The organism is Acanthopleuribacter pedis (genome assembly GCF_017377855.1).
Taxonomy (GTDB): Bacteria; Acidobacteriota; Holophagae; order Acanthopleuribacterales; family Acanthopleuribacteraceae; genus Acanthopleuribacter; species Acanthopleuribacter pedis.
In genome coordinates, this window is the sequence record NZ_JAFREP010000030.1 from 57672 (window position 1) to 115342 (window position 57671).

The 57671-nt window shown below is 63.2% G+C and carries 4 protein-coding genes and 1 pseudogene (2 of these 5 cut by a window edge); 1 reads left to right on the forward strand and 4 read right to left on the reverse strand.

What is annotated here, in order from left to right; all coding sequences use genetic code 11:
• Positions 1 to 178, forward strand: the 3' end of a protein-coding gene (locus J3U88_RS26410) for a response regulator (RefSeq protein WP_207862005.1). 1490 nt of this gene lie to the left of the window's left edge; only the last 178 of its 1668 coding nucleotides appear in the window; the start codon falls outside the window, past its left edge; the stop codon is at positions 176 to 178.
• 530 nt (positions 179 to 708) lie between these two features.
• Here J3U88_RS26410 and J3U88_RS26415 read toward each other — a convergent pair.
• The 4 genes and pseudogenes from J3U88_RS26415 to J3U88_RS26430 form a co-directional block, all read right to left on the reverse strand.
• Positions 709 to 24789 (reverse strand): annotated as a pseudogene (locus J3U88_RS26415) (amino acid adenylation domain-containing protein); the annotation flags it as partial.
• A 185-nt stretch (positions 24790 to 24974) separates the two neighbouring features.
• Positions 24975 to 30113 carry a beta-ketoacyl synthase N-terminal-like domain-containing protein gene (locus J3U88_RS26420; protein WP_207862007.1) on the reverse strand — a complete coding sequence of 1713 codons (5139 nt, stop codon included), beginning with the start codon at positions 30111 to 30113 and terminating at the stop codon, positions 24975 to 24977.
• Positions 30110 to 42559 (reverse strand): SDR family NAD(P)-dependent oxidoreductase, encoded by a 12450-nt coding sequence (locus J3U88_RS26425; RefSeq protein WP_207862008.1) that lies wholly within the window; start codon positions 42557 to 42559, stop codon positions 30110 to 30112. The genes J3U88_RS26420 and J3U88_RS26425 overlap by 4 nt, the downstream gene beginning before the upstream one ends.
• Before the next feature lie 24 nt (positions 42560 to 42583).
• Positions 42584 to 57671 carry the 3' portion of an SDR family NAD(P)-dependent oxidoreductase gene (locus J3U88_RS26430; protein ID WP_207862009.1) on the reverse strand. The gene runs 6584 nt beyond the window's last position, so only the last 15088 of its 21672 coding nucleotides appear in the window; its start codon lies beyond the right edge, outside the window; the stop codon is at positions 42584 to 42586.

Genomic DNA, 57671 nt, shown 5'->3' on the forward strand with positions numbered 1-57671 from the left:
CCTAAAGAAAATGTTCACCCACGGCTTCACCACCAAGGAGACCGGCCACGGTTTTGGCCTGGCCTACTGCAAACGGGCCATGGACGAAATGGGTGGACAACTCACGGTTCACAGCGACGGCCCAGGTCTGGGAACCAGCTTCGCAATGACCTTCTCCCGGGTGGAAAACGAAAGGTAACGGCCGCATTTCTCACGAGGGTTGTCGCGCGAAGCAGAATGCCTTGTGAGCAATGCGGGTTAACTGGATTGGTTGAGGTGGTTGGTTAGCTGTGCCAAAAGCTCGTCGAGCTGGGGTTTCTTTAGGAAGCTGTAGTGGTCGCCGGGTACCTTGACCAGGTCGGTGGGGATCTTAAAGAAGTCCCAGCCGTTGTTTGCGAATTTTGCCGCGCGGAATGGGTACGGCGGCGTCGCCGCCTTAAAGAGGATCGGCCTGCAATCGCTCGGTTCCGGCGTGTAGGCGTTGGCCGCGCGAAGATTGGCCATAAAGACCCGGAAGGGACCGGCCAACAGCGCGTCGTCGAAGTCCGGCGGGAGGCAGCCGCGTTTGCGCGCCAAGGAACGGATCCGCTTCAGTTGCTGTTCTTCATCCATGTCGCGGAGTTGGTAGGGGTAGATATCGAGCGGCTTCACCGCGAACCCGCCGAGCTGTTTGGCGAAAAGGGAGGCCCATTCACCGGGATCGGGCGGCATCGAACAAACGGCTGCCCAGGAATCGAGCAGGAACAGCGCGCGGGGTGCCCGATCCAGCGCCCGCAGGCGACGCATCATCTCATAGGCGAAGATCCCACCCAACGACCAGCCGCCCAGGTAAAAATCGCCCTCGGGCTGTTGTTTAAGGAGGAGATCCACGTAGGTGGCGGCGATTTCGTCCATGGTGGTCAGCGGTTCCCGGCGATTGTCCAGGCCTGGCGCCTCAAACGCGTAGACGGGATGGTCCGGCAACCCCTTGGCGAGATCGTTGTAACCCATCACCATCCCTTCGACCGGGTGGACGAGGAAAAGCGGGGGTTTCGATCCCGTGGTGCGGATCGCCACCAGTGGGGTGTCGCCGCGTTCCCGGCCGCCGTCGATCAGGGCGGCCAGGCTCTCAATGGTTGAATGCGCGAAAAGTTCCCCGAGCGGGGGCGTATGATCGAATTGTTGGCTGATCTTGCTGAAGGTTTGCACGGCGAGCAGGCTGTGTCCGCCCAATGCGAAGAAATCGTCGCGGATACCGACGCGTTTGAGCCCCAGTACCGCGCACCAAATTTCCGCGAGGCGGTGTTCCGTTTCGTTGCGAGGGGCAACATAGGCGTCGACCCGCGCGAATTGAACGGGCAGCTCCGCCAGCGCGCGCCGATCCACTTTTCCGGTTGGGTTGAGCGGGATCGCGTCGCGTGGGACCAGCGCGGCGGGGACCATGTAATCGGGGAAGCGGCATTCAAGTGTCTTGCGCATGGCTTCGGGGTCGCGCGGTTCGCTTTCGGGTTCCCCGGTCCAAAAGGCGACGAGCCGATCATCGCCGTTCGCGGTCGACTTGGTGATGACGGCACAATCGACGACGCCCGCCATGTCGCGGATCGCGGTTTCGATCTCACCGAGTTCGATGCGGTGGCCGCGGATTTTGACCTGAGCATCGCCGCGACCCAGATAGGCAAGGTTGCCGTCCGGGAGGTAACGGACCAGGTCGCCGGTCCGGTAGAGCCGTGAACCGGCTTCCGCTTCGCGGGCGAACGGGTTGGGCACGAAGGCGGCGGCGGTTAACTTGGGCCGGCCCAGGTAGCCGTGGGCAAGGCCCGGCCCGCCGATATAAAGTTCGCCGGTCGCACCGCGCGGAACCGGACGCATCCATGGGTCGAGCACATAATGGGGACAGTTGGGGAAGGGTTTCCCGATGGGGAGCACGTCCAGCAGGTGGTCCGGGGTATTGGCATCGGCCTGGAACAGGGTCGAGGTGACGGTGGTTTCAGTCGGCCCGTAGCCGTTGATCAGGACCGGTTCCGTTCCCACCCGCGCGCGCCAGGCTTTGAGCAGGGCGGGATTCGCCTTCTCGCCACCGATCACGACGGCACGAACGGATTCGGGGAAGGATTGCGCTTCCAGGTCGCGCACGAGGCCGTGCCAGTACGCGGTCGGTAACTGAAGCAGGGTGATCCCGAAGCGCTGCACGATGGCGAAAAGCTCGCTCGCGGTCATGCCGAAAGGGTGGCCGTGTAGGACCAGACCGGCGCCGACGGCGAGGGTGGGGAAAATCTCTTCAATGGCGACATCGAAGCTCAGGGAGGCGAATTGGAGGACCCGATCCGTCTCGGTCAGGTGGTAGAGATCGCAAATCCCGTGGACGAAATGGACGAGTGCGGCATGGGGGATCAATACACCCTTGGGCCGACCGGTCGAGCCGGAGGTGTAAATCACGTAGGCGGTTTGGCTGGGATCAACCGCGATCTCGTGATTCGCGTCCTGGAGCGCGGTGAGTTCGTCGCGTCGCTCGGTAAAGTCGAACCGTTCGAGACCGTCATCGGGTGCTTCTTCACCAAGCTCGCCACCGCCGATCAAGAGTTTCATGCCGGAATCACGAACCATGTACGCGATTCGTGCGGCGGGTACCTTCACATCGAGCGGGAGGTAACAGCCGCCGGCCTTGAGGATGCCGAGGAAGGCGACGAGAATGTTGCTGTCATCGCGGGCAAGCAGGACGCCGATGGGGGCCTGTAACAGCTCGGGTCGGCGACGGAGCCAGGCGGCCAGGCGATTCGCCTCGCGGTTCAGTTCCGCGTAGGACAGGACGGTTGATCCGCTGAGCACGGCGGGCCGATCCGCGAAGGCTGAAGCGGCGCGTTCGAAGATGCGGTGGTAGCCGGGTTCGGCGGGATAGGCGACGGACGGTGCCGTCCATCCGCGCAGCAGTTTTGCCGCGTGGTCCTGGGAAAGCGCGCGATGGTCACGGAGCGGTTTGTCGGGATCGGCGACGACCTCGGCGAGGAGCGCCGCGTAATCGGCCATGAAGGTTTTGACGGTGCTTTGCAGGAACAGGTCCGGGTTATAGGTGAACACCAGCTTGAAGTCTTCCTCGGTTTCGTAGATCTCCAGGCCGAGGTCGGAATCGCCCTCTTGCTGAACCTCGATCAAGAGCTCGCGCGAGGCGTTTCCGAGCGCCCACAAGGAGTCGCCGCGCAAAAAGTTCTGGTAGGAGAAGGCGACTTGAAAGAGCGGCGGCGCTTCGTCGCGACGGACGTTGAGGTCGCGGACGAGTCGCGCGAAAGGGTACTCGGCATGTTCGATACCCGTGAAAACGGTGCGGCGCAGGTCGCGCGCAAACGCGAGAAAACTCTGGTCTTCACACACTTGCGAGCGGACGACGATCATATTAATAAAGAGCCCAACCATGTCGCTGAACTGTTTTTCGTTACGACCCAGTGTGGGCATGCCCACGGTGAGGTCGCGCTGCCCAGTGAAACGGGCGAGTAGGATTTTGAACAGGCCCAGGAACAGCACGGACCCAAAGAGTTGATGCTTGCGGCCCAGCGCTCGCCATGCGCTTGTTAACGCCTCACCCAGCGAGGCGCGCACGGAAGCGCCGCGGGTCGGGTGCCCGGCAACACGCGGCCGATCCACGGGCAGGTTTAACGAGGGTGGATCGGCGAGCTGTTCGCGCCAATAGGCGAGGTCCCGTGCACCCGCCGCCGACGTCAGGCGGGCTTGCTCCCAGGAGACGTAGTCCGCATAATCCGCGACGGATGCGGTTGCCTCGGGAACCGACCCGGCGAGATAGGCATCGTAGGCGGACCAGAGATCGCACATGATGATCACGCCGGAATACCCATCCACCACAATATGATGGAAGTTGAGCAAGACGATCCAATCGCCCGAGGCGGTTCGGAAGACATGTAACCGCCCCAGGGGCCCGGTCTCCAGGTCGTATGGTTGCTCTCCCGTTTTTTTGAGGAACGCGATCAGCGCATCTTCAGAGAGGTCCTCGATCTCCTTGTATTCGATCAAAAGTTCAAGCCCGGGATCAACGTATTGGTAGGGAACGCCGTCTTTCCGGCCGAACAGGGTTTGCAGGATGGGATGACGCCGGGACAAGGAACGGAACGCCTTTTTGAGGGCCGTCAGGTCCAAGCCTTCATGGAACCGGAACGCAAGCGGCAAATTATAGGTCGCCGTTTCCGGGTTGAGATGATGCAACAACCACAGGCCCATCTGAGCTTCCGAGAGCGGGAAGGTGCCGGGTTGACCCGTCGCCGATTGGGTCTGCACGGGTTGCGGCGATTTGGCTTCGGCCGGGGCCTGGTCGGCAACGCTCGCCGACGGTTTGGCTTCGCTCGGGGCCTGGTCGGCAACGCTCGCCGACGGCGCGCTGCTTTGGGGCGTATCCGCGTCCGAAACGGGTCCGCACAGGCAGGCGTCGATCTCGGCTCGGAAGTCCTCGAGCAGGTAGCCGACGAATTGTTCGAGCGTGGTGTACTCAAAGAAAACGGACGGCGTGATCTCAACCCCGAGCTTCTCCTTGAGCCGGTTTCCGAGCTCGGTCAAGCTGATCGAATCGAAACCGTAGGTGCTCAATTCCTCGTCCAGGTCGATATCCCGCGTCTCGATTTGGAGGAGCTCGGCGATTAATGCCGTGAGGAATGAGACCAACCGATCAGCAAGCGCATCCTTGTGATCCTGTTCCTCGGTCGCCGCGGTTCGAGGCGCGGACACCGCTGAGGCGGCGGGGTCAACGGGTGTCGCGCGATTGGCGAAAACATGCGCTAGGGCGGTGCCGTGATGTTCCATTAAGTAACCGCAGAACGCCTCGAGCGTGGTGGTTTCAAAGAAGATCGACGGTGAGACCTCAACCCCGAGATCCTCTTTGACCCGGTTACCAAGCTCGGTCAAGCTAATTGAATCGAAGCCATACGCGCTCAAGTCCTCATCGGCCTCAATATCGCCGGCCTCGAGGTGGAGGACCTCGGCGATGACCTGTTTGAGCGCGCGCTGCAAGGCGTCTTTCACCGAGTGGGCTGGCGGCACCGCGGCGGCAACGACGGGCGCTTCAACCGCGGGCGCTTCAACGGAGGACGCTTCAGCGGCGGGCGCTTCAGCGGAACCCAATCGCGCCGACAAAGCCGTGCGGTGTTCGGCAACCAAAAAGGCGCAAAAGGTTTCCAAGGTGGTGTAATCGAAAAAGGTCGAGGGCGCAATCTCAATGCCGAGCGTTTCCTTCAAGCGGTTGCCGAGTTCGGTCAAGCTGATCGAATCGAAACCATAGGCGCTCATATCCTCGTCGGGTTCGATATCCGTTTCGTCGATGGAGAGGATTTCGGAGATAAGCCCCGTTAAGGTGCGTTTTAAACGGCCGGTGAGTTCCGGGCCGGGTTGCGCGGGTGCCGCCGGCTCGGTCTGATTCGGAACCGAAGCGGTCGCATACACGGCAACCGTCTCCTGAAGGAACCGCGTGCGCAAAAGATCGGGATCACCGACGAGGACCACGCGTTGGGGGTGTGGCTCGCGGAGCGCCGCCTCGAAAACACCAATGCCGAGCTGGGTCTCAAGCGGGACCATGCCGGTTTTCCGAGCGATCATCTTCACGGTTGGTTCATCCAAGGCCATGCCGCCGTTGCGCCAAAAAGGCCAGTTGATCGAGACGGTTTTGCCGTGTCGCTCCCGGGCGGCGACCCGGCGCGCGCGCATCGCGGCGAAGGCGTCCAGAAACGCGTTTGCTCCGGCGTAATCGGCCTGGCCCCGGTTGCCCAATGCGGCGAAGGAGGAAAAGAACACCATGAAATCCAGGTCCCGGCTGCCAAGCGCGGCGTCGAGGTTCAGGGCGGCGTTGACTTTGGGTTGGAATACGGCGCGAATCTGCGCGTGGTCCTTGCGCACGATCATCATGTCGCGCAGCACCCCGGCACAGTGGATCACACCGGTCAAACGTCCGTAATCGCGATCAATCCGCGCGACCACGCGGTCCACATCCGCGCGAGAAGCCATATCGGCGGGGAGGTAGGTGACGCGGGCGCCGGATGCGCGCAGCTCGGTGAGCAGGGCGGTGCGTTCGGCGTTCAAGTCGGAGCGTCCGCTGAGGACCAGGGTGACGCCGGCCATGCGGCTGAGGTGACGGGCGAAGACCAAGCCGAGGCCACCCAAACCGCCGGTGATCCAATAAACGCCGTCGGTGCGCATGACGGGTTCCTCGCGCCCCATCTGATCCTCAAATTCCTGGAGGACCTTGATCTCGCGACGGCCCGCGGCGTCGTAACGGACTTCAACCGCGTCATCGTTTGCGGTCCGTTCCTGTCGGACCAACGCCAAAATGGGGTTGGGTTGGAAGCCGGGTGGGATGGTAACCAATTTCCCCACGAGTTTCGGGTTCTCGAGTCGCGCCGTTCGCAACAGCGCCGCCAGGGGCGCGTAGAGATGGGCGTCTTGATCTTCTGGAACAAGGACCATGATTTCTTGGACCCTGGCCGGCTTGCCGAGCATGATGCGTTTCACCGCGTCGAAGAGCTGGGTGAAGAGGTCGAGACAACGGGCCGCGGGTTCGGCGGCCGAAGGCGTGATCAGGGTACCGTAATCGCGCAAGGCGTCGCGGGTAGCCGGCGCAAAGCCGGTGAAAAAGAGATGCAGCTCGGATTGGGACAGGGTCGCGGCATCGGGTTTCACCGGGGTGGGGCGCCAATCGGGGCGTGCGTTGACCACGCCGGTTGGTTTCTCCGGCGAAGGCGGTTGAAGCGCCCGTGTCGAGAAGCCGCGCAGCGCGACGCAAAGGCGACCCTGTTCGTCGATGATGTCGATATCGTATTGGGACACGCCGGCGCGGGGTTTCACATCGCTCGGCCTCAGGTAGGCGTACCCGTGCCGCGGGGTCGGCCGATGCACGTAAGTGGTCTCACAAGCGAACGGCAATTCAAGGGCACCGTTTGGCGAATCGACCGCAAAGCCGGCGACGGCTTGGAGTGCGCCGTCCATCATCGATGGGTGGAGCACGAACGACCCTTGTTCCGCCGCCGCGGGCAGCTGCAACTCGGCGAGTACGCATCGACGCGTCCGATCCATGAACAGGTTGCGGACACTTTGGAAAGCGGGGCCGTAATCGATGCCGTACTTGCGGAACCGATCATAAAAGACATCCGCTTCCGCGACGGGTGTGCAGGTTTCGCGGAGGGCCGACACATCGCGTGGCGACGCGGCGGCAAGGGGTTCGAACGACACCGTGCCTTGGCCGTGGGCGGTGGCGGGGCCGGCACCGTCGGAGGAAGCAATTTGGTAGCCGAACTGACCGGGCTCGGATGCAAGCGAGATGGTCGCGGTCCGAGGTGTCGCTTCTAGGATGAGGGGTCGTGTCCAAACCATATTGCGGATGTGGGTGGCGCTGCGACCTTCCGAGGCGGAAGCCGCGGCGCGTGCCATCTCCATATAGGCGACGCCCGGCAGGATCTTGCGGCCTTGGACGCGATGGTCGTTGAGGAAGAACTCGCTGCCGTCGAAGCGGGTGCGGAACCCGGAACCTTCGCGAACCGGTTCGCCGAGCAACAAGTGGGCCTGGTCAGCCGGCGGCGCGGTCGGCACGCCCGGCGCGGGCGTCTGGGATGGTTCCGCGGGAAGCGGCCAGTGGCGGATCTTGGCAAACGGGTAGCCCGGCAGGTTGAGGCGGCGCGGACAGGGACCGTTGTAACACAAGTCCCAAGCGACGTTTGCCCCGCTCGTCCAGGCCGTCGCCAAGGGGGAGGCATCCCGGTCCGTGAGCCAGAGGTTGAGGTGCCGCGCGGTTTCTTCCTCTGAAGCAATCTGTTTTGCGGCTTTCCCGCGCTTGACCCGACCCAAAAACAGGCCGTCAAGCGCATCGGCACCGCGGCTGAAGCGCGCCAAGGTATCGCGGAGACCGGCCAAGTCGTGGGCGACGATCAAAGCGCGCTGCGCCATGGCGTCGCGGCCAACCTGAAGCGTATAGGCGAGATCGGCGAGGTTCGGTAGCGATCCATCGCGTTCGCAGCGCGCCAAAAAGGCGGCATGGTTGGCGGCGTAAGCGCGGAGTTGCGCCTCATTACGGGCGGAGAGAGGGACCAGGTAGGGCGGGTTGTGGTGCTTCGTTTCGGGAACCAACCCTTCCTCGGGCAGGTACTCCTCCAGAACCACGTGCCCGTTGACGCCACCGAAACCAAAACTGCTCACGGCGGCCCGACGGGGCAGCAGGCGGCCCTGGTCGTCGCGGATGCGATCCCAGGTGCGGCGCTTACGAACCAAGGTAAAGGGACTTCCTTCCAAGTCGATGTAGGGATTGACGCGATCACAATGGAGCAGGCTCGGCAGCATGCCGTGTTTCATCTGCAGCAGGACCTTGAGCAGGCCCGCGATTCCCGCGCCGACCTCCAGGTGGCCGATGTTGGTTTTGACGCTGCCGACGCCACAGGTTTCCGGTTGGATGGTTTTGCCCTGCTCCTCGTAAAGCGCTTGATAGGCTTTTTTGAGGCCGTTGATCTCGGTGGGATCGCCGAGTGCGGTCCCGGTCCCGTGCGCCTCGACATAGGTGACGGTGCTGATATCCAGCCCGGAACGGCGCATCACGGTTTTGATCAGTTCGGCCTGGGCCGAGGCATTCGGCGCGGTGAGCGAGGTGGCGCGCCCGCCGTGATTGACGCCGGTCCCGCGGATCACACCGTAAATGGAATCGCCGTCGGCAATTGCGCGGTCGAGTGGCTTGAGGAAGGCGGTCCCGATCCCCTCGCCGCGCACGTAACCATTGGCCTGATCCGAGAAGGTTTTACAGCGACCGTCCCGCGACAGCATGCCGGTCCGCCCAAAGGCGATGTGACCCCGCGGGGTGAGGATGGTGTTGATGCCGCCCACGATTGCTTGGGAACAGGTCCCGCTTTCCATCGCCTGGCAGGCGCGATGGACGGCGACGAGCGCGGAGGAACAGGCCGTTTCCACGGGTTCACTGGGCCCGTGAATATTGAGCAGGAAGGACATGCGATTGGGGCCGACGGAGGGCACAGCCCCGGTTGCGGAATAACCGTCAATCGGCAAACCGGCCTTTTGGATGATCGGCGTGTAGGTCCCCATGCCGCTACCCATAAAAATGGCGGTATCGGTGCCGGCAAGCGACTTGGCGGAATGGCCGGCGTCTTCAATCGCCAGCCACATGTACTCCATCATGAGCCGTTGCTGCGGGTCCATCAGCTTGGCTTCCTTGGGTGAGATCCCGAAGAAAAGCGAGTCGAACTTGTCGATATCACTGATAAAGCCACCGTGTTTAATGGGGGTTTTGTTCACTTCCTTGGCGGGATCACCGAAGATGGCACGCCAGTCCCAGCGCTCCGGGGGAATTTCGGTGATGCAATCGCGGCCCTCGATCAGATTCGACCAGTAGGCGTCCAAATCTTCGGCTTGCGGGAAGCGGCCGGCGATGCCGACGATGGCGACGGGCATCGCGGTTCGATTCCGCGCCGACGTGCCGGCAGGCGAATTTGATGAAGCGCTCGGTGCGGCTTGAACCGTTTGGAAACGCGACGTTCCGAGGGTCGGCGGCGGGACGACCTGTTCGGAAGGCATGGTTTTCTCGGGCGGGGCGGGCGGAGGTGGCGCGCTCGGCGTCTCGGTTCCGGTTCCGAAGGTGCGCGCGAGCGCATCGCCGTGCTCGGCGAGGAGAAACGCGATAAAGGAATCGAGGGTTGCATGCTCAAAAAAGATCGCGGGTGTTAGATCCAAGTTGAAGAATTCATTGAGCTTGTTGCCGTAGTCGGTAAGGGTGATCGAATCGAAGCCGTAGCTGCTGAGTTCCTCGTCGAGGGCGATATGCTCCTCGTTCACCTTGAGCACCTCGCACACCATTTCGAGCAGGCGTTTGGTGGTTTTTGATCGCAACGAGGCTGACGCGTCGTTTTTGCCGCTACCGGCTTGGGTCGCCGCGAGGGCGGACCCCGCGAGGGCGGACCCCGCGAGGGCGGACCCCGCGAGGGCGGACCCCGCGAGGGCGGACCCCGCGAGGGCGGACCCCGCGAGGGCGGACCCCGCGAGGGCGGACCCCGCGAGGGCGGACCCCGCCCTTTCAGCCCGCGAGCTGCTTGTAGGCGGCGCCGCCTTCATGAAGGTGCGCCGGATTTTGGCGACATCGCCTTGTACCGCGAGCAGTTGGCCGTGGGGACCGGCCAGACCCGCTGCAAAAATCCGCAGAGCGGCGGCCGTTTCGAGCGGGGCGATGCCGGTTTCGCGGAAGATAAAGTCACGGGTTGCCGCGTCCATGGTCATGCCGCCCTCGGCCCAGAGCGGCCAATTGACCGAGAAGGTTTTCCCGGAACGTCGGCCGTTTGCGACCAGGCGATTGCGGTAATGGGCGAAGGCGTCCAAAAATGCGTTGGCCCCGGCATAATCAGCTTGGCCGCGGTTGCCCATGGCGCCGGAGACCGAGGAGAACAGGGCGAGGAAGTCCAAATCGAGGTGGGCGGTGACGGCATCGACGGCGTAAGCCGCCCGGACCTTGGGCGCAAAGACGGTTTCGATGGCCGCCTCGTCTTTATTGACGATCATGGCGTCGCGCACCACGCCGGCGCTATGGATGACGCCGTCCAGTTTGCGGTAGCGGTCCAGAATCTCGGCAAGCGCGCCGCGCATTGCGCTTTGGTTGGATGTATCTGCTTGGATATAAGTTGCTTCCGCCCCGTTTTGGCGGAGATCGTCGAGCAGTTGGCGGCCCGCGTCACCCAGAGCGGAGCGGCCGCTTAGGACCAGCTTGACCCGCGCCGTTTCCGCGAGGAAGCGGGCGAAGATCCGGCCCAAACCGCCGAGTCCGCCGGTGATCCAATAAACCCCGCCCTGCTTGAAGGGGGAGGGGCCCGTCTCGAGTCGGTCCTCTACCCATCCCAAAACCTCACGCTCGCCGCGCGCGTTGTAGCGAACTTCAACCGCCGAGTCAACCAACTCGGCCGTGAGGGTCTGTTCCAGACGATCCGCGCTCCAGTCAATCGGGAGGTGGAGGATCTTGATCGAGATGTTGGGGTTCTCGACGGCGGCGGTTCGCAGAAGACCGCCGAGGGGTGCATGGACGACGGCTTCGTCACCGAGGGGAACGGTCACAACGAAACGCCGCTTCTCGCGGGGATGCGCGGACAAAAACCGTTTCACCACACCGAAGGCGTAGGTGAAGAGTTCGCGTGGGACATCCGCCGTGTCGCCGGAACGCGGTTCGGGAAGCGCATACCGGGCCAGGTCGGTTCCCGCGAGCCGGGTGGGCATCCGGTCGGCGAACGCGTGGGCCGCGAAAAGGGTTGCCTGTTCCGGCGCGGGAAGATCGCTGAGACAGGGGGCGGCCGACCAACGGGGCGCCATCGTGAGCACATCCTGGGCGACCGCGGCCGGTTGGCGCAACCGCCGCGTCGCGAATTCATCCAGCTCAAGCCAAGCCCGGCCCTGGTCATCGGTGATCGTGATCGCGAATTTTGAGACCGAATCTTCGCTGGAACACAAGCGCATGTGGACATAACCCGCGGCGGGAAGCGAACCCAGGATTTCCAGCGATTTCAGGGCAAAGGGAACCGCCGTTTCGTTGCGGGTCGCGGCAAGCACCGCGGTCGCCTGTAGCGCCGCGTCGACCACGGATGGGTGGAGCGAAAACGCGGGATCCGTCTGATTTGGCAACACCCACGCGGCCAAGGCCTCGCCTTCGCCGCGCCAAAGCGTCTCGATCAATCGGAAGCTCGGCCCGTACTGGAAGCCGGCGCGCGCGAATTGGCTGTAGAAATCGGTTGCGGCAATTTCATCGGGACAGCGGTTGCGGATCGCGGCGATATCGAGCGTCCGCGGCGCCGCGGCCGCGGGTGCGACGAAAAGCGTGCTCGTCCCATGGATGCGGCGCTTCTCACCGTTGCCATCCTCCTGGGAAACGATCTCACAACGGATTTGCTCACCGTCCGGTACCAGCTCAATACTGACCCGAACAGGCGTTTCCGCGACCTGGATCGGCGCGGTCCAGGCGATGTCGGTCAAACGCGTGACGGCGGTGGCGGCGGATCGCTCGGCGGCAAAGCGGGCCATTTCGAGAAAGGCCGCACCCGGTAACATCGGCGCCCCACCGACGCGGTGCTCGGCCAAAAAGGGTTCGCGACCGTCAAAGATTGCGTTAAACCGCTGCACCCTGAAATCCGAGCTGTTCTCATGGACGAGCGGATGCAGGCGTTGCGCCGCGAGCCCCGTCGGCGCGGCCGTTTCTTCCCATTCTGGGACCCAGTACCGATCACGGGCGAAGGGATAGGTGGGAAGCGAGATTTTGCGCGGTTTCTCGCCCCGGTGCAGCAGATGCCAATCCACGTCCAGACCCTTGACCCACAGTTCGGCCAACTTCTCATACTTCCCTTTCTCCAGCCAGCGAACGACCGCGTCTTTGAGGTCGTCGTCATCGGCAAAGAGTTGCAGCGTCTCACGATCCTGTTTGACGTGACCCTCGAAACAGCGCTCGCTCTCCTTTTCCCCATCGCACCGAAGCGCCAGTTGCCGCTCAAGGTCGGCGAGGTCCTCGACCAGGAACATGATGCGGTGTTCCATGGGTTCACGGCCGACTTGCAGCGTATAAGCGAGGTCCTCCAGGTACCCCTCGGGTATGCCCGCGGACCGCACCCGCGCAAGAACCAAACGGAAATTTTCGAGCAATTCGGCCAGCCGGTCCCGGTTCCGCGCTGAGAACGGGACCGCCAACGGCCCGGTCACCCGATCCACCTTCGGTCGGGTCGTCGCGGCGAACTCTTCAATGATGAGGTGCGCATTGGAACCACCCGCCCCGAACGAGCTGATGCCCGCCAAGCGCGGCCCGGTGATGCGGACCCCGTCCTGCTCCCACTCGGGTTGTTCCCAGTCACGCAAGGATTGGGGCACGGTAAACGGCGATTGTGCAAAGTTGATTTTGGGATTGAGCTCGGTGGAATGGAGCGAGGGCACAATTTGGCGGTGTTTCAGTTGCAGCAACACCTTGGTCACGCCGGCGATGCCGGCCGCCGATTCACAGTGGCCGATATTCGATTTCACCGAACCGATGGCGCAGAAGCTGCGGTCGGCGGTACGGCGCTCAAACGCTTTGGCCAGTCCGCGGATCTCGATGGGATCACCGAGATCGGTGCCCGTCCCATGGGCTTCGATATAGCTGATCGCGCGCGGGTCGATGTGCGCCTGACGGATCGCTTCATCGATGACGGCGCCTTGGGCGTGCGGGTTGGGGACGGTGTAACCGTTGGTTTTTCCGCCGTGGTTGAGAGCGGTCCCGCGAATCACGCCGTAAACCTGATCGCCGTCGGCGAGCGCCTGGGCCAGCGGTTTCAACAAAACGGCGCCCACGCCTTCACCTGGAACATAACCGTCCCCACCCTTGCCGAACGTCTTACAGCGACCGTCACTGGCGACGAACTTGCCTTGGCTGAGCAAAATATACTTGTTGGGGTGCAGGCTGAGGTTGACCCCGCCGGCCACGGCCATGTCGCAATTGCCGAGTTGCAGGGCCTGGCAGGCGAGGTGGATCGAGGTCAGTGAAGAGGAGCACATGGTGTCGACGGCCATGCTCGGCCCGTTGAAGTTGAAGGTGTAGGAAACGCGGTTGGCGATGGTGGCCGGGCTCCCGCCCAGGGCAATCGATTTCCCGCTCGCCGCATCGCGACCACCGTAGAGCTGGTACTCCTCGTACATCACGCCCACATAGACGCCGACCCGAGCCTGTTCCCCGGCGCGGAGCAGGCCTGCTCGCGAATAACCGGCATCCTCCACGGTCTGCCAGACGCATTGCAGGAACAGCCGTTCCTGGGGATCCATGACCTCGGCCTCGCGGGGTGAAATATTGAAGAAAAGTGGGTCGAACTTATCGACGTCGTCGAGGAACCCGCCCCAACGGCTGTAGGTCTTGCCCATCGCTTTTTTGTCAGCGTCGAAGTAGAGGTCGTGGTTCCAGCGGTCACGGGGGATTTCCCCGACGCAATCGCGTCCTTCCTTGAGGTTGGTCCAAAAGGTGTCTAGGTCGCCGGCTTGCGGGTAGCGACCGTTCACGCCGATGATCGCGATTTCGAGGGGACCGGACCCACCGGGCGCCGGTGATTGTGGTTGCTCGCTACTGAACCGGGACGGGGCGAACCGGTTTGGCGCGGGCACGGCCGGCGCGGGTTCGGGTTTTGCGACTGGTGTCGCCACCGTCTCCGCGGTGCGGGCGACGGGTTCGGATTGCAAGCCCAAGAGCTTGCCCAAGCGCGGTCGATGGTTCTCGATCAGGTAATCGGTGAGTTCGGCCACGGACTGGTACTCGAAGAACAAGGTTTTGGGGAGTTCCCCGAAACGGCCCTCCAAAGTAGCGGTCAGGTCCATCACCAACACGGAATCGATGCCGTATTCCTCAAACGGCGTTTGGGCGACGATCCGTTTGCTGGGGAGTTTCAGGCTTTCCGAAAGCAGTTTTTTGAGGAAGGCGACGGTGCGGTCGCGCAAATCCGGTGCGACGGGGGCCGGTTGCGTCGCGGGGGGCGATGGTGTCGCGGGGGCCGGTTCTGGTTGCGCCGGCGCCGCGACCGAGGCCTTAATGCGTGCGATATCACCCTCCAATACAAGGAATTGCGGATAAGGTAAGCTGAGTGCTCGGGAGAAGGCCGCCAAACCGACCGTGGTTCGCATCGGGACCAGGCCGGTGGTGCGCGTCATCATTTGCTCGGTGCGCTCGTCGACGCCCATGCCGCCCTCTCGCCAGAGGGGCCAATCAAAGGCAATGGTTTTTCCCGCGCGTTCGCCCTTGCGTACCCATTGGTCGCGGTGTGCCGCGAAGGCGTCGAGGAACATATTGGCCCCGGCATAATCGGCTTGGCCGACGCTGCCCATCACCCCTGACACGGAGGAAAAGAGCACGAAGAAGGCGAGGTCCGAGCCTTTTGTGGCGGCGTCGATGTTGAGCGTGCCGTCGATTTTGGGTGCGAACACGGCATCGATTTGCGCGAAATCTTTTTTGAGAATGAAGGCGTCACGCAGCACGCCGGCACTATGGACGACGCCGTTAAGGCCGCCGTACGCGGTGTGGATCTCGCCGACCAGGCGCGTCACATCCTCGGCGCGGCTGACGTCGACCGGTTTGTAGACGGCGTTCACGCCCTGGGCGCGCAGCGCATCGAGGCTTGCCTGCTTGTCCGCATTCATCGCGGACCGGCCGCTGAGCACGATGGTGACATCCGGGGAGGTCGCCAAAAAGCGGGCGAAGATGAGGCCCAGACCGCCGAGCCCGCCCGTGATCCAATAAACGGCCTTTTTCGTGGCCAGGCTGAAAGGGGTCGCGGCTTCATCGCCGCCAATGGGTTGCAACGTGGCCACACCGCGGCGACCGTTCGCGCTGTAGCGAATCTCGGTATCGTCGCCCTCGTGATCTTCCGCGGCAATGGCGGTTTCGAGTTGGGCGGGATCCTCCAAAAGAATCCACTTGCCCTGACACTTGGGGTTCTCGCGCACGGTGGTTTTCACCAGGCCGGCGAGCGGCGCGTAAACCACCTCATTGAACGGTTCGGCCCCGTTCACCAGAACGAGCAGGCGCCGCGCGGTTTTGGGGCGTTCCTCAAAAAGCGCCTTTACGCGGGCGAACGCGGCTTTGAAGGCGGCGCGCGCCGTCGCGGCGGGGTCGGCGGCCTCGGGGAGGATCAGGGTTTCGAATCGGGCGGCGAGCGTTTCGCCCTGTTCGCGATTAAACCCGGCCAACACGATCAGCGGCGGGTCGGACGCTTTTCCGGTCCCACCAGGCGCCGGCTTCTCGCGCCATGCGCGGGTGATGTGAAGGTGATCCGCGGCGCTTTCTCCGCTGCCGGAAACGGAATGAACCGGGACGGGTTGCGGTTTGGCCGGTTCACGCACGGCCCGTGCTGAATATTCGCGGAACCCAACCTGAACCACACCCTGTTCGTCGGTGAGATCGATGTCAAATTTAACCACGCGGGCCTCCGGCGAAGCGCCGGGACTCAGCCGAACATGGGCAAACCCGCGCCAGGGCGTGGGTCCGGCGATCAAAACCTGCTTCACCGCGTAGGGTAGGTGGCGCGTGCCGGTGTCACCTTGGGTGAACAGGCCGGCCACGGCTTGCAGAGCGGCGTCCATCATGCTCGGGTTGAGCAGGTAATCCTCGTGTTCGGCCGCGTCGGGTAATTCGAGACGGGCCAAGGCCTCGCCGGGCCCGGACCACAGTTCCTCGATCCCCTGGAAGCCGGGCCCGTATTGGAAGCCGTGATCGCGAAAACCCCGGTACAAGTCGGAGGCATCGACCCGGTTATGTAAGCGCGCTTTAACCGCCGCGAGATCGACGCGGGACGGTTGCACGGACGGTTCGGTCAGGATGGTACCGCTTGCGTGAACCCGGCTCGCGCCTTGATCCGAGCCGGTGCGAACCTCGAAACCGAGTTTGGTCTGCTCCGGCCGGACGGCAATCGTTACATCGAGGGCGCCACGGTCGTGAACGATGGGAACCGCCCAGACCACGTTTTCGACAGCGGTGACGGTTTGTTTGGTTGAAAGCGCGCCGGCAACACGTGCCATTTCCAGGTAGGCGACGCCGGGCAAAATGGCGCGGTTCTCGACGCGGTGGTCGCGGAAGAAAAACGCGCCACCATGGAACACGGACGCGAAACACTGTTCTTTCAGATCGGAGATGTTGCGATGTACCAAGGGGTGCAAAACGGCGGCTTCGGTCACGGTGTTCTGGGACGATTTGGGGAGTTTTGGGACCCAACGGCGATCCCGCTCAAAGGGATAGGTCGGCAGGGCGACTTTGCGGGGTTGTGCCCCGCGCGCGAGAAGCGACCAATCTGGATTGGCACCGGCGACCCAAGCTTGCGCCAAACGGTCGTGTTGGTTTTCCGCGAGCATCGCCGCGAGCGCGGCCGCCGCCAGCCGCACCGGTTTTTTCCCTTCCAGAAAATTGAAGTACATCCCGGTGCGCGCGCGGTTGCCCGCCCCATAGGCCGCCAATTTCTCGCGCAGGTCGGCGAGGTCGTCGGCCAGGAGCGCGAGGCGACACGGCAGTGGTTCGCGACCAACCTGGAGCGTATAGGCGATGTCGGCCAGGGCGAGTTCGGGTTCGGCGGCGAGGTGGGCGTTCAAGCGCGTGACCACCGCGGCCAATCGATCCTCGTCGCGGGCGGACAGCAGCACCAGTTGCGGTTGGGTATCGGTCGCGGCCTCCGCTTGGGGCGCGGTGTGCTCTTCAATGATCACGTGCGCATTCGAACCACCCGCCCCGAACGAACTGATCCCGGCGATGCGCGGGAAGACGGTGGACACGCCGTCGATATCGAGGACGGGTCGTTCCCAATCCGCGAGTTGCTGCTGCACGGTGAAGGGTGTTTTGGTGAATTCGATGTTGGGGTTGAGCTCGCGCGAATGGAGGGATGGCGCGATTTTCTTGTGTTTGAGTTGAAGCAAAACCTTGGCGACACCGGCGATGCCCGCCGCCGACTCACAATGACCGATGTTCGATTTGGCGGAACCGATGGCGCAGAACTGGTTGTCCTTGGTAACGGTGCGAAACGTTTTGGTGAGCCCGGTGATCTCGATGGGATCGCCAAGGCTGGTCCCGGTCCCGTGTGCCTCCACGTAACTGATCGCGCGGGGGTTGACACCCGCCTGCTTCACCGCGCGGTGAATGACGTCGGCCTGGGCGTTGGGGTTGGGCACCGAGTAGCCGTTCGTCTTGCCGCCGTGGTTGACGGCGGTCCCTTTGATCACGCCGTAAATGCGGTCACCGTCGGCAACGGCCTGCTCGAGCGGTTTAAGCAGCACGGCGCCCACGCCCTCGCCGGGCACGTAGCCGTCGCCGCCTTTGCCGAAACTCTCACAACGACCCACCGATGAAGCAAAACGGCCCTGACTGAGCAGGATGTATTTGTTGGGGTGGACGTTGAGATTGACGCCTCCGGCGATGGCCGTTTGACAGTTCCCTTCAATTAAGTCCCGACAGGCCAGATGGATGGTCGTCAGGGAGGAAGAGCACATGGTGTCGACCGCCATGCTCGGACCGTGAAGGTTCAAATAATAAGAGACCCGGTTGGCGATGTTGGCGGGTGTTCCGGAAAGCGCGACCACGTTTCCTTTGAGCGCTTCCTCGGCGCCGTAGAGCTGGTACTCCATGTACATCACACCCACGTACACGCCCACATTCCCCTGGAGCAGCGCATCGGCGGGCCCTGGCAGCTTGCTCAGTGCTTTGCGGGTATAACCGGCGTCTTCAATCGTCGCCCAGGCACACTGCATAAAAAGCCGGGTTTGGGGATCCATGATCTCGGCTTCACGCGGTGAAATATTGAAGAACAGTGAATCGAACCGGTCGATGTCCTCCAAGAAGCCGCCCCACTTTGAGTAGGTTTTGCCGAGTTTGCCTTTTTCGGGATCGAAGAAGAGGGAATGGTCCCAGCGGTCCGACGGTACCTCGGTGATGCAATCGCGCCCGGTCTTGAGGTTGTGCCAAAACGTGTTTAGGTCGGGTGAACGGGGGAAGGAGCCACTCACGCCGATGACAGCAATATCCAGCGGGGCCGTGCTGTCGCGCCGCGCCGTGCGCGGGGATGGGTTCGCGACGGACGCGAAACGGCGACCTTGGGGTGGGTTCGCCGAGATCGGTGGCTCGGGCAACGGCGCCTCGGGTGATAAGGCCTCGGCGTGATCCGGCGTTTCGGCGCGGTTCGGTGCGGCCGCGGGCGGCGCCGCGAGTAACTCGCCCAAGGTTTCGGCGTGGTTTTCGAGGAAATAATCGCTTACCTCAGCCACCGTTTGGTATTCGAAGAACAAGGTTTTTGAAAGCGTGCCGAACACGGCTTCAAGGGATTCGGTGAGGTCGACCACCATCAGTGAATCGATGCCGTAATCCTCGAGCGGCGCCTCCTCGTCAATCGCGTCGGTGTCCAACTTCAAGGTCGCGGACATCTGCTCTTTCACAAACGCGACCACCTGATCACGGAAGGTGGCGGTATCCTGCTCGGCACCCCGCGCGACAGGATGCTCCGCGGGCGCCGGCGCTCGGTTTTCGGGGGGAGGCTGCGTCGACGCGACGGTTTTCGCTTTCTTGGGTGTCATCGAACGGATGGAATAGCCGCGGATTGAGACCGCGATTTGGCCGGCCTCGTCGGTCACATCGATATCGTATTTGGTGACGTTGCCGCGGCGGTCACCCGGCGCGGCGTAACGCACGTGGGCATAACCGGACGCCGGGGTGGGTCCAAAGAGTTCGAGTTTTTCCAAGGCAAAGGGGATCGCGACACCGCGATCCTCGCCGGTCATGACCAGGCCGGCCACGGCCTGCAGCGCCGCATCCAACATCGAGGGGTGCAGCAAGAACCCGGAACCGTTGGGGATCGCCTCAAGCGCGGTCGGTACATGCAGCGATGCGAGCACCTCGTCTTCCGCGTAGTGCAGTTCCCGAACCCCCTGGAAACAGGGCCCATAAGCGACCTCAATCGCCTCCAGGCGCGGGTAAAGCGCGCTTGCTTCGATGCGCGACCCGCAACGGCGCAGCACGGCCTCAAGATCAAGCTTTGGCGGTCTTTGTCTGGTTTCGGTCAACACCAGGCCCTGGCCGTGGCGAATCCGGCGTCCCTCGGGTCCTTCGGAGTAGACCTCGTAACCGATCCCCTCGTTTTGCGGGATCAGGGCGGTGAACACCTCGCGCGCTTCGGCTTCGGCTTCGGGTCGGATCGGCGCGGCCCATACGATCTCGCGCATGCCGGCAACCGTGACGCCGCTCATGACGGCCGCGGCGCGCGCCATTTCAATATAGGCGACGGCAGGCAAGATGGGTTCACCCTTGATGCGGTGGTCGGTAAAGACGAACTCGGAACCGGTGAAGGTGGCGCTGAAGCGTTGCTCCTTCAGATTGGAAACGTTGCGATGAACCAGCGGGTGCAGGAACGGCAAACCCAGGGCGGGGTCGGCGGCGGGGCGAGCACGGCCGGGCGCATCGACCCAAAACCGTGTCTTGGCGAAGGGGTAGCGGGGTAGCGAGATGCGGCGGGGTTTTGAGGTGCCATACAAGCGGTGCCATTCGATTTCGGCACCCGCAACCCAGCGACGTGCCAATTCGTTTGCGTCTTGACCGGGCACCGGTCGCAGCGGTGCCTCGGCCGAACCTGGCCGAACCCGGCCCTGGAAACAGTCGGCGATCTCACCACCGCCCGCGGCGTAGGCGCCGGCCTTGGCGATCAGTTCCGCGCTGTTGGACACGACAAAGGCAACCCGCGCCGGCAAGGCGTCACGGCCAACTTGGAGCGTATAGGCCAAATCGCGAAATGCCACCGGGTTTTTTTCAAGGAAGGCGACGCATTCGGCCACCAACACGCGCAGGCGCTCCTCGTTTTTGGCGGAAAAAAGGACGGGCGTCGGCGCGGCCTCGACCGGTGCGGCCGGTTCTTCCTGAGGCAGGTATTCCTCCAACACGATGTGCGCGTTGGAACCGCCGATCCCGAACGAACTCACCCCGGCCCGGCGCGGCGTTGCACCTGGGTTCTCCCAATCACGCAACGCGGTGTTCACGTAAAAAGGCGAGCGCGCGAAGTCGATGGCGGGATTGGGGGTTTGATAATGCAGGCTGGGCACGAGCTTGCGGTGTTTGAGGCAGAGCACGGCTTTGATGAAGCCGGCCACCCCGGCGGCGGAATCCAAATGACCGACGTTGCTTTTGACGGAGCCGATGGCGCAAGAACCCGGCCGGCCCTGTCCGAACACTTGGGTCAGGGCGGTGATCTCGATGGGATCGCCGAGTGGCGTGGCGGTCCCGTGCGCTTCAATATAAGAAGCGGTGTCGGGTGAAACCGCGGCGTGTTGCCAGGCGGCGCGAATGACATCGGCCTGGCCCGCCGGGCTGGGGGCGGTGTAGCCCGCCTTGAGCGAACCGTCGTTGTTGACGGCGCTACCCTTGATCACCGCGTAGATTTGGTCGCCGTCTTCAATCGCTTTTCCTAGGGGTTTGAGCAGGACGGCGCCGGAACCTTGGCCGATCACCGTGCCTTCCGCGCGCGCATCGAACGGGCGGCAGTGCCCGTCTGCCGAGGTGATCAGGAACTTTTTGTACCCGCTCCGCTCGAGACCGCCGCCCAGGGAAACGCCACCCGCGACAGCCATCTCGCAGGCCCCGTCCAGAATCGAGGCACAGGCCAGGTGGATTGCGACCAGTGAGGTCGAACAGGCCGTTTGAACCGTGACCGCCGGACCTTTGAGATCCAGTTTGTAGGCGACGCGCGTACACAGGTAATCGTGACCGTTGCCGATCATCGCCTGGTAGGGGTCGAGCGAAATATCGGGGTTGTGGGTGAGGTTGAAGGGCAAGTACACGTCGAGCCCGTTCCCCCCGAAAATCCCAATCTTGCCCGGGTAGTGGCGCGCCACGTAACCCGCATCCTCCAGGACGTGGTAACAGGTCTCCAGGAAGATGCGGTGCTGGGGATCCATGACCTCGGCTTCCTTGGGACTGAACTTAAAAAAGGCCGCGTCGAAACAGTCGATATCCTCCAGCAGGCCCTTGGCCTTGACGTAATCCGGCTGGTTGTATTCCTCGGGTGAAAGGCCCGCCTCTTCGAGTTCGGCATCGCTAAAGAAGTGGATCCCCTCCTTGCCCGCCTGAAGATGAGCCCAGAAGTCGTCGGCGTCGGCAGAGCCCGGCACCCGGCAGGCGAGGCCGATCACGGCGATGTCGGTCTCGGCAACCTGCTTGAGCGGTGCCGGTTCGGCCGGCGCGGGTTCTGGTTCTCGGCCGCTTTGAGCCGAGAGATGACGCGCCAGATTGCGAATGCGGGGGAAGGTGAACAAGTCGGTAACCGCGACCTCCAAACCCAATTCGTCGGTGATCAGGGCGGCGACCCGTACCAAGACCAGCGAATGGGCGCCGAGTTCGAAGAAATTATCGTCAATCCCCAATTTGTCGAGCCGCAGCTCCCGTTTGAAAAGCCTGACCAGATCCTGTTCAATTTCCGATTCGGGCGCGGCGAATTCCTGGCTACGCTCGAAGCGGAGCTCCCGCTCCATCAACGCCTTGCGATCAACCTTCTCGTTGAGGGTAAGCGGCATCGCGTCGAGGGCCACGAAGGTGCTCGGCAACATGTACTCGGGCAGGTGTGCCGCGAGCGCGGTTTTCAGCGCCTCGGCGCTCGGCGTGGGCGGCGGGGCCACATAATAGGCGACGAGGTGGGTCTCACCGGCGACCTCGACCGTGACCACGGCGGCCTCGCGCAGCGGGGTATGGTCGAGCAATACGCGTTCGATCTCGCCGCACTCGATGCGGAAGCCGCGCACTTTGACCTGGTGATCAAGGCGCCCCAGGAAGTCAACTTCGCCATTGGCAAGGTAGCGCGCAAGATCACCGGTTTTGTACATCTTGCGTCCCGGCTGGAATGGGTTGTCCACAAACCGTTCCGCGGTCAGTTCGGGCCGGCCGAAGTAACCGCGGGCAAGCCCGTCGCCACCGATAAACAACTCGCCGGGTACGCCGATCGGCGCGGGATTGCCGCGGGGGTCGAGGATGTACAGCGAGGTGTTGGCGATGGGCCGTCCGATGGTCACCGGATCGCGGCCTTCGATGCGTTTGGCGGTCGACCAGATGGTCGTCTCGGTAGGCCCAAAGAGGTTCCATACGGTGCAATCCAACGCGTTGAAGCGGTCGCGCAGAGGTTCGCCGAGCGCTTCGCCGCCGCACAGGATGGTGAGCCGTTCCGGGTTGCGCCATCCCGAGCCGAGTAACATGGTCCAGGTCGCCGGGGTCGCCTGCATAAAGGTCGGTGAAACGGCGGCGATTTCCCGGGCCAGCAGGCGGGGGTCGCGTGTCTTCTCGCGGCTGCAGATGTAAGTGGTGCCGCCGTTCAGGAGTGGTAGGTAAAATTCGAGACCGGAAATATCGAAACAATAGGTGGTCACGGCGAGCAAGCGCTCATGGGCGCCGAAGGCGAGGATATCGGTCATCGAGACGAGGAAATTGATGAGGGCGCGATGGGAGATCATCACCCCTTTCGGTTTTCCGGTCGAGCCGGAGGTGTAGAGGATATACGCCATATCGGCGGGGCCGGCATGTGCCGCGGGTAGGCCCGGCTGATCGGCAATGGTTTGCCAATCGGCATCGATGAGGAGCGTGCGACAGCTCTGGCGGCAATCCGCGGCGATGGCCGAAATCTTCTCGGCAAGCCCGGATTCGGTGAGCATCAGGCCCACGCCGCTGTGTTCCAACATGTAGTGGATGCGGGCATCGGGGAAATCCGGGTCCATCGGCACGTAGGCACCGCCCGCCCGCGAAATACCCAACAGCCCCACGATCATATCGAGGGAACGCGAGAGGCACACACCGACCGGTACATCGGGCCCGACCCCCTGCTTTTGCAGGTAAACCGCCAACTTTGCGGTTCGCGCGTCGAGCTCGCGATAGCTCAGGGCGCGGCCCTCGTAAACCAAGGCGACGGCTTCCGGCGTTTTGGCGACCTGGCGGGCAATCAAGGCGTAGAGGGTGTTGGCGCGGGGATAATCCCGATCCGTTGCGTTCCAATCCACCAGTTGGCGACGGCGCTCGGCCGGGGAGAGCAGGGGATGGGTGCCGATCGCCACATCGGGTTGTTCGATCAAGGGTTCCAGTAGGTTGATGAAATGGTCGGCCATGCGCTGGATGGTCTCGGGGTCGAAGAGGTCCGGGGCGTATTTCAAGTTGAGCCGAAACCCGTCCTCGTCCTCGAAGACTTCCAGTTCGAATTCGGTTTCACCGACCTGGCCGACCTCGCGCAGGACCTGCCAATGCCGCGGCAGCTCGGACACACCGCTGTCGGCTCCCACGGAGGGGATACTCTTTTGGAAGCCTTGGTAGGCAAAACCGACCTGGAACAGCGGTGCCGTGGACGGGTCTCGTTTGACTTGGAGGTCCCGAACCAACCGCGCGAATGGGTAGGCGCCGTGATCGAGTGCATCGGCCACGGTTAGGCGCAATTCATGAAGCAGGTCGCGAAACTTGAGCGTGCCGTCGACCCGCGAACGGATGGTCAACACATTCACGAAGTAACCGAAGACCGATTCGAAGCGACGTTGCGGCCGGCCAATCGAGGGCATGCCGACGAGGAGGTCCTCCTGCCCGCTGTAGCGGTGGAGCAGCACCTTGTAGGCGGCCAGAAAAACGACGGCGGCGTTTGCGCCCGTTTCCTTGGCGAAGGCGCGGAGGCGGCCGGCAAGGGCCGTGGGAAGTTTCGCCAGGTACGCGGCGCCGCGAAAGGTTTGAACCGCGCCCCGGGAGCGGTCCATCGGCAGCGTGAGAACGGGCAAATCGCCCGCGAGTTGGTTGTGCCAATAGGCGGCAAGCGCGCGCCCCTCCTCACCGGCCAGCATGGCCTGTTCCCAATCAATGAAAGCGTAAAAGTCGTTTACGGGTGAACCGTGGGGCGTTTTTCCCAAAAACGTCGCGGCAAGCGCGGCGAGGAGATGGATCGAAGAGAGACCGTCGAAAATGATGTGGTGGACATTGATCAACAGGACGGCGTCACCGCCCGCGATGGGGAAAAGGTGAAACCGAACCAGCGGGCCGTTTTCCAGATCAAAGGGTTCTTGCGCCTTGTCGTTTAGGAAGGGAATCAACGCGTATTCGGCGAGGTGGGACGCATCTTCGAAACGGAAGAGGCCGGCGCGGGTGGGGTAGGCGGCGACTTGGTAGGGCTCGCCGGCGCGCATCCGCACGACGGTGCGCAGGATTGGAAAACAATCGAGCAGGGCGAGGCAGGATTGTTCCGCCTTGTCGGGGTCGAGACCGCCGCGAATGCGCAGGGCGGTAGGGATGTTGTAGGCCGTCATGCCCGGCGACATCTTCTCGAGGATCCACAAACCCTTTTGGGCTTCGCTCAGCGGTTTCTCGACGGCACCTTCCCGGTTCTCCCCGGTGGTGTTCACCGTGCCGTTGCGAAGCGATTGGAGTTTGGCTTGCACTTGCGCCAAACTCAACCGGCCCTCTTGATAGGCAATCAATAATGCGTCTTTATTCATGTTTTCCTCATGTCTCAATCGCACGTTGTCGGTGACTTTTGTTAAACCAGGGACTTGATTTCGTCCAGACTGAGCTCGCCTCGTTTGAAGCGTTCCAAGAGCTCGCGTTCGCGCGCCCCATCGTCGGGCGGGGCTTCCGCCGCGGGCGCCGCGACCTCGGTGGTCGGCGGGGTGGCGACGGGCGGGGTGCTGCTTTGGGACGGGGCATCCGCCGACGGGGCATCCGGCGACGGGGCCTTGGCATCCAGGAAGGCGATCAGCGCGGCGGGCGTGGGGTGTTCGATGAAATCGCGCGCTTTGACCACGATCCCGTGGCTCTCTTCCAATTGCCGGATCAGTTGCAGGCCGAGAATCGAATCAACGCCGTATTCAGCAAAGGGTTTGTCGGCATCGATCTCGTCGGGTTCATAACCCAGGAGTCGGCTCACCAAATCCAGGAGGTTGGTTTTCAACGGTTTGGACGCCGAGTCAGCCGGTTGCGCGGCCGCGCCGACCAAACGCGAGACGAGCCGGCCCGATTCGACACTCATGGCGATGCGCGCGCCGGGGAACGCCCAATGACCCGCGAGGAACAGGTTCCGCCACGGCGTGGTTTGCGGGAGCCGTTCCTTGCCCGCTTGGTCGACGGTCATCGCCCAGCCCGAGATGGCGCCTTTGTAGTTGAGCGTGTATTTCTCCATGGTCGGCGGGGTGGCCAGTTCGAAGTTGGCCACGTGGCCGCGCAGTTTGGGGAAACACGCGTAGAAGCGCGCCATAAAGGCTTCTCCGATCTCGGCGGCGTTTTCTTTCCAGAACGCGGGTTCCAGGTAGGGCACCTCGACCGTCGCCACCACGTAATCGCCCTTGGCGCCCAAACGTGCATCCAGTTGGGTGGGGCAGACGCAGTACAGGTATTTGATATCGAAACGGTCAAGCACGCGTTCCGGCGCCACGCCGTCCTCGTGGTCGAAGATGTACATGGCGTGCAGGTTGTGGCGCAGCTCGTCCGCTTCCAACCACTGATCGAGTTTGCCGTCGAAGAAAACGGAGAGCACGCAACTCGGCATACAGGGTTTTAGCGCGCGAACCTTGCGCAAGTAGGCGTTGTCCACCTGCTTGTCATCCTCGTACATCGCATCGAAGATCTGCCGCGGGGAACAGGCGAGGATGGTGTCGTCGCCGGTGTATTCACCTTTCGCGGTCACCACGCCGCGCACTTTTTCGCCCGAAACATTGACACGCAAGACCTTGCGACGGAACTTGAGCGTGCCGCCAAGGGCGCGAAACCGTTCCACGAGTTTGCCAATCAGGTTTTTGGAGCCGCCGGCCGGGTAGTACTGGGGCACGCCGATGAACATTTTAAAGACCACGCGGTAGGCGATGAAGGCGGTATCCTCGATGGGATCGGTCGGGTTCGAGAAGGGTAGGTAAAAGTGGCGGTGGAAGCGCTCGGGCAGGAAACGGCCCAAAAAGGCGCCGAAGGTGAGGCGGTTGTAGTGCTCCTCCTCGCGTTCGATCAGCGCATCGTTGAAGATGTACCGCAACATGTCCTTGAGTTCGCGTTCATATCCGGGCGTAAAGTTGCGGAAGATATCAAAGGCGTTTTCTTCCTGTGTTTTTGCACCGATTTTGAACTCGATGGGGACAACCCCTTCGTCGGGGGTTACGCGGAAGGGGGTCACCGCGCAATCGATCCAGTCCATGGCGATCCCGAGTTCCTGCAACGCGCGGCCGATAATCTCATCCGGCTCGACGAACGGGTAGAAGGCGGTGACGGCGTCGACGTCGTAACCCTTGCGTTTGTAGTTCTGTAAATAACCGCCCGGCAGGCCGTGGTATTCGAGAATGAGTACCGCCTTGCCTTTTTGTTGGAGGTAACAGGCGGCGATTAAGCCGGCAATCCCGGCGCCCACAATCACCACATCGTAGTGGGTGCGTTCGGGGCTTTTTTTGCGTTCCGGCATGACAACGGTTTGTTGCGGTTGGGCCGCGAGCGCGTTTCGGGTGGGTTGCTTGGCCGCGGGCGTGACCCAGCAGCGTCGTTTTTCGAAGGGATAGCCGGGTAGCGAGATCCTGCGGCCGCGGGTTCCCAGCGTTTCCAGTGGGATCTTGAACCCCAAGACCCACAGTCGGGCCGCCTTTTCCAAGTCACCTGAAGCAAGGGTTTCGTCCAAAAGCATCGCTTGCGAGCCGGCACCAAACAAGTCGGTTACCTTCTCGCGCTCGGGATCCGTGACGGCACCGCGCACAAAGCCGGCGTTGTTTTGGTCGGGATCGGCGATGAAGTTTGCTAAGGCGGCGCTTAAGGCTTCTTTCGAGGGCGCGGGGATGGCGAGTCGTTCCGCCATGTGTTCGCGCCCGACCCGTAAGGTGAAGGCGATATCGACGAGGGAAGCGTCATCGTTTTCCAGAAACGCAAGCAGATCGCGCGCCCGCTGCAGCAGGATGGCCGGTTTCGCGGCGGAGAGCGGCACCAGTTGGGGTTGGTCAAGCGGGGTTGGTTTCGCTGAATGGGTGCATTCCTCTACGAGCAGGCTGGAATAGGAAATGGTCGCGCCCACGTTGCAGATCACGGCCCGACGCGGCAGTTCCACCTCGCCCTGGACCGGCCGCCGCCACAGCGTCGTTTCCCGTTGAATGCGAAACGGCGAACGCCCCCACTGAATATGTTGGTTGGCGGGGAAGGCGTCGGCATGGATCGAGGGGGTGAGCAGGCCGTGTTTGAGTTGGAGCATCACTTTAATGAGTTGGGCCATGCCGGAGGCGGCTTCGGTATGGCCGATATTGGATTTGACTGAACCGATGGGGCAGGAACCCGGCCCGGTAGCAAACGCCTTGGTGAGACCGGCAACCTCAATGGAGTCCCAGATCTCGTCCCCCAGCGCGGAAGACTCCACGTAAGAGATCGTTTCCGGTTTGACCCCGGCCTGCGCGAACAGGCGTTTGATGAAGGCGGCCTGGGCGTTGGGTTTGGGGATCATGAAGCCGCCGCCCTTCCCGCCGCCGTGACCCATCACCGAGGCTTTGATCACGCCGTAGACATGGTCGCCGTCGCGCAAGGCGTCGGCGAGGGGTTTGAGGATCACGGCGCCGATGCCTTCGCCGGGGACGTACCCGTCCGCGGCGGCAAAGGGCCCGCTTTTTTCCTTGCCCGAGTAGAGGTTGGTCATGGAATAGCTGATTAATTTGCTGGGGTGGAGGCAGAGGTTGACGCCGCCGACCACGGCGACCCGACATTGACCCGAGGCCATGGCGGTGAGCGCCCAGTGCAGGGCGGTCAGTGCGGAGGAACAGACGGTGTCGACGCTCATACTGGGGCCGTGGAAATTAAAGAAGTGGGAGACGCGGTTTGCGACCGGGGCAAAGCTTTGCGATACGGGGAAGGCCGCCCGTTCCTCGGCAGCCAGGGCTTCCAGTAGGACGGATTGGTAATCGTTGTTCATGATCCCGGCAAAAACGCCCACCTGGTTGAGGTTGCGATCACCGCCGGGATCCAGGGTCGCGGGTGTGTAACCCGCATCTTCGACCGCGTTCCAGACGGCTTGCAGGAAGAGCCGACACTGGGGGTCGACGTACTTGGCTTCGAGCGGTGGGATCTTGAAGAACATGGGATCGAATTGATCGACGTCGTCCAATAACCCGGCCCAACGGGGCATTTCTTTGCCCGTCGGCGAGGTGATATGGGTGAAGTCGTCGGTGTTCCAGCGTGTGTTCGGGATGGGCCCGACACAGTCCTTGCCGTTCTTTAAGTTTCGCCAAAAGGCGCGCAGATCGGCGGCTTTGGGGAAGGCGCCGCTCATGCCGATGACGGCGATGTCGCCTGCGTGGGGTGCGGCCGGTTCAACGGCGCGAATCTGGGCGGCCGGTTCAACGGCGCGAATTGGTGGGGCGGCGGGTTGTGTGATCGGTGGGGTTGCGGCTTGGGGTAGGGTTTTCTCGAGTTGCTCCGGTTTTGGCTCGCTATTCGCGGGTGCGCCATTCGCGGGGGCGCTGTTCGCGGGGACGGCACCCGTTTCGTCGGCTAGGAACACCGCGAGTTCGGCCAAGGTCGCGTATTCGAACAGCAGGGTCGGCGCCAAATCGAGGGACAACTTCTTGCCGACTTCCGTCACGATTTCGAGCAGCATCGACGATTCGAGGCCCATCTCGTAATAGTCGCTTTCGGCATCGATTTCCGCCGGCGCGCGGCCCAAGGCGCGGGCCACGATCTCCTTCAAGAAACCCAGCATGTCCGCAACCGTCCCGGCAGCGGCCGCGGCCGGTGGAGTGGGTTGGGGTTTGCTTGTTTCGGCGCCGGCTTTCAGCGCCTCAGCGCTGTCTTTCACCGCTCCTGTCTTGCGCTTTTTGGCATCGGACCCGCCGGGGTTGATCAGCGCGGATGAACGCACCAATTTATTGGTGAAGCGACCCAGTTCGGCGATTTTCTCGCCGGCGTCGTTAAAAAAGGCGAGATCCATGTACAGGAGTTCATTTTTCCTGGAGACGGAATCGAGCGGGATCCTGCACCAGGTGCGATCCTGCAAGGTCGCGGCGGCGCGAAAGGATTGGAAGAAAAGCGGGAGGAAGAGCTTGCCCGCATCCTCCGCCGGCACGAACTCGGGAAACAGCAAACTGCCTGCGACGCCGGCCGAATCGATCAGGGTTGGGTGGAACAGTGCGTCCTGTCCGCCGGCGCGGTAGGGCTCGGCCAGGGAAAGGTCGACCAGCAAGCTATCGTCGAGGCGAAAAATGCGACCCTCCGCCTTCATGATCCCGGTATGGACGAGTTCATTGTCGCGGCAGACGTCGTAACAGGCCGCCAAATCCGTTTCTTCACGCGCCTGTGCGGTGAGCGCGCTTAGGTCGAGCGTCTCGTCAAAGCGGACGGGCTCGCGATGAACCACCTCCGCGGCGGCGAAAAGATCCGCTTCACCGTGGGCGTCAAGGGCGAGACCTTCGATACGGACATCGCGAACGCGGTCGTCGCCGTTTTTGGGTTCGCCGCGAACGAAAACCCGTACGGCGCCCCCGTCGGGTGGGATGAGGGGCCGAAAAATGGAGAGGTTCTTCAGTTCCAGTTCCGGGTATTCGAAACCGTTCTGGAGGAAAAATCGGTAGATGATGTCGATATAAGCGAGTCCCGGCAGCAGCGCGTGACCGTGGGCCTTGTGATTGCCCAGGATGGGGTGCTCTTTGGATAGGATGAATGCCGCTTTTTTCATGATAAGCCCTCCTCACGGGAACCGTTGCCCCATAAGCCTTGAAGTGCAACGGCCTCCTCGCGGGTCGTCGCGGTGTTGCCCTCGGGTGCACCCTTGGCCGTGGTGATCGGGCTCGCGGTCGCATCGCGACCTTGGCCGGACGGCGCCAGGATTTGGGTGGCCGGTTCGGGTGCCGGTAATCGGCCCCGTCGTGCCCGGTAATCGGGGAAACGGGCGGGTTCCCACGCTTCAAGGACCAGATGACAGTTGGTGCCGCCGTCGGCGAAGCAGTTGAGCGCGGCGGCACGGGAGCCGTTCGTTTCCCAAGCCTGAGCCTGGCGCGGCAACACGAAATCCGATTGTGTTAGATCGAAGTGGGTCGGTGGTTGCTCACCGGAAAGAAAGGGCGCGAAACGGCGTGCCGACAGGGTAAGCAGGGCCTGGATCATGCCGGCGATGCCCTCGGCCGCGAGCGGATGCCCGATATTTGGTTTCATCGAACCCAAGACGCAGCTTCGCGTGCCCGTAGCGTAGACGGCCTTGAGGGCTTTGAGTTCGAGCAGATCGGTTACCTGAGAACCGGACCCGTTGACACCGATGAAGCCGATCTCCGCGGCGGTTTTGCCGCTGTCGGCGAGGCCGGCGCGAATCACGCGGGTCTGTGCGGCCAAGTTCGGCGTGGTGGGTCCGGCCGTGCGCCCGTCGTTATTGACCGCAATCCCCTTTAACAGGGCATAGATCGGATCGCCGTCGGCAAGTGCTCGGTCCAGACGTTTCAGCATCACCATGCCGCAGCCTTCGCCGAGCACGACCCCGGCCGCACGCTGATCGAAGATGTGGAAATCGGGTACCGGGCTGAGGATCTTGCGCATTTCGAAGAGTCGGAACGCGGCGTCGTCCGCGAGGACGTTCACACCGCCGACCAGGCCGACCTCAATCTCGCCGAGCCGCAGTGATTGGACGGCGGCATGCATCGCGACCAAGGCGGAGGAACAGGCGGTATCGATGACCATGCTCGGTCCGGTGAAATCAAAGAATTGGGAGACATTGGCGGCCAAATAGTTTTGGCCCACGCTGACAATCGCGTTTTTCACGGAGTGCAACAGGGTCGGGTCGGCAGGCCGCGAGGTGCGACCCCCGATATAGACACCAACCGCGCCGCCCTTGAGTTCTTTGGGGGTGTAGCCGCCGTGGTGGATGACCTTGAGGCTCTGTTCAAGGACCAGGCGCGCCTGGGGATCCAACGTCGCGGCGTCGCCCACGCTCATATGGAAAAATTCGGCGGGGAAGCGATCTAAACCGTCGATGAACCCACCGAAATACGTGGCATCGCGACCGAAGCGCGGCGCGGGCGCCACGCTGATCGCACGGCGGCCCTCCGTCAGCAGGGAAGCGTAACCCGCGAGGTCCGCCGCCCCGGGGAAGTGGCAACTCACGCCGATCACGGCGATATCCTGGCGCGTCCGATTGCCTGCCGCGGCTTTGGGCCGGGCTTGTTCTTGGGTGGGCGTGGCCTCACCAACGGAGATGGTGGGCGCCGGCGCTTGGGCAACGGGGATCGGGCGTGCCGGTTCGGGTTCGGGATCGGGTTCGGATTCGGAAGGACCGGCGGCGATCTCGGGTTGTTGCGCGCTGAAATGAGCGGCCAATGCCTCGGGTACCTCATCGAGGAGGTAGCGCGCGAATGCGTCGAGGGTCGTATGCTCAAACAGGATCGAAGGGTCGAGCTCGTGCCCGACGACACCGTTCACCGCGGGCAGGATCTGCGCCATGAGGATGGAGTCGACACCGTAGTCCTGGAAGGGGGTGTCCGGCTCCAGGCGATCAGCGGCGATGCCGAGTTCTTTGGAAAAAAGGCCGGTCAACCAAGCGACGGTTGCCGCGTGGGCGTCGCCGGCCCCGGGGCTCCAGGTGGTTTGTGTTTTTTTACGTTCTGTTGATTCGTCCGTGCCGGCCGCTTCGTCCACGGGCGCGGGGGCTGCGTCCAAGCGCGCTACCGACCAGTCCGGCGGGACCACGACCGGCATCACCACGCAGCCCGGCCGTTCGACAAGCACCGCATCGAGCATGGCGAGGCCTTCCGCATCGCTGATGCTGAGCAGGCCGGTCTCGCGATAAGCGCGGCTGGTTACCTCGCCCATGCCGCTCTCTTTCCAGCTCGGCCACTGGATGGAAAGGAAACGACCGGGTGCCCGCGTCGCCTGATTGCGGGCGAAGGCGTCCAGGTAGGCGTTGGCCATGGCGTAATCGGCCTGACCCACGCCCAGCGCCGCAACCGAGGCGGAAACCGAGGAGAACAACACGAAAAATTGAAGGTCGTGACCGGCCACGGCTTGTTCGAGTGCATGGGTGCCGGCGATCTTGGGTTCGACGATGCGCGCCATGCTCGCGGGCGTTTTGCGAATGAAGGCCGGGTTCTCCGTATCGGCCAGACCGGCGGCGTGGATCACGCCCGTGATCGGCCCCACGCCGGCGAGGGCGGCGCCGAGGGCGGTTTGATCGGAAAGCCGCACGGCCAAGGTTTTGACCTCGGCGCCGAGGCCCTCGAGCGCGCGAATGTCGCGGATCTTCTGTTTGAGCACGGGATCACCCGTTGCCAGGTGTTTATCCCAATCGGCGCGCTCGGGTAAGGGGGCCCGGCCAAGCAGGATTAGCTTGCGTGCCCCGTGTTGCTGCACGAAATGCCGCGCCACCAACATGCCCAAACCACGGGTGCCGCCGGTAATGAGCAAATGTTTATCCGGCGGGAAGCCGGGCACCTTTTTGGCGAACGCCTGCTGCAAGCGTTGCGCGGGGTAGCACTCGGCCAAGCGCGCCTGTTCGCGCAAGGTGCCGCGGTAACGAACTTCGTTGGGACCTTGTGCCTGCCATTCGGCGATGATCTGATTCAGGAGTTGATCCGACGCGTTGGGGAGCAGGGCGTCCGAATCCATGTGACGCGAGGAAATTTTGCCGTACTCGCGAGCCAGCATGCGGTAGAGTCCGACCGAAGCGGCGCCGGCGAGTGAGGTCTGTTCCTCGCCTTCAGCGGCCGCCAAGCCGGCGGTCACTTGCAGGAGTCGCAGCCGCGCTTGTTCGCTGTGGCGCACCAGGTTCCCCAGCATGTCCAAGCGCCGGCCCCAGGTCGGCCCGCGCAGGTCGGATACCGCGGTGTGCGGATCGAGCGCGGTGAGATCGATCCAACCACCGTATGCCGCCCAATCCGGTGCCGCATCATCGTGAAGGTCGAAGAACCGGGCCTCGGGCAGCGCGGCGACCAACCGTTCCGCGAATGGGCGGGTCGCCGCCGTGGCGAGTACCGCGATGCGGCCCGAACAGGCCGCGCCCGCGGGGACACCATCCTGAGCCGACCACTGTTGCCACAGGAGTCGGGGTTCCCGTTGCGGTGCCGCCGCCGCGGGAATCTTTGTTTGGGTCGTGTCGGGGCTTGCCGTCGGTGCCGATACCCAACAGCGTTCTTCAGCAAAGGGATAGGTGGGGAGCGGAACCCGGCGTCGCGACGCGGTCTCATGAAGTGCGCCCCAATCGATGTCGAGGCCGTTCACCCAGGCCTGCGCCAACTTGGCCGTTTTGCGGGCCGCGACCCAGGCACGCAGCGCCGCGCTGATGTCCGCGTCGCCGCTGAAAAAACGCATGCGCTCTCGTGCTTGCTTCACATTCCCTGAATAAACGTGGTCAAGACCGCGTTCCCCCGCGGCGAAGCGCTTCAGTGCGTCCAGGAGCGCCGCCGTGCCGTCGGCCCGGTCAAGCAGGAACACGGCGCGAACATCGTGGGCGTCCCGGCCGACCTGAAGGGTGTAGGCCGCATCGCCCAAAAACACCGGCGAAAGTTCGCGCTTCGCCAGGAAGTCGTGGAGCTCGCCGGCCATGCGCGCCAAAATCCCATCGCTTTTGGCGGAGAGTGGCAGGAGTAAGGGGAATTCGGGCGCGGAACGCGGCGCCGTGTCCTCGGGCGGTTCCTCCAGGATGACATGGGCATTGACCCCGCCGAACCCGAAACTGCTGACCCCGGCGCGACGCGGTAACGCCTGACCCGAGGCATCGCGAAGCGCCGTCCAAGGCTGTTGTTCTTGAAGAATGCGGAACGGCGTTCCGGCAAGGTCGATGTACGGATTGATGCGTTCGCAATGGAGCGATTTCGGCAGGATACGCCGTTTCATCGCGGCAATCACCTTGAGCAGGCCGGCCACGCCCGCGGCCAGTTCGGTATGGCCGATATTGCTTTTGACACTGCCCAGATAGCAGGTGTGGTCCGCCGCGGGGCCGCCGGGGCTGAGCTCGGCAAAGGCGCGTTTCAATCCGTTGATCTCGACCGGATCGCCCAAGCTGGTTCCGGTACCGTGGGTTTCGATATAACCAATCGTGCTTGGCTCGAGGCCCGAGCGGGTGATCGCCGTTTTGATCAGCGCGGCCTGGGCGCTCGCGTTGGGGGCCGTCAATGAGTTAGCCCGGCCGCCGTGGTTCTGGGCCGTGCCCTTGACCAGCGCGTAGATGTGATCGCCGTCCCGCTGTGCATCGGCCAGCCGTTTGATAAACAGCATGCCCACGCCTTCACCGCGAACATAACCGTTGGCATCCTCGGAAAAGGTTTTGCAGCGACCGTCCTCGCACAACATCCCGGCTTTGCCGAAACTGATGTGGCCGTCCGGGATCGGGATGGTGTTGACCCCGCCGATCAGGGCCTGATCGCAATCGCCCGCGCGAATGGCGATCACCGCGCGGTGAAGCGCCACCAGCGAGCTGGAACAGGCCGTTTCAATCGGTTCACTGGGGCCGCTCAGGTTGAGCAAAAAGGAAAGCCGGTTGGGGCCGACCGAAGGAACGCGACCGGTCGCGCTGTAGCCCTCGAGCCCAATCCCCGCCGCGGTGAGGCGCTGGTGGTAACCGCTCTCCGCCGTGCCGACGAAGACACCGGTGGCCGAACCGCTGAGCGATTTCGGTGCATAACCGGCATCCTCAATTGCTTTAAAGGCATAGAGCAACAGCAGCCTTTGTTGCGGGTCCATTTGCGCGGCTTCCTTGGGTGAGATCCCGAAGAACAACGGGTCGAACAAATCGATGCCCGGCATGAAGCCGCCCCATTTGACGGATGTTTTGTTTTTCTCGGTTTTTGGATCGCCGGCATAGGCGCGCCAGTCCCAGCGCGCGGCGGGAACCTCCGAAATGCAGTCCCGGCCCGCGGCAAGGTTTTCCCAAAAAGCGTCCAGGTCGGGTGCCATGGCGAAACGACCGCTGACCCCGACGACGGCAATCCCGTCATCTTGGCGCGGTTGTCGCTGAACTTCTTCCGCCGCGGCGATTTCGCGCGCCACCGGAGCCGCGTGGGTCGGAACGGGCGGATTGATCGGGTTCACCGGCACCGTGATCTGGATCTCCGCTTCAGGAACCGCCGCGTCGGTTTCGAGTGAGAAATGGGCTGCCAATTCGCTTGCATAGGTTTCCGCGAGGTGGTCGCGTAGCGTTTCAATCGATGCGAACTCGAAGAAAATCGCCGGCGTGAGTTCCAGGCCCAGTTCCTCGTGCAACACATTGGCGTACTGGGTTAAGGTCACGGAATCAAAACCAAAGGAACTGAGCTCTTCGCCGGGCTCGATTTCATCTTCATCGACCTTCAGAATGCGGCTCACCGAGGCGATGAGGGCGGCTTCCAGGCGGGCCGAGAGTTCGGCGGCATGGCTTTGAACCGGCGCACCGGCCGCGGCTTTTTGCTTCGCCGGCTTGGCGGCGGTGGCTTTCGCGGCGAACAGTTTGGCGCGCATGCGCGCGAGCTCGCCCTCGACGACCAACACCCGCGCGGCATCACCGTGGAGCGCGGCATCGAACGCGGCGCGCCCGGCGGCGGTGCTCATCGGCACCATGCCGAGCGTTTGGCGCAGCATGCGCTCGGTGCTTTCGTCCACCTGCATGCCGCCCTCACGCCAGAGCGGCCAATTCATCGACACGGTTTTCCCGCGGCGTTCGCCCCGTGCGACCCGGCGGTTGCGATGCTCGGCGAAGGCGTCGAGGAAGGCGTTGGCGGCGGCGTAATCGGCCTGCCCCAAATTGCCCAGGTAACCGGCAAGCGAGGAGAACAGCACCATGAACTTGAGGTTCTCGTTTTGGGTTGCGGCGTCGATGCATGCGAGCCCGCCAATTTTCGGCGCAAACACGGCATCGATGTCCGACTCGGATTTGTCGACAATCATCGCGTCGCGGATCACACCCGCGCTGTGAATGATCCCGGCGAGCCCGCCGTATTCGGCCCGAATCCGCTGAACGGCGGCGTTCACCTGGTCCGAACGGCTCACGTCGACTTGGAAGTAGGCGACGTCGAGGCCTTCGGCCGCGAGCGCATCAAGGCGCTTTTGTTTGGCCGGATCCAAGGGGGAACGGCCGCTGAGAATGATCGGACTCCAGCCCGACCCGGCCAAATGCCGCGCGAAGATCGTCCCGAGCCCGCCCAAACCGCCGGTGATCCACACGGCACCTTTTCCATCGCCCAGTCCTTCACCCTCACTCGGGGTGAATTCCTCCAAGGTCAGCACCTGGCGGCGAAACGCGGGCCCGTCGCTCGTGTAGCGGACCTCCCATTCACCGTCATGGGCGGGGTCGATTTCCCGCGGCAGCCAATTCAGCAGGGCCTCGGGCGCGAGCATCGCGGCGGGAACCTGAACCACCTTGCCGGCAATCCGCGGCGACTCAGCCGCGGCGGTTTTGATCAATCCGGTGAGCGGGGCCGAGAACAAGGGATCGCGGCCGTCCGCGGTAAGCACCAGCACGGGCCGACGCGTTTTCGGTTTCGCGGCAATCACCTCACGGATCGCCGCGAAGGTTTGTTTAAACATCGTTTCGAGACGGACATGGATTTGGGGATCGGGGTGCTCATGCTCGGCGGCGGTCATCAGAACGGTGACGCTTGCGCCCCGTGCCTCTAGCTCGCGGATCGCGGCCTCGGGTACGCCAAGCGTGAAGACGAGCAGGCCGGCGGTCAACTCGGCGCCTTGAACCGGGTCCACGGCGCGGTCACGCCACAGCGGGCGCGCGTACAGCAGTTTGGCCCGCTCGGGCGCCTTTTGCGCGCGAACGGAGAAACCCCGAATGGCGACGCGCGGGTCGCCCTGTTCATCAAGCAAGTCCAGATCGTATTGGGTGACCTCCCCGTTTTTCCCCGCTTCACGGATCCATACATACCCGGAATCCGGGCTCGACCCATACAGGGTGACGCTGTCAATGGCGAAGGGGAGGGCGCGCGTGTCGTCTTTGCCTTCCTGCTCGAAACGAAGGCCGATCACGGTTTGGAGCGCGGCGTCCATCACACTGGGATGCAACCCATAATCCCCGCGCCCAAGCGCCGAACCCGCGGGGATTCCGACGCGTGCCAAGGCTTCCCGCTCCCCGCGCAGGATGTGCTCGATCCCCTGGAAGCTGGGCCCGTAATGGAAACCCTTGGCGGCGAAAGCGGCATAGATCCGCGCGGCATCGAGCCGCGAAGGGCAGCGGTTTTTCAGTGCGGTGAGATCGAGCCGCCCCGGCGCGGCGGACGGCGGCGCCACAAGCACCTCGCCCTGGGCATGGGTGGTGTCCACTTCCGTGGTAACCCGGAACTTGGTTCGCGCACCGTCGCGTTGCAGCCGAATCTGAACAGGGCGTTTCCCTTGGGTGAGGGTAATGGGTTGCGACCAGACAATCTTGCGCAGGGTCGTGGTGCCGGTGTCGGTGTCGGCGGAAAGCGAAGCCGCGGCGGCGCGGGCCATTTCCAGGTAAACGACCCCGGGCAGGACCATGGTGTCGCCGATGCGGTGGTCGCGCAGAAAAAACGCGCCGCCGTCCAATTCGGTTTCAAAGCAGGGATCCCCGCTGTCCGCGACCTGGTGCGCGATGAGCGGGTGGCGGGTCGCCGCGACCTTTTGCGGTGCTCGCGACTCGGGCGTGATTTCGAGCCAATAGCGCTTGCGCGCGAAGGGGTAGCTGGGCAGGCTGATCCGGTTCGGGTGCGGCGTTTCGGTAAGGCGCGACCAGTCGACCGCGACCCCGCTTACCCAGAATGCGGCCAAAGCATCCAGGTCACGGGCGGCGAGCTTTTGTTGGTAGCGCTCCTGACTTACCTCGCCGCGGCCGCCTTCGCGGTTTTTGCCGGCGCGGCCTTGGTGACAGCCCGGCCCCGGCGCGCGCTCCTCCGCGACGGCCTTCAGCCGCTCCAGCAGGTCCGCCGCACGATCCGCCACGATGGCGATGCGGTGGTCCCAGTGTTCCCGCCCGACTTGCAGCGTGTAGGCAAAATCTTGTAACCCGTTTTCGTCTAAGGGATTGGATGCCAAGAAAGCGGCCATGCGGGCGGCCAGTTCGCGCAGCTGCTTCTCGGTCCGTGCCGAGAGCGGGACCAGCACCGGACCGGCGGGTCCGGGGTTGGTTTCCCGCGTGCCTTCATATTCCGCGATCACGATGTGGGCGTTGGCGCCGCCCGCGCCAAAGGAGGAAACCCCGGCGATGCGCGGCAATTCGCGACCGTCGGCCGTGACCGGTCGCGGCCAGGGGGCAAGTGTCTGTTGCACCACGAACGGCGTCTCATCAAATGCGATGTTGGGGTTGCGTTCGCTGGAATGGAGCGACGGAAAGAGGGTTTTGTGTTTCAACTGGAGCAGGACCTTGGTGACGCCGGCGATGCCCGCCGCCGATTCGCAATGGCCGATATTGCTTTTGGCGGAGCCGAGCGCGACGGTATGTGCCGTTTTCGCATCGAAGCCGAAGGCCCGCATCAGCCCGTTGATCTCGATGGGATCGCCCAAAGACGTTCCGGTCCCGTGGGCTTCGATGTAACTGATCGCGCGCGGGTCAACCCCTGATCGATCCAAGGCGTTGCGGATCGCATTGCCCTGGGCCTTGGGGTTGGGCACCGTATAGCCGTTGGTGCGGCCGCCGTGATTGATCGCCGTGCCTTTGATTACGCCGTAAATGAGGTCACGGTCGGCGACCGCCGCTTCGAGCGGCTTGAGCAACACCGCGCCGACGCCTTCGCCCGGCACGTAACCGTCACCGCCGACCCCGAAACTTTGACAACGGCCGCCGCTGGCCATGAACCGGCCTTGCGAGAGCATGATGTACTTGTTGGGATGGATGCTCACGTTGACGCCGCCGGCGAGGGCCATGGCACACTCGCCGGCCCGTAAACTCTGACACGCCAGATGGATGGTGGTTAACGAAGAAGAACACATGGTGTCCACGGCGATGCTCGGTCCGTGGAGACCGAGAATGTAGGAGACGCGGTTGGCGATGCTGGCGAAGCTGCCGGAAAGCCCGACCACGCGACCCCTGGCCAGTTCCTGGGCGGCGTAGAGTTGGTATTCCTCGTACATGACCCCGGCGAACACACCAACCCCGCCGCCGATACCGCGCGCCGCCACATCGCGGAGTTGGTGACGCGTGTAACCGGCATCTTCAAGGGTCTCCCAGGCGGTGAGCAGGAAAAGCCGTTCCTGCGGGCTCATGATTTCGGCATCGCGGGGTGAGATATTGAAGAAAAGCGGGTCGAAACAGGCGACATCCGGGATGAACCCGCCCCACTTGGCGTAAATTTTTTCCTTGGTTTTATCGGGATCGTAATAGCGGAACAAGTCCCAGCGTTCTCGCGGCACCTCGGTAATGCAATCGCGCCCTTCGGCCAGGTTGCGCCGGTAATCCTCTAAGTCGCGGGCCTCGGGATAACGGCCGGCCACGCCGATGATGGCGATATCATCCGGGCCGGACCGCGCCGGCGCGCGCGACGTCTGAACAGCAGGCGCGGCTGCCGCCGTTCGGAACCGGCCGCCCTCGGCAAACGCGGGCGTCGGTGAGAGGGCGGCGAATTCCGGTGCCTCGGAATCTGAGGCCTCGTGCGAAGCGCCCGTGTCGGACGAGGTCGCCGCCTGGCCGGCCGGCGCGCCGGCGAGCACCGCCGCCTGGCCGGCCGGCGCGCCGGCGAGCACCGCCGCCAAACGATCAGGGTACCTGGCCGTGAAATAATCGACCAACTCGGCAATGCTCCCGTACTCAAAGAACAGGGTTTTGGAGAGATTGCCAAAGGTTTTTTCCAGAACCGCCGTCAGGTCCATCACCATCATGGAATCGATGCCGTATTCGCCGAGTTCCGCCTGTTCGTCGATTTGCGCCACCGGTAATTTGGTTGCCTCGGCGAAGCGTTCTTTAAAGAATGCCACAACGCGGTCGCGGAAATCGGGGGCCGACCCGGTGCGTGACGGGGTTCCCTTTTTGATCGTTGGTTTGGGTTCTTCACGGAACAGACGGGCAAGAATCTTTTCTGGGTTACCCTGCATGACCAGGAGCCCGCTAAGGTCGGACGCCAAAACCTGTTCGAAGGCGCGGAAACCGGCATCGGCATCGAGCGGCACCATCCCGGTCTCGCGCGCCATCCGTTCTTTGGCGGCGGCATCCAGGTCCATGCCGCCCTCGGCCCAGAGCGGCCAGTTGATGGAAATCGTGCGCTGGGCAGCGCGCCCCTTCCTTTCGGAGGAGACGTCGAGAAAGGCGTTGGCGCCGGCGTAATCGGCCTGGCCGGCGTTGCCGAAGGCGGCCGCGATGGACGAGAACAGCACCAGGTAGCGTGGGTTCAGGTTGCGAATCGCCCGTTCCAATGCGAGCAGACCGGACACCTTGGGCCCCAAAACCGCCTCAATGTCGGCCGGCTCTTTTTTAATGATGAAGCCGTCGCGAAGCACCCCGGCGGCATGGATCACCCCGTCGAGTCGGCCGTAGCGCGTGGCGATATGCTTCGTGATGCGCTGCAAATCGGCGTGGCTGGTCACATCGGCCTGGATGTAGTCGGCTTTCATGCCCGAACCGCGCCATGCGGCGAGCTGTTGTTCGATTTTTTGGGTAAGCGGTGAGCGACCACTTGCGATGAGGGTCACGCCCTCGGTGCGACCGAGGCGTTCGGCGAAAACACGACCCAATCCGCCCAAACCACCGGTGATCCACCACACACCGGAAGGCTTGAACCCACTCGGCTCGGGCAGGGTGCTCGCGTCCCGTTCGACGAAGCGACGAACCTCGCGTCGGTCGAAAGAAGGATAGCGGATCACCACATCCCGCGCGGCCCGCGCGCCGGTAACGGGCGCGGCAAGTTCGGCCCGGAGCAAGGCGAGACAGGACGCGGTGGAAACGCTCGGAGCGACGGCGACGATTTTTCCGCTGAACAGGGGGTTTTCCTGCGCCGCGCTTTTCAGCAAACCGGTGAGCGGCGCGCCGTGGTGCGGGGGCTCGCCGGCGGTGGTCAGAACGACCAGCCGTTGGTCCTGCTTGGGTTTTCCGGCCAACATCCGCTTCACGGCTTCAAAAACCCGATGGAAGCGTTCGATGACGGCGGCGCCTTCACCGTCGCCCGCGGCGATGGGCGGCAGCACCGTCACCTCGCCGAACGCCGCGCGTATCTCAGCCGCGCGCTCCTGGGGCAACCCGCACAGGACAACCTGCCGCGAAAAGGGTTCGGCGCCGGCTTCCGGCACGCTGCTTGCCGTCCATGTCGGTACGGCGAAGACGCATGACTTGTCGTTCGTCGCATGCTCGGCCAGAACGCGGCCGCAAAGCTCCCGCAAGGCCACACAAACCTCGCCCGCCTCGTCCAGAATATCGATGTCGTATTTTTTCACGTTGCCGCGCGAGTCGGCGGCGGCGCGCACGTAGGCATAACCTTTGACCGGGGTCGGCTTATAAAACGCGAGTTCGCCCAGTGCGAAGGGGAGCAGTGTACCGGGCGACCCGTCCGCCCAGGACGTCGAGGCAACGGCGGCTTGGAGCGCGGCGTCCATCATGCTGGGGTGCAGGGTGAAGGCGGAAGCGTCGGCCTTGCGTTGGGCGGGTAATTGCAACTCGGCCAAAATCTCTTCATCGTTGAAACGGACCGATTCCAGACCGGAAAAAGCCGGCCCGTATTCCAGCCCCATTTGGCGGAACCAGGCGTAGAGCGCCCGTTTCTCGCGAGCCCCGCCGCAGCGGCGCAGAATCGCGGCGATCTCGCGCGGTTCGGGCCGCGCGGCCGGCGTACCGATCAACGCGTAACCCTGACTGTGAACGATCACCGCGTCACCGGAACCGGTGGCAATCTCGAAGCCGAGCCCCTCCTCGTTTGGGTGAAGGGAAACGGTTACCTCGACGGGGGCGTCGAGCACCGCAATCGGCCGCGAGAAAATAATGTTGTGGAGGGAGATCGGCTCGGTGACGCCGGAGGCGTGGATGGCCGCGCGGGCGGCTTCCAGATAGGCGACGGCGGGCAGGATCGGCGTTTGCCGCACGCGATGATCATTCAGGAAAAATTCAGAACCGGTGAACCGTGAACGGAACTGCTGTCGATCAAGGGTGGCGGTGTTGCGATGGAGAAGGGGGTGCAACGCCTGGCCCGCACCCTGTTGATAGGTGCTGATGAGCGCAAGTGCTTCGGCCTTGGAAAGCCGACCCTGCTTTACTTGATCAAAAACATAGCCGTAGAAATTCGCCATGGTACTCCCCATAGAAATCGGGTCTCACATTGTGCCTTGGAAGGGGTCGGTCGACCCCGCGAGTTCGGTTGCTTCGTCCACACCGATCTCCCCGCTGAGAAGGCGGTCGATCAACGTGCTGTAAAAGCCCATATCGTTCGTTTCCGGCGCTTGCGTTTCCTGCACCGCCTGCCGGTTACCTTCCGGCATCCAGTAGCGATTGCGGGCGAACGGATAACTCGGCAGCGGGACCCGCCGCGGTGGTTGCGATCCATAAAGTCCGCCCCAATCCGGTTGCGCACCCCGCGTCCAGAGCTGGGCCAGTTGGGCCAAGTCCCGACGCGCCGTCGCGGCGTCGAGAAGGTCCTTCTCAACCTGGATCGCGGAACCCTTGGGCACCGTGCCCGACCAACAGAAATCGTTGGGGGCGTCGCCGGCAAGCCATGCCTCAAGCGCGGCGACGAGCTGATTGTGGTCGCTGACCACGAAAGCGAGTCGGTGGGCCATCGGTGTGCGGCCGACTTGAAGCGTGTAGGCGAGCGCATCGAGCGCGACCTCGGTGTGCCGGAGGTGGGCGAGCAGGTTGGTCGCGGCGCGGGCCAGGCTGTCGGCGCAGCGCGCGGACAGGGGCACCAAAACCGCGCCGGGTCGCGAATCGCGGCGAGCCAACGGGTACTGCTCAAGGACGACGTGGGCGTAGGCGCCGCCGAATCCGAAGGAACTGATCCCGGCCCGATGGGGTGCCGGCGCGCCGTTTTCCTCGGTAAAGGTCGGCCAGGGTTGTGCTTCCGCGACGATGTAGAAGGGGCTCCCCGCCAGGTCGATGTAGGGGTTGAGCGGCGCGTGGTGGAGCGTGGCGGGCAAGATGCCTTGTCCCATCGCCGACAGCACTTTGACCACGCCCGCGATGCCGGCCGCGGTCTCACAATGGCCGATATTCGACTTCACGCTGCCGATCCCACAGGTCGGTTTGGGCAAGGGGTGGTGCGCGCCCCGTTCCGCGTAGAGATCGGAAAAGGCGGATTTGAGGCCGTTGATTTCGGCGGGATCGCCCAATTCGGTGCCGGTCCCGTGGAGTTCCATATAACCCGCGGTCCGTGGATCAAGGCCGGCGCGGGTCCAGGCGGTTTTGATGAGCTCGGCCTGAATGTTGGGATTGGGTGCGGTCAAGGAACTGGCCTTGCCGCCGTGCGCTTCCGCGCTGCCCCGAATCAGGCCGTAAACCGTATCGCCGTCCGCGAGGGCGCGCGACAGCGGTTTGAGCAAGACGGCGGCCGAACACTCGCCGCGCACGTACCCGTTCGCCTTGGCGGAAAACGTCTTGCAACGCCCGTCCTCGGCCAACATGCCGGCTTTGGAGAAGCCGATGAACAATCGCGGACTGAGCAAGGCGTTGACCCCGCCCGCGAGGGCCTGTTCACAGTCGCCCGAGCGAATCGCCCCGACGGCGCGATGCAGCGCCACCAGCGACGAGGAGCAGGCCGTGGCAATGGGTTCACTGGGCCCGGTGATGTTGAGCAGGTAGGAAATGCGGTTGGCGAGCACCGAGGGGGCCAGACCCGTGGGGGTATAGGCCTCGATCCCCACCCCGCGTTCGGCCATCAGGTCGGCGTAATCCTGGGATTCGACGCCGACGAACAGGCCGGTGCGGCTACCGGAAAGGGATTTCGGATCGTAACCCGCGTTTTCAATGGTGGCCCAGACCGTTTCCAGGAAGATGCGGTGTTGGGGGTCCATCAGTTCGGCTTCCTTGGGCGAAATCCCAAAGAAAAGCGGATCGAAACAGTCGATGTCGGGCATAAAGCCGCCCCACTTGATATGGGTACGGTTGGTTTCGACGCGCGGATCGCCGTAAACGGCGCGCCAATCCCAGCGCTCGCGTGGGATTTCACGGATGCAGTCGCGGCCCGCGACCAGGTTTGCGTGGAAGGTCGCCACATCGGGGGCCATGGGGAAGCGACCACTGAGGCCGACGATGGCGATGGGTTCCTGTTCGGCGAGGCGCGGCTTGGTGGGGCTCGGTTCGTAGGAAGGTGCCGTCGCGGGTTCCGAGACGAATGGGCCGAAGGGCGCCGCGCCGGGCGGATCGGGTTCTGCCGCGGCGCTTTCCGCGCCAGGCTCGGGTTCGGGCTCGGGTTCGGGCTCGGGCCGGAGTTGTGCCGCCAAATGTTCGCGCAGGGCGGCGCCGTGTTTTCGGGCAAGGTAGGCGATCAAATCGTTGATGGCGGGGGTTTCAAAGAACACGCTCGGCATCAAGCGAAGGTTGAAGGTGTCGTTGATGCCGTCGGCCAGCTCGGTGAGCGCAATCGAATCAAAACCGAGTTCGGTCATGCCGACTTCCCGATCAACGCGGTCCTGCTCCGTCCCGAGGATGCGGGCGACAATCTGGAGCAGTTCGGCCTGGATCACCTCGGATAAGGCTTCGTCGCCGGCCGGCTTCGCGGTGGGCTCGGGGGTGACTTCGGGGGCGGCTCCGGCGGCGGGTTCGGCTTCCTTCTCGTCCACCTTGCCGTAGCGCGCCGCCACAACGGCGGCGACCTTGTCGCGGTCACCATAAAGCGGCAAGACGCCGCTGTAAAGCGGCAGGATGCCGCTGGAGGAAGCGCGCAAGAGCCGATGGAAGGCGTCGAGGCCCGCCTCGGTCGGAAGCGGGTGGAGGCCCAGTTGCGCGCGCATGGCGTCCACGGCGCGTTGGTCCGGGCGCATGCCGCCCTCGGCCCAAAGCGGCCAGTTGATCGAAATGGAACGGCCCCGACGGGAACCCTCCGCGACGAGGTTTTGACGGTGGGTTGCAAAGGCGTCCATGAAGGCGTTGGCGTAGGCGTAATCACTCTGACCGGGATTCCCAAGCGCGGCACTCACCGAGGAGAAGGTGACGAAGAAATCGAGGTCGTCGGTTTGGCTTGCCTCGTCCAAGTTGAGGGTGCCGAGCGTTTTGGGCGCCAGCACGCTTTGAACCTCGTCCGCGTTTTTGCTGACGAGGAAGCGGTCGCGAATCAGCCCGGCGCCATGAATAATCCCGTTGATGCCACCGTACGCGGCGCGGACCCGCGCCAGCAAATCCGCGACCTGGCTTTGATCGGCCACATCGCAGGGGAAATAGGCGGCTGAGCCGCCGAGCGCGCGCAACTCGGCCAGGCGCGCTTCGATTTCCGGGCTCATGGGTGAACGACCGCAAAGGGCCAAGCGGGCCGCGAAACGTTCGGCCAGGAAACGCGCGTGGCGCAAGGCGAGGCCGCCCGCCCCGCCGGTAATCAGGACCACGCCGCCCCGGGTCAGTACCTCGGCCCCGTCCGGTGCCGAAGCCGGTTGTCTGAGGACCGCGCGGCGGCGGGATTGCCCGGCGATCTGGAGCACCGAAACCGGTTCGACCTGACCGCATTCCGCCAAGGCGGCTTTAATGCGATCCCGCGTCGCGTCGAAGCGAGACAGGCCGAGCAGGCAAGAGCGGATAGAGCCTTTCTCTAAGTTGACCGTGCGCGCCAGTCCACTGAGTGCTTGGTAAACAGGCGGGAAGGCACCATTGTGCAGGTGGGTTGCGATGACCTGAATCGCGTTTTTGAGGTTGCGCCGGCACAGGGTGCGGTAGAGCGCGAACATCATCGGAACCACGCGCGCCAGGTCCGCGCGCGGGTCGGCGGCGGACGGCGCGAACGCGTCGCCCAGAATCAGGTAATCGGGCAGGTTGCCGGTTTTCTCCAAAACCTCGAACAACCGCTCGAAGCCGTCGGGATCGGGGGTTTCGAGCCGGAACAGGGTAACGCCGTCGGGTTCTCCGCCAGACGCCGCAACGAAGATCGGCGCGGCCAATCCGGCCGCGGCGGCCTCGGCCCGTACCGTTTCGATCAGCGCCGCGTCGGGCAGGAACACCAGCGCGCGGCCCGAGCCGGTTGTGTTTGGCTTGGGTTTGGACGGCGGGGTTTCGCGCCAATCGGGCACAAAGTAGGTGGTGCGAATTTGATCGCGCAGGACCGAACGTCCCAAGTTCTGTGCATCGAAGGGGCGCGGGTGGAAGGACACCATTTCCGCGACCACCTCACCCTCGGCGGTGAGGATGCTGACGTCGTAGGTCTGCTGATCGGGATTCGCGTGTTGCCGACCGCCCGTGTAACGGGCGTAACCGTAGCATTCACGCGGAATGGGGGCGTGGAAACGGACCGCCCCGACCTCATAGGGGATCTTCATGTGGCTGTTTGCCCGGAAGCGGGTTACGTCGATGCCGGCGATGGTGTGCAGGGCGCAGTCCATCAGGACCGGGTGGAACGCGAAACCGCGCGCATTTTCATCGGCTGCAGTGGCGCCGGCCGCGGCCTCGGGTAACACGATGGTCGAAAGCGCCTCGGTTTCGCCGCCCTCAATGCGGCGAACGCCTTGGAAGGCCGGACCCAGGTGGAGGCCGAACGCATCAAAATGGTTGTAAATGGCGCTGCCGGGAATCGCTTGGGGACAGCGGCGCCGAATCGCGGCCAAATCCTGTGACGGCGGCGCGGAAGCAGCCGCGGCGCCCGTGTTGCCCGAGTTACCCGAGTTACCCGAGTGCAAAATGCCGTGGAAATGGCGTCGTTCCGCGCTGTCGCCGCTCTGGATGCGGAAGTCGAGGTCGCCGTCCTTGCGCGGGGCGAGGTTGATCCAAAGTTGATAGGGCGCCTGGTCGACGCGGACCGGCCAACCCCAGACCGCGTTGCGGATCTCGGCGACCGCCGTCCCGAGCGCCCGTTCCCCGGCGGCGCGGGCCATTTCAATGAGGGCGACACCCACCAAGACGTGGGCGTCGGCAACCACGTGATCTTTAAGGTAAAAGGCTTGCGGCCGCAGGTTGGTTTGGAAGCTGAGGCCGCGAACGGTGGACGCATTGGTGTGGACCAGCGGATGAAGAAGGGACGGTTCACCGCCGGCCGGTGACGCGGCGGCTTGGCGGCCGCGTCCGGTGAGTTCGGGAACCCAAAACCGCTCTTCATCGAACGGCGTCGGCGGCAGTGAGATGCGCACGGGTGTTTGGCGGCGCGGGCGTGCATCCCAGTCGATCACCCCGCCCGAAACCCAAAGCTCGGCCAAATGATGCGCATCCCCGACGGTAACGGGTTCTTCCGCGACGGCCGCCGTGGCAACTGTGCCGCTGTAAAGGCGCGAATCGGTGCGTCCCGCCGCGAATGCGCGCAAACCATCGAGTAAGGCACGTTGGTCGGCGACCACAACCGCCAGTCGGTGCTTTTTGGGTTCGCGCCCAATCTGTAAGGTGTAAACGAGATCGCCGAAGTTCGGCTCGGTCCCTTCCAGAAAACCGATCAAGCGTGCCACGTAGCGGCGCAAGCCGCTTTCGCTTCCCGCCGAAATGGGAACCACGACTGGCTCGGGCTCCGATGGGTCGGACCCAGACCATTCAGGGGGGAGGGGGCGTGGAACGGGGACGTACTCTTCGACGACCGCGTGGGCGTTGTTGCCGGTCATCCCAAACGAACTGATCCCGGCCCGACGCGGGCTACCCGCGGGCCGTTCCCACGGAATGGTTTCGGTGTTAATCGTAAAGGGCGCGTTTTTCAGGTTGATGTAGGGGTTCAGCTCGCGGAAGTTCGGCATCCTCGGAATGGTGCCGTGTTTCATCATGAGGATGACCTTGACCAGCGAGGCCAGACCGGCGGCACCCTCTAAATGGCCGAGATGGGCCTTGGTTGAACCAATCGAACAGAAGGCGGTTCGGTCCGTGTGCTGCTTGAACGCCTTGCGCAGGGCGTTGATCTCGATGGGATCGCCGAGCGGGGTTCCGGTCCCGTGGGCTTCGATGTAGCCGAGCGTTTCGGGATGGATGTCGGCATTGGCCCAGGCATCCAGCAACAGTTTGGTTTGAAGCTCGGGACGCGGTGAGGTCGGGTTATTGGAACGACCCACGTGGTTGATGGCGGTGCCTTTTATGACGGCATGGATCGGGTTCCCGTCGCGGATTGCGTTCTCCAGGGGTTTGATCAGAACGGACACAATCCCCTCCGCCGGCACGTAGCCGTCGGCCTGTTTGTCGAAGGTATGGCAACGACCCGTGGGCGAAAGCGCCTGGATCCGCGAGAAATACACGTAGTGGAGCGGGCTGATTAGGGCGTTGATGCCGCCGATGATCGCCTGGTCGATCTCGCCGTTTTGCATGGCGCGACAACCCAGGTGGAGCGCGGTTAAGGAAGAGGCACAGGCGTTGTCGAGTGGGATCGAACCGCCCTGGAAATCAAAGATATAGGAGACGAGGCCGGACTGGGAAGACATGACGCCGCTCAAGTGCTGGTAATCGCTGAGTGGAATGTTCGCGCGCACCACCTCGTCCCAGTACTCCTTGAAACAGGAACCCACAAACACCCCGGTCCTGCTGCCCTTCAGGTTCATTTCACCGGCATCCTCCAGCGTTTCGTGGACGGATTGCAGCAGTCGCCGCAGTTGCGGATCGTACCACTTGGCCTGGCGCGGCGTGATGCCGAAGAACAGGGGATCAAAAAGGGCCAAATCCTTGGTGAAACCGCCCCATTTGGAATAACTTTTGTCGGCGGCATTGCGGTCCGCGGAGAACCAATCCGCTTGATTCCAGCGATCAGCGGGAATTTCGGTGACGAGGTCGCGGCCTGCTTCGAGGTGGTCCCAAAACTCGGACAGGTTACGGGATTGCGGTAAATAGGCACTCATGCCGACGACGGCAATGTCTCGGCTCCGCGACGGGCGATCCCCGGAGCGATTCGCATCCGGGGCCGCGGTAACGCGCGGCGGCTGCGGTGCCGGTGTTGGCGCGGGCCGTGCCGCCGCCGCGTTTACGGGCGGTGCGCTTCCCGGATCGGCACCCCCCGCCGGTGACATGGGCGCGGTACCCAGATAGGCCGTGAACGCCTCGGCGTGCTCTTCGGCGAGGAAGGCGGCCAATTCGCCGATGTTCTGATACTCAAAGAACAGGGTCGGGTAAAGCTCGGTGCCGATTTCCCGTTCGATATCGGAAACGGTCGCGATCATCTGGTTGGACTCGATGCCCATATCCATGAAATTTTGATCGTCGCGGATCGCATCGGGTGCGGTTTTAAGCAGGTTGGCGACTTTCTTCTTAAGGAAGGTTTTGACCCCGCCGGCGGGATCAGCCATGCGGGGCCCGGGGAGCGGTTGCGGGGCGGCGGGTGTTGGTGCCGGTTCGGACGCGGTGTTTTGCACGGTTGCCGGGGGGGCACCCGCGCCGCCGACCCATGTTTGTAATTCGGCGGCGTGCTCATCGGCAAGGAATGCCGCGAGTGCGTCGATGTTCTGGTACTCGAAAAACAAGGTCGGATACAGCGTTGCCTGGAGTTCCTTCTCAATCAGGGAAACGGTTTCGATCATCTGGTTTGATTCGACGCCCATGTCCATGAAGTTTTGGGTCACCGAGACTTTGGCCGGCTCAAGACCGATTAAGGCGCCGACCTTGGCCTGGAGATAGGCGCGGGCCGCATCCTTTAGGTCGCCTTGCTTGAACGCTTTCGGCGCGGCGATTGGCGCGGTCGGGGTGGTCGGCGCGGCCGGGGCGGGGGTTTGGCTCGGCTCGGTGCGTGCGGCGCTTGCGTTACCCATGCCTGCGAGGAAGCGTTCCTGGTTGAGAATCTTTCGGGTCGAAAACCCGTCGAGCGCAACAAGCAGCCGACCGGTGCTGTCAAACAGTTCTAGGTCGATCTCCGCAAAGTCAGCCGTTTTTCGCACCAGCCGCGCCCGGCAGTAGCCGTGGGCGAGTTGGGCGGCTGTCACCGACCCGGAGAAGCGAATTCGTTTTACCATGAAGGGGACCCAATGGTGGTGAACCGGGTCGTGGGAGACGGCGAACGCGGAAACCACATGGCAGGCGTCCAAAACGGCGGGGTGCAGGTAGTACTGATCCAGCTCGGCGCGAATGGCCTCGGTCAGATGAATCTCACCGAGCACCTCGCCCTCGGCCAAATCGTAGACACGACGGACACTGTACAAGTCCGGTCCATAAACCCGTTCCTCCGGGTGGCGGTAGAAATCGGCCCCATCCCGCGCGGGTTTTCCTTCGATCAGCGCTGCAATGGCAAGGTGCCGGCCGGCGAAGGCCGGTGCGTCGGAATTCTCGCTGAGTTCGGCCGCATGGACCTCGGGTCCACCCGATACCCTATAGGTGGCGCGGATCCGTCGTTTCTTTTCTTGTCCTTCAAAAGCGAGGGTGACCTGGCCGGTCTCCCCTGGCTCAAGGCCCAAGGCGCCGGAGAATAAGGCGCGCTCCAGGACGCCGTCCCGCCGCTTGCTCGATGCGCGCAGGAGTTCCATCGCCAAGGCCACGTAGGCCATGCCCACCAAAACCCGACGACCGAGAACGAGGTGGTCGCGTAACAGCGGTTGATCGGCGGGGAAGTCGCGCTGCAACCGATGGGTCGGGGATGCGGTAGCGACCGGGTTCGCGGTGATGGGGGCACGGGTAACAGCGGTCGGGGCGCCGCCTAACCAGAACCTTTTTCGCTTGAACCGCGTCGGCGGCAACGCCTCGCGGGTGGGTCCAAGCGGGGGCGCCTCCTCGAGGATGAGGTGGCAGTTGGTGCCGCCGAACCCAAAGGAGGAGATCGCGGCCCGGCGAACCCCGTCAAGCGGTTGCCAATCGCGGGTCGCGAGGTTGGGGTAAAACGGCGATTCTTCGAAGCGGAAGCGGGGATGCGGTTTTTCGCAGTGGAGGGTGGCGGGAATGCGTTGGTTCTCCAAACTGAGCAAGACTTTGATCAGGCTGGTCACCCCGGCGGCCGTCATGGTGTGGCCGAGGTTGGTTTTGACGGAACCGACCGCGCAGAATCTGCGAGCTTCCGTGAACGTGCGGTAAACCTGGGTCGCGGCCTTAATTTCAATTGGGTCACCCAGGAGCGTGCCGGTCCCATGCGCTTCCAGGTAACTGATGGTCGCCGGGTTGACGCCGCTTGATGCGAGCGCTTGTTCGATGACCTGCTTTTGGCCGTCCATGCTCGGAACGGTGAGGCCGATGGTGTTGCCGTCGTTGTTGACGGCCGAGCCGAGCATCACCCCTTGAATGCGATCCCCATCGGCGACGGCGCGGTCGTAATCCTTGAGCAGCACCAGGCCGGCGCCTTCTCCGATCACAAACCCTTTGGCGCGCTGGTCGAAGACATAGGACTTATCGTCGGTGGAGAGGACTTTCGCCTGGGAAAAGCCGATGTGCCAGAACGGGTCAACCATCAGGAAAACGCCGCCTGCCACGGCCATATCGGCATGACCGTCGAAGATTTTGGTACAGGCCTCATGGACGGCGACCAGGGAAGAGGAGCAAGCGGTGTCGATGAGATTGGCGGAACCCTTCAGGTCGAAGAAATCCGAAACGCGGGCGGCGATCATGTTCCCGATGGTGTTGACGACCATCTGTTGGGCCGCGCCGGCCGGCATGACGTCTAGGTTGTTGGGTAGATAGCGGCCGTCCTTGGCGCCGATGATGACGGCGGTTCGGCTGCCTTTGATGGCGTCGCGCGCATAACCGGCTCGGTCGAAGAGCTCTTGGGCCAGTTCGAGGACGAGCCGTTGTTGGGGATCGAGACAAAGCGCCTGTTCCTCGCTGAGACCGAAGTAGGCTGCGTCGAAGGCGGCGATATCGCGGAGGAACCCGCCGTATTGGGTGTAGGCCTTGCCCGCCGTCCCGAGATTGGGATCGTAAACGGCGGCGGCGTCCCAACGGTCGGCGGGTACGGTACTGACCAGGTTGCGCGCCGCGACCAGGTTTTCCCAGAACTGTTCCGGCGAATCCGAACCGGGCAAGCGGCAGGCCGAGGCGATTACGGCGATTTTTCTTTGTTTGACGACCGGCGCAACCGATTCGTGCCCATGGGCTCGGCCCTTGCGACGTGGTGCGCGGATCGGTGGAATTGCCTCTGAAACGGGCATCGCAACAGGTGCCGAGACGGGTTCGGGTTTGGGGGCCGGCGTTTGCCCGACGGGCACGACGCCCGGTCCGACGGGCACGACGCCCTGTCCGACGGGCACGACGCCCTGTCCGACGGGCACGACGCCCTGTCCGACGGGCACGACGCCCTGTCCGACGGGCACGACGCCCTGTCCGACGGGCACGACGCCCTGTCCGACGGGCACGACGCCCGTCTCGATGAGATGCGCGGCCAAATCCATGACCGTTGGGTACATGCTAAAGCTGTCCGGGGCGAGCGCCGTCCCGTAGGTTTGTTCCAAACGGTCCAGCATGTTCATCATGCCGATGGAATCCAGACCCAGCTCGGTGAAATCGCTTTCGGGTGACAGATCGGTGCGTTCCACCATCAAGATTTCGACACAAAGGTCCATGATGGTTTCGCGAACCTGGTCCGCGGAATCCTGTCGCACCGGCGCTTCCCGCGGTTTTGTGGGCTCCGCGGGTTGTGCAACAGCGCGCGGTGGTGGCGAGACCGGCGCGGTGCGCGCGGGGTTCTTCCAGGTCGTGGTCGCCGGCGAGGCGGTGGCTTCGCCGGCACCGATCCCCAACTCGAGCAGGTAATCGGCAAAGGAATCGAGCGATGCGTATTCGATCAATGCATTGGGATCCAGGGTTTTGCCAAACTCGGTCTCTAACTTGTCGAGAAGGGTCATCATGGCGACGGAATCGAGACCGACCTCTTCGAATGGGGTGTCGGGCTCCAGTTCGCCGCGTTCAACGCCGAGCTGTTTACTAAACATCATCGTGAGACGCTCGAGCAGTGCCTCACGCCCGCGAACCGCTGTCTCGGGTTCTTGAAGAGGCTGACGGGTTTTTTCGATTGCGGTGGTTTCGGTTGCGACGACCTCGTTCGGCGCCGGGGACGCCACCGTGACCTTTAATTTCTCAAGAAGTGCGTCGCGGTTTCCATAGGCAACGACCACATGGTCGTGGACCGGATCGGCAAGCAGGCGATCAAAGGCCTCAAGCCCGGCGTTCGTTTCAAGGACGGCCAGCCCGGTACGACGCTCCAAGAATTTCTCACTTTGCGCATCGATCTGCATGCCGCCCTCGCGCCAAAGCGGCCAATCGACGGCGATACAGTTCCCGGAACGTTCGCCTTTATCTTTCAGGGCGTTGCGCCACGCGGCGAAGGCGTCCATAAAGGCGTTGGCGGCGGCGTAATCGGCTTGGCCCCTGTTGCCGATCACACCGGAAACCGAGGCAAAGACGACGAGAAAGTCGAGGGGAACCGCTTGGGTGAGTTCGTCCAGCACGAGGAGGCCGTCGAGCTTGGGCGCAAAGACGGCGTCGATTTCTTCATGGGTTTTCTTGGTGATGATCGCATCACGGATCACCCCCGCGCTATGGATCACGCCCGATAATTTGCCGAAGCGGGCGCGTATCTCGTCCAGAAGGCGACCCATTGCCGCACGGGAACCGGTGTCCGCGGCCAGGTATTGGATTTCGACGCCCGCGGCCGCGTCCGCGCGTAAGCCACCGAGTACCTCGGACTTGGCCGGGTCTAACGCGGAACGTCCGCTCAGGATCACCTTTACGTCGGGGACCCGTGCCAGGCGCCGTGCGATGACCAGGCCCAAACCACCGAGTCCGCCGGTGATCCAATAGACACCGCCCGGTTTAAACGGCGCCACCTCCGCGCGGCCCGGCTGTATTTCGGTCAAATGCTCCGCCCAGCGTGCGCCGGTTTCGGTGTAGTGGATGTTGCGATAGGCGTCGGCGGTGGTTTGTTCCCCGGCGACGATCCGGGCGACGGTTTCGGCGTCGATGCCTGCCGGCACCCGAATAAGGCGACCGTTGATGCGCGAATGCTCCAGGGCCGCCGTTTTGAACAGCCCGACCAACGGGGCGAAAACGAAGGCTGGTTCACCTTCCGGCACCACAACGATCACCGATTGGGGGTGCTTGGGATTGGCGGCAATCAGGGCTTGGATGCGGTCGAAAACGAACTTGAACAGCGTCTTGGTTCGATCGACGACCGACAGGTTCGCCGCGGCGGGAAGCGCAACCACCTCGGCAGACGTCTTTTGGCCCAAAAGCCCGTGCGCCTGTTCGTCGATTCCGGCGGTGAACACCAGGGTCGTGGGTTCCAATGGTTGTCGCGCGGTGATCTCGGTTTCAAGCATTCGTGTTGAGAAGTAAAAAAGCCCCTTTGCCGTTTCGCTTGAGCTTGGTGAATTCTTAGCCGCGAACACACGGGTCGCAAATTTTCGGAACTGCACCCGGGTTTGGCCCTGGTCGTCGAGCAGGTCGATGTCGTAGCAGGGCGCCGCTGAACTCGGATCCGTACCCGGGCTGAAGCGGGCCCAAGCGTAGCCTTGCGCCGGTGTCGGCCCCAGGATGGAAACCGAACCGACGGAGAACGGGAGCGCAAGTTTCCGGCTGCCCCGGCCCAGCAGGGTGAGGCCGGCGGTGGCCTGCAGGGCCGCGTCCATGATGCTGGGATGGAGATGGAACCCGGCGGTTTCGGTGGTGGGCATCGACAAACGCGCCAGCGCTTCGTTTTGGTTAAACCGGATCGATTCGATCCCTTGGAAGGCGGGCCCATAGACAAGCCCGTATTCGGTTAAGCGCGCGTAGAGTTCGGGTGCATCGGCGCCCTGGCTACAGCGGGATTCGAGTTCGGCGAGCGACGGCTGATCGGGACGGATTGGGGGATGTTGCCCAATTCGGGTCTTGCCCTTTGCGTGGACACCCGCCGCGGAAACCACCTCGAACTCGAGCAAATCTTCTTCGGAACCGGCATAGATGCGAACGGTGGTCTGTAAACCCGCTTCACCGGCGACAATCGGCCGCACCCAAACCACCTGGCGAAAGTCGCACACGGATTCGGGGCAAGAGCGCTCAATGGCCGCGCGCGCCATTTCTAAATAAGCCACGCCCGGCAGGACGCGGTTCTCAAAGACGCGGTGATCGGCGAAAAAGAATTCCGAACCGTTAAAGGAAGCGGAGAACTGTTGGACGTCCAGCGTGGAGGTGTTTTCGTGGACGAGCGGGTGCTGCACGGCGGCGGGGGGCGGCCCCGTGGCGCCGTGCGCCTCGTCCGACGCGGCGTGGCCGACTTGCGCCGCATCAATGTATCGGTATTCTTTGCGGGAGAACGGATAGGTGGGTAACGCGACTTTACCCGGCTTGCGGGTCCCGTAGAGGAGATGCCACGTCAGATCGACGCCCTTCACCCAAAGCTGGGCAAGTTTCTCGAGTTTGCCCTTGGTGACCCAACGCGCGATCATCTCCTGCATATCCTCATCGGCCGACAGGAACCGCAAGGGGTCTTTGCCCTTTTTGGCCTCGCCCCGGTAACAACCGTCAATGCGGCCTGTACCGGCCGCAAAGGCCTTGAGCTTCACGATCAAGTCATCCTGTTCTTCGACGATAAAGAGCACGCGCGTGCTCATCGCCTCGCGACCGACCTGGAGCGTATAGGCCACTTCCTCAAGGTTGAAACGCGCCGTTGCCAATCGGCGGTGCAGGTTCTCGGCGATACGCATCAGGCGCTTTTCCGTTTTCGCGGAGAGCGGAACCAGGTAAGGACCGCTGTTTGCCTGCTCGGAACCGTCGTGGTAACCGGCGACGTATTCCTCAACGATCAGGTGCGCGTTGGCGCCGCCCGCCCCAAACGAGTTGATCGCGGCAATTCGGGGTACCTCGCGATCATTCACCCGCGGCCGGGTCCATGGCGCGACCTCCTGCTGAACGCGGAACGGCGTTTCGGAGAAATCGATATTGGGGTTCAGCGTTTTGGAATGGAGCGAAGGGACCAGGGTGCGGTGTTCCATTTGCAGCAAAACCTTGGTCAGCGCAACCACCCCGGACGCCGATTCACAGTGCCCGATATTGGACTTCACACTACCAATCGAACAATAGCCGCGGTCCCGGTTTGATTTGGAAAAGGCCTTGGTCAAACCCGCGATCTCGATGGGATCGCCCAGCGAGGTGCCGGTACCGTGGGCCTCTACATAACTGACGGTTCTTGGATCGATTCTCGAACGCTCAAAGGCCGATGAAATGAGCGCGGCCTGTTGGTTGGGATTGGGTACGGTATAGCCGTTCGCGCGGCCGCCGTGGTTCACCGCGGAGCCCTTGATCACGCCGAGAATGCGGTCCCTGTCCGCGACCGCGTTGTGCAGCGGTTTGAGCAGGACCGCGCCGACACCTTCGGCGGGCACGTAGCCGTCGCCGCCGGCCCCAAAACTGGTGCACAGGCCCTGGCTGGAAAGGAACTGCTCCTGTGCGAGGAACACGTATTTGTTGGGATCGAGTGACGCGTTGACCCCGCCCGCCAAGGCGACTTCACAGTCGCCCGTCAACAACGCATTGCAGGCCAGGTGAATCGCCGTTAAGGAGGAGGAACACATGGTGTCCACTGTCAGGCTCGGTCCCTTCAAATCAAAGAAGTAGGACACCCGGTTGGCGATGCCCGCGATGTTCCCCCAGGAGGCACGCGGGCCCTTCGGCCCCGCCTTCCGCGCATTTTGGATTTGGTACTCGTACCACATGGCCCCGGCGAACACGCCGACCGTCTTATCGGCCAACGCCTTGCGGGTTATGCCGGCGTCTTCAAAGGTTTCCCAGGCGATTTCCAGAAACAGCCGGTCTTGGGGATCGAGTTTTACGGCATCCTTGGGGGCGATGTTGAAGAAAAGCGGATCAAACCTATGGATATCCTTAAGAAAACCGCCCCACTTGGCGTACACCCCGCCTTCCTTGTTGCGGTCGGGATGAAAATAGGGGCTGTGGTCCCAACGCTCGCGCGGAATCTCGGAGACACAGTTTCGACTTGCCAACAGGTTTGCCCAAAACTCGGATAAATCGGCTGCCTCGGGATAACGACCGCCTTGTCCGATGATGGCGATGTCCATGGGGCCGAATGCCTCGGGTGAGACCGGCGCGAAGCGTTCCGGGAAACGACTGGTTTGGAAGGTGCCTCGCGTTTCTTCGACGACCGCGGGATCGGCAAGGTGCTCGGGCGCCTCGGCGGGTTCGGCAGGCGCCGGTTGGTCATTGAAGATCGTGGCAAGTCGGTCAGATTGGTCCGCCATGAAATAGTCGGCCAAAGCGTCGAGTGACGCGTACTCGAAGAGCAGTGTTTTCGATAAGTCGCCGAACTGTTCCTCGAGGCCGGACGTGTATTCGACGATGGTAAACGAATCGAGCCCGTAATTTCTCAGGTCCTCGTCGTTGGCAATTTCCGTCGGCGCGACTTTGAGGACC

Bases quoted from the DNA above. Each gene is read 5' to 3' on its own strand.
- J3U88_RS26425 (WP_207862008.1), bottom strand. From the start codon at position 42,559: ATGGCGAATTTCTACGGCTATGTTTTTGATCAAGTAAAGCAGGGTCGG.
- J3U88_RS26420 (WP_207862007.1), bottom strand. From the start codon at position 30,113: ATGAAAAAAGCGGCATTCATCCTATCCAAAGAGCACCCCATCCTGGGC.